The organism is Scandinavium sp., assembly GCF_032012665.1.
Classification (GTDB): Bacteria; Pseudomonadota; Gammaproteobacteria; order Enterobacterales; family Enterobacteriaceae; genus Scandinavium.
In genome coordinates this window covers 1-57,671 of record NZ_DALZVG010000026.1, presented here as the reverse complement: position 1 = coordinate 57,671, position 57,671 = coordinate 1, and the positions used below count along the sequence as shown (strand labels likewise).

Here is a 57,671-nt window from a genome sequence, read left to right as displayed (position 1 = left end):
CAGCAAAGCCGTCGGCGACGGCGTAGCGGTGAAACCAACGGAGAAAACCGTCGTTTCTCCGGCAGCAGGCACCATCGTTAAGATCTTCAACACCAACCATGCGTTCTGCCTCGAAACCGAAAAAGGCGCGGAAATCGTTGTCCACATGGGCATTGATACCGTTGCGCTGAACGGCCAGGGCTTTACTCGCCTGGTGGAAGAGGGTGCGGAAGTGGTAGCCGGTCAGCCGGTTCTGGAAATGGATCTGGACTTCCTGAACGCCAACGCACGCTCCATGATCAGTCCAGTGGTGTGCAGCAATATCGACGACTTCAGCGGCCTGGTAATCAAGGCGCAGGGTCAGGTCGTTGCAGGCGTCACGCCGCTGTATGAGATTAAAGGCAAATAATCGTTCCTGAGTAAATGTTCTATGCCTTAGCGGCGGGGGAGCTCCTCCGCCGCTTTTTTATCCCGCTTTCGCACAATCAGGAAAAGCAGGCAGATTCCAGAAAGCGTTCACTTCAGCCTTCAGCCAGTCGCGGAAATAAGCGACGCGCGGCAGATTTTCTTTCCCCGGCGCTGTTTCCAGCCAGTAGCCGTTCTGACTCTGTAACTCCGTTGTTGATACCAGCGTCAGTAGCCCGGTATTCAGCTCATTGCGGATCATCATCTTGTCGAGTATGGCAAAACCCGCTCCGGTGACGCAGGCGTTGATCACCTGATCTTCAGTACTGAATTCCAGTCCGCCCGTCATCGTGCATTGCTGTTGTCCATCTGCTTCAAGCCAGCGCGCCCAGTTATCCAGCCGTGCGTCGCCGTTGAGGATATGCAGCTGCGGATGGCTCTCCAGCGAGGGAAAAGTCTGCCCCACCATCAGCAGCGGGCTGGCCACCAGCACCAGCCGTTCATGACACAGCCACTCACCCTGCTGCTGGGCCTGCCATGGCGTGCCGAAGCGCACCGCGCAGTCGAAATCACAATATTTCTGCCGCATTTCGCTCACCAGCGCGATTTGCAGCTGGTTGTTCTTTTTCCGCAGTGCGACCAGGCGCGGCGCAAGCCAGCGCGTGGCAAAGGTGGGGGCCACCTGCAGTCGCAAATGCTGTAGCGGGTTACGCAGCTGTACCTGGCTGATGCCACCTTCCAGCATGTCCAACGACTGACGCACGACGGGCAACAGCAGGGCGGCATCCTGCGTCAGTTCAAGGCCGCTGTGGGCGCGAATAAACAGCAGCTTGCCTAAAAACTCCTCCAGCTGCTTTATCTGGCGGCTGGCGGCGCTTTGGGTGATACACAATGCCTGAGCCGCTTTGCTGAGGCTCAGCGTGCGACAGGTCTCCTCAAATACGCGCAGGGTGCTTAACGAGGGCAGTTTTCTCACCGGGAGATCGCCTTTTACTGTTGTGTTAATTGATTGTTACCAGATAGCAGGCAAAAACGATGTGCGGGTATGACTATTTCGCAGAAAGAAGAGGGCGATCACATGCATTTTACTCATAGGGGTATGCACAGAACGCGCTCGCCAGGCAGACGGTTTGTTGTCATGTTGTTAACCGAAATGAAACATAAAAATTACGACAACCCTACAAACTCAGCTCCTGATGGAGGACGAGTCAATGCAACAACTGACACAACAAGCTGTGCGGATGGATGATGTCCCGTTAAACCGGTTCCATCTTAAAATCGCGGGCCTCACCTTTGGCGCGCATTTCACCGACGGTTATGTTCTTGGGGTCATTGGTTTTGCCCTTTCCCAAATCCGCCCTGAAATGGCGCTCACGCCTTTTCAGGAGGGGATGCTCGGCAGCTCGGCGTTGCTGGGTCTGTTTCTCGGTAGCCTGATCCTCGGCTGGATCTCCGACTATACCGGCCGTCAGAAAATCTTCTGCTTCAGCTTCGTGGTCATTACGCTGGCCTCGGCGGCGCAGTTCTTTGCCACCACGCCGGAGCAGCTTTTCTGGCTGCGGGTCATGGTCGGCATTGGGCTTGGAGGCGATTTCTCTGTCGGACACACCATGCTGGCAGAGTTTTCTCCACGTAAACATCGTGGCGTGCTGTTGGGGTCATTCAGCGTTATCTGGACGGTGGGCTACGTTGCCGCAAGCTTTGCCGGGCACTTTATGACGGCACTGGGACCGGAAGCCTGGCGCTGGTTGCTGTCGTCATCGGCGGTTCCGGCGTTCATTATTCTGCTGCTGCGCATTGGTACGCCGGAATCTCCTCGCTGGCTGATGGGTAAAGGCCGACGCCAGCAGGCGATGGACATCGTGCACCGCTATTTTGGCCCGCACGTTCTGCTGGTGGATGAAGCGCCGGTCGTCTCGCGGCAGCGGTTCCTGTCGCTGTTCGGGCCGAAGTATCGCCGCCGTACCGCCTTTAACAGCCTGTTCTTCGTTTGCCTGGTCATTCCCTATTTCGCGATCTACACCTTCCTGCCGTCGATTCTGAAGGCGATGGGGCTCGATCAAAACTTTGGTACTGATTTGCTGCTGAACGGCCTGCTGATCGTCGGCGCGCTGCTCGGGATCGTACTGACGGTCGTCTGCTCCCGTCGCGGGTTCCTGATTGGCGCATTTGTGTTCCTGGCCGCGTGCCTGGCGCTGATGAGCCTGCTGCCGGGGAGTTTCCACTTCGGACTGATTGCGTTGTTCGCTGCCTTCACGCTGATGATGTCTGCCGTCAGCAATCTGGTGGGCGTCTTCCCGGCGGAAAGCTTCCCGACCGAAGTGCGTTCCATGGGCGTCGGATTTGCCACTTCAATGAGTCGTCTGGGCTCCGCCATCGGCACCGCCATGTTACCGCTCTCTATCGTTCATTTTGGTATGCCCGTCACCACCGGCATCCTCGCGCTGATTCTGGTGATTGGCGCCATCGTTTCTCTTGCATGGGCACCGGAAACCAAAGACCTGACCCTGGTTGACGCCGCCCATGACCCGCAACAACGAACTGACACTCGCGCCGCGGTGCCGGCGGAATAACATCATCTGAGGAGTACAACGTGGAAATGTATATCGGTGAAGGCTTTGAGGGGAACGGCGTTAACGCCTCGCACATCAACATCATGATTGGGCCACGCAGCGGCGTGGTTGGGCAGGCCTTCTCTTCGAGTCTGGCCTCGCCAAGCCAGGGTCACTGCCCGTTTATGGTGGTGATTAAGCCCAATATCCCGGCGAAGCCGATGACGCTGTATGTCAACAAAGCGGAAATCAACGGCGAGATGCACGCCAATGCCACCTGGGGTGCTTCTCAGGCGGCGATTGCGAAAGCCGTTACGGAAGCCTTGCTGGAAGGCGTGCTGCCTGCGGAAGCAGAAAACGAGTGGTGCGTGGTTACCGCCAACTGGGTCAACCCGGGCTGCAACGATCTGGATGAGGTTTATCGCAACAACTACAACGCCTGCCGCAACGCCATTCGTGCGGCGATGAAAGGCTTACCGCAGCGTAGCGAAATTGCCGACACTGTAAGCCAACCGTCTAACCCGTTCTATACGCCAAAGGTCTGAGGACAACGCGATGCAATACATTCATCTGGGACAAAGCGGCCTGAAGGTTTCCCGTCTGTGCCTGGGCACCATGAATATGGGCAGCAAGCAGTGGAAGCCATGGATTTTTGACGAAGCGCAGAGCGAACCGCTCATTCGCCACGCGCTGGAACAGGGCATCAACTTTATCGATCTGGCTGATTTTTACTCCAGCGGTGCGGGTGAAGAGGTCGTCGGTCGGGTGGTTTCACGCATCGCTAACCGCGATGAACTGGTGCTGACCACCAAAGTGGGTTATCCGATTGGCGGTGGTCTCAACAATCAGGGCCACTCGCGCAAGCACATCATGGACAGCATCGACGCCAGCCTGCGTCGTCTGGGCACCGATTATGTCGATATCTACATGCTGCATTATTTCGACGTGAACACGCCGGTGGAAGAAACCTGGGCGGCGATGGATGCGATAGTTCGCTCCGGTAAAGCTCGATACGTCGGCGTATCGACCATGTACACCTGGCAACTGGCGAAAATTCTCTGGTGCTGCGAGCGTAACGGCTTCGTTAAGCCGATCAATATGCAGCTCCAGCTGAACTGCGCCTACCGCGAAGAAGAGCGGGAAATGATCCCCTTCTGCCGCGATCAGGGGCTTGGCGTGTCGGTCTTCAGCCCGCTGGCCCGTGGCCTGCTGAGCTGTGATTTCAACTCTGTGCGCAATAAAACGGACTTCTTCACTCAGGAAATGTATGCCGATGGTGCATCGCTGGATGTGGCTCACTCCGTCAGCCGGGTTGCCGCGCTGCGTGGCGTAACGCCAGCGCAAGTGGCGCAGTCGTGGGTGCTGCACCATCCGGGCGTGGACTGCATGCTGGTAGGGGCAGATTCAGTCGCTCAGATTGATACCGCGGTGGCGGCGCTGGAAACCGAACTTAGCGCCGATGAGCTCTACGAGCTGGAACGCAATTACACGCCGTGCGATGTGATCAACGACTACACCGCAGGCAAGCGTATTGCACGGGAGCCGCGTCCGGCGCAGGGCATTTTTATCGATGAACTCAACGCAAGGAAAATCGCATGAGCCGTTTTGAGCCGTTAATCCGCACGGGCTGGTATTGCGAAGGTGAATGGCGCAATGCAGTCGAAAGCTATCCGGTCATTAACCCGGCAACGGAGGAAACCGTCGCCCAGGTGGCGATGGCAGGAAAAAACGAAACGCTCGAGGCGATTGCCTCAGCATCCCGCGCGTTGCCTGCCTGGAAAGGCCAGACGGCAGGAGCAAGGTCCAAAATTCTGCAACGCTGGTATCAGCTGATCGTGGAAAACCAGCAGGCGCTGGCGGAGCTGGTGGTGGCAGAGCAGGGGAAAGTGCTGGCCGAGGCGATGGGTGAAGTCATGTACGCCGCGAGCTTTATCGAGTGGTTTGCCGAAGAGGGCAAACGTGCCTACGGCAAAACCATTCCTGAAAGTAAAAATGGTAACCGGATCATTACGTTTAAAGAACCAGTGGGCGTGGTTGCTGCCATCACGCCGTGGAATTTCCCGCTGGCGATGCTGACGCGTAAGCTCGGCCCTGCGCTGGCGGCGGGCTGTACTGCCGTGATTAAACCGGCGAACGAAACGCCGCTCTCCGCATTTGCATTGCTGGTGCTGGCGGAGCAGGCGGGCGTGCCTGCCGGCGTACTGAATGCCGTTACGGGCGACACGCGTGCGATTGGCGAAACGCTGATGGCGAGCCCGACGGTGCGCAAAATCTCCTTCACCGGTTCCACCGCCACCGGGAAGTTACTGATGCGTCAGGCCGCGGACAACGTGAAAAAGCTGTCGCTGGAGCTGGGTGGAAACGCGCCGTTTATCGTGTTTGATGATGCGGATATAGAGGCCGCGGTCAACGGCGCGATGGCGGCGAAATTCCGCAACAGCGGGCAAACCTGCGTCTGCGTTAACCGTTTCTACATTCAGAATGGCGTATACGACCAGTTTGTCTCCCGGCTGACGGAAGCCGCAGCCGCGCTGTGCGTTGCGCCAGGCATGAGTGAAGGCGCGCAGCAGGGACCGTTGATTCACCAACAGGCTGTAGAAAAAGTGGATATCCATGTTCGTGATGCGCTGAGCCGTGGGGCAAAGCTAATGTGTGGCGGCGAGCGCCATGCGCTGGGGAAAAGCTTTTATCAGCCGACGGTCCTGGCGAGCGTCACCGAAGAGATGCGCATTGCCCATGAAGAAACCTTTGGTCCGGTAGCCGCCTGCTTCCGTTTTAGCTCCGAAGAAGAAGCCATTGAGCGCGCGAACGCCACGCCGTTTGGGCTGGCTTCTTATCTTTATACGCGTGATTTAGCCAGAGCCTTTCGCGTGACTCGCGCGCTGGAAAGCGGCATGGTCGGCGTTAACGAAGGGATCATTTCCACGGAAGTCGCGCCGTTTGGTGGCGTGAAGGAGTCCGGGCTTGGGCGCGAAGGGGCAGACGTTGGCCTCGAAGAGTACCTGGAAACGAAATACATGAATCTCGGGCAGCTTGGCTGACCTGACTTTCCCGGTTCAGGCCGTTGCCCTGAATCGGGAAATCCTCGCTTTAACGTCTGCTTCGGCATTTATCGCCAGTTTTCTGCAACAAACAGTTGTCACACCTCCCGGCTTATAAGATCATATGCCGTTATATGTTGTTTACGCCTTGAGGAACCCGCGATGAGTGAGGCTGAAGCCCGCCCGACTAACTTTATTCGCCAGATTATTGATGAGGATCTGGCCAGTGGTAAGCACACGACCGTTCACACCCGTTTTCCGCCAGAGCCGAACGGGTATCTGCATATCGGTCACGCTAAATCGATCTGCCTGAACTTCGGCATCGCCCAGGACTATCAGGGTCAGTGCAACCTGCGTTTCGATGACACCAACCCGGTGAAGGAAGACATCGAATACGTTGAATCGATCAAAAATGACGTCGAGTGGTTAGGTTTCCACTGGTCTGGCGATATCCGCTACTCCTCGGACTATTTCGATACCCTGCATCAGTACGCCGTTGAGCTTATTAATAAAGGTCTGGCGTACGTCGATGAACTCTCTGCAGAAGAAATCCGCGAATACCGCGGTACGCTGACCGCGCCGGGCAAAAACAGCCCGTACCGCGATCGCAGCGTGGAAGAGAACCTGGCGCTGTTTGAAAAAATGCGAGCCGGCGGTTTCGAAGAAGGTAAAGCGTGCCTGCGCGCCAAAATTGATATGGCGTCATCCTTCGTCGTAATGCGCGATCCGGTGCTGTACCGCATCAAATTCGCCGATCACCACCAGACCGGTAGTAAGTGGTGCATCTACCCGATGTACGACTTCACCCACTGCATCAGCGATGCGCTGGAAGGGATTACTCACTCCCTGTGTACGCTTGAGTTCCAGGACAACCGTCGCCTGTACGACTGGGTACTGGATAACATCTCCATTCCGGTTCATCCGCGTCAGTACGAGTTCTCTCGTCTGAATCTGGAATACACCGTGATGTCCAAGCGTAAGCTGAACCAGCTGGTCACCGACAAGCATGTGGAAGGCTGGGATGACCCGCGTATGCCAACTATTTCAGGCCTGCGTCGTCGTGGCTACACCGCAGCGTCCATCCGTGAATTCTGTAAGCGTATCGGCGTCACCAAGCAGGATAACACCATCGAAATCGCGTCGCTGGAATCCTGCATTCGTGAAGATCTGAACGAGAACGCACCGCGCGCGATGGCCGTTATCGATCCGGTTAAGCTGGTTATCGAAAACTACCAGGGCGAAGGCGAAATCGTCACCATGCCGAACCATCCGAGCAAACCGGAAATGGGCAGCCGTGAAGTGCCGTTCAGCCGTGAAATCTGGATCGATCGCGCTGACTTCCGCGAAGAAGCGAACAAGCAGTACAAGCGTCTGGTGATGGGTAAAGAAGTGCGTCTGCGCAATGCCTACGTGGTGAAAGCGGAACGCGTTGAGAAAGATGCAGAAGGCAATATCACCACTATTTTCTGCACTTACGATGCCGACACCCTGAGCAAAGATCCGGCCGATGGCCGTAAAGTGAAAGGCGTTATTCACTGGGTGAGCGCACAGCATGCGCTGCCGGTTGAAATTCGTCTTTACGATCGTCTGTTCAGCGTGCCAAACCCGGGTGCCGCGGAGGACTTCCTGTCCGTCATCAACCAGGACTCTCTGGTGATCAAACAGGGTTACGCTGAACCTTCCCTGAAAGCCGCTAAGGCGGGCGTTGCGCATCAGTTCGAACGCGAAGGTTACTTCTGCCTCGACAGCCGTTACAGCACCGCTGATAAGCTGGTCTTCAACCGCACCGTTGGCCTGCGCGATACCTGGGCGAAAGCGGGCGAGTAAGCTTGCTGCTTTAAGTCCTGAAAGCGTCGCTTCGTGCGGCGCTTTTTTTATGCCATTTTCGCGATGCGAAATAATCTCATTTCTGCTACTGAAACACTTATCGGCTCTGTTACATATTGCCGCCTGCCCCATTTACTGGGCTGCTGACAAACCCCTGCTATTAGCGGTTCCTGCCATTTTGTCTCGCACTTGTACTTTGTAACAAAACGCAATCAAATATGTGCGCACTGTCATACTCTTGCGCATTCGTGCGGAAAAAGGATTGATAATTCGCGTCGCGAAAAATAGTCTACTGACATAGCGTCAGGCCCTTTCTGCCTCGCTACTTTTTTGCAGTGCTTATTTTATCGCTTTCGCCTTTTGCGACGGCGTTTTTAAAGTCAAAGAGGATATACACATGCGTACGTTCAGTGGCAAACGTAGTACGCTGGCGCTGGCTATTGCCGCCGTCACCGCAATGTCGGGCTGGGTTGCATCTCCGCAGGCCAGTGCAGCAGGATTCGTAGACGATTCAACGTTAACCGGCGGCATCTATTACTGGCAGCGTGAGCGTGACCGTAAAGACGTCACTGACGGTGACAAGTACAAAACCAACCTTTCTCACTCGACCTGGAACGCCAACCTCGACTTCCAGTCTGGCTTCGCCGCTGATTTCATCGGGCTTGATATCGCCGCCTTTACCGCAATCGAAATGGCCGAATCTGCCGAAAGCGGCCACCCGAACGAAATCGCGTTTTCCTCTATCAATAAGGGCTACGACGAAGACTACTCCGGTGATAAGAGCGGGATTAGCCTTTATAAAGCCGCTGCGAAATTTAAGCTTGGGCCTGCCTGGGCTCGTGCGGGTTACATTCAGCCAACCGGCCAGACGCTGTTAGCGCCGCACTGGAGCTTTATGCCTGGCACCTATCAGGGTGCTGAAGCCGGGGCGAACTTTGACTACGGTGATGCGGGCGCGCTGAGCTTCTCGTACATGTGGACCAACGAGTACAAGGCACCATGGCACCTTGAAACCGACAAGTTCTACCAGAATGACAGGAAAACCAAAGTCGATTATCTCCACTCCATCGGTGCGAAGTACGACTTTAAAAATGACCTCGTTCTGGAAGCCGCATTTGGTCAGGCGCAGGGCTTTATGGATCAGTACTTCGCCAAAGCCAGCTACAAATTCGACGTGGCCGGTACGCCACTTTCTACCAGCTACCAGTTCTATGGTGCACGTGACACCGTAGATAAAAACACCGTCAACGATATTTACGACGGTACCGCATGGTTACAGGCTCTGACCTTCGGCTACAAAGTGGCTGACGTAGTTGACCTGCGCCTCGAAGGGACATGGGTTAAGGCAGAAGGCCAGCAGGGCTTCTTCCTGCAGCGTATGACGCCAACTTATGCTTCCTCCAACGGTCGTCTGGATATCTGGTGGGATAACCGTTCCGACTTCAACGCCAACGGCGAAAAAGCCGTGTTCTTCGGCGGAATGTATGACCTGAAAAACTGGAACCTGCCAGGCTGGGCGGTGGGCGCTTCCTACGTTTACGCGTGGGATGCTAAACCGGCGGACTGGATGATCAACAGCGCAGGACAGAAAGAGAGCATTGCCTCAAACAAAATCAAAGAGTCTTCCTACAGTCTCGATGCGATGTACACCGTCCAGGAAGGGCGCGCCAAAGGCACGCTGTTCAAGCTGCACTTCACTCAGTACGACAACCATTCAGATATCCCAAGCTGGGGCGGTGGCTACGGCAACATGTTCCAGGATGAGCGCGACGTGAAATTCATCGTTATCGCTCCGTTCACCATCTTCTGATAAGCGACGCGGCGGGCACGATGCCTGCCGCGTAACCATGAGGTCGTATCATGAAAAAATTGATTCTCGTCGCGATTATGGCGTCCGGGCTGGTGGCTTGTGCACAGCCGCAGGCACCGAAAGAAGACAGCAAGCTGAAAGCCGCCTACAGCGCCTGTATTAATACCGCGGAAGGCAATCCGGATAAGATTGAAGCCTGCCAAAGCGTGCTGGATGTGCTGAAGCAGGAGAAGGAGCACAAGCAGTTTGCCGAACAGGAAACGGTGCGCACGCTGGATTATCAGCAGTGTATCCAGGCGACCCGTACGGGTAACGATCAGGCAGTGAAGGCGCGCTGCGATAAAATCTGGCAGGAAATTCGCAGCAACAATACCCCCGCGCCGTAAGCCTTATTTCAACTCTGTTTTTGCCCCAAAATATGCCCATAAAAAAAGCCAACCGTCAGGTTGGCTTTTGCTTTTGCACGAGCGTCGATTATTTATCGGCGGCGTCGTGGGCGTGTTCATCTTCGCGGCAGTCGCCTTCAGCGCAGTGGCCGTAAAGATAAAGGCTGTGGTTAGTCAGACGAATGCCGTGTCGGGTGGCGATTTCGCGCTGGCGTGCTTCAATCGAGTCATCACTGAATTCGATAACCTTGCCGCAGTCGAGGCAGATCAGGTGATCGTGGTGATGCTGCTGAGTCAGTTCGAAAACAGATTTACCGCCTTCGAAGTTGTGGCGGGTGACAATTCCGGCATCGTCGAACTGGTTCAGAACGCGATAAACCGTTGCCAGACCAATTTCCTCGCCCATATCGATCAGGCGCTTATAGAGGTCTTCCGCACTGACATGGTGATTGTCCGGCTCCTGAAGCACTTCCAGAATTTTAAGACGCGGAAGCGTGACTTTCAGGCCTGCCTTCTTTAATGCGATATTGTTGTCAGTCATGCGGAATCAGTCCTGTTGCTAGGCGATACACTTCCTTATTGGAAGTATTACTAAGAATGAATTCAGGATAATGCGTCTCATTATAGAACTGCGAAGTCTAAATGAAAACTGCAAACCCTGAGCAAAGTATGCTTTTCAGAAACGAGGCATCATCTGCAAAGCGAAACATCCGACCTCGTTAAAACAGCTGACATTGTACAGACATGTGCTCAAAAGTTAAAAATTTGTAGCGATTAATTTGATTGCTTTTATCTATTAATTTTACGGAACTTATCGCTAATACGGCGCAACCTGAGCGCTGCGCCGTACGTTTATCAGGCGTTTTTGATCTCTTCGAGGTGCAGCTCTTCAGAAATCTGCTTAACCCACTTTTCAACGCGCTCAGCGGTCAGCTCCGGCTGACGGTCTTCGTCGATGGCCAGGCCCACAAAGTGATCGTCATCGGCCAGGCCTTTAGACGCTTCGAAATGATAACCCGCCGTTGGCCAGTGGCCGACGATGGTTGCGCCGCGTGGTTCGATGATGTCGCGGATGGTGCCGAGCGCATCACAGAAGTATTCTGCGTAATCTTCCTGGTCGCCGCAGCCGAACAGGGCCACCAGTTTGCCGTTGAAGTCTACCTCTTCCAGCGTCGGGAAGAAGTCGTCCCAGTCACACTGTGCTTCACCGTAGTACCAGGTCGGGATACCCAGCAGCAGAATATCGAAGCCTTCAAGATCTTCTTTGCTGCTTTTGGCAATGTCATGCACTTCAGCTACATCTTTACCAAGCTGCTTCTGAATCATCTTCGCGATATTTTCGGTATTGCCGGTGTCGCTGCCGAAGAAAATGCCTGTAATTGCCATGAGTAAAATAACCTCTTGAAACGTAATGAAATGATGGTGGAATGTTGCCCACAGATAAAGGCAATGATAGCAGGAGGAGAAGGGCGCGGGAACCGCAATTGCGCCGGACTGCACTCTCTGCTACATGAAAGTGATTTTTTGTCGGATTTTCAGACGAGTTTCTGGCTTCGCAACGCAGCCAACTGATGCATCAGTATTTCTTCAATCAGCTCGCTGCGGCTCATGTTTCTGGCTTCAGCCAGCTCGTTGAGCGCATCGACCGCTTCGTGATTGAGCTTTAGCTCAACGCGCTTGAGACCATTGCTTTTGTCGCGCTTCAGCTGATTACGCTTATTAATGCGTAACTGTTCGTCGCGCGAGAGCGGATTGGTTTTCGGCCTTCCCGGGCGACGCTCGTTTGCGAACAAATCTAATGTCGTTCGGTCCGTTTGTTCTTTTGCCATGATTCAGAGTGACTTCGGGGAAACAAGCCGCCGGACGACAGGCCCGGCGCAGATAGCGCGCAATCATACATCAGCGAACCCCCCACGCCAACGCCGGGAGCCACAATGGCGCTTGCTTGCTCGGATTTTAATCATTCCGCCAGATAGCGGCGAACAGCGCGCAGTACCGCGTCCGGTTTTTCAGCGTGAACCCAGTGTCCGGCACCGGCAATCACGTGTGCACGAGCCTGCGGGAATTGTGCCAGCAGCGTGTCGCGATACTCGGTGGTGACGTACGGAGAATTTCCGCCTGCAATAAACAGGGCAGGGTGGTCCCAGGCCGGAATCGTCTCCCAGCCGACAATATGCGGATACTGATCCCACAAAACCGGCACGTTAAAGCGCCATGCGCCATCGACGAAGGACTTCAACAGGAACTGAACCACGCCTTCTTCCTTTATATGCTGCCGCATTACTTCGGCGGCCTGCTGTCGTGTGGAAACGCCCGCTTCCGTCACCGCGTTAATCGCGGCAAAAATTTCATCGTGACGACGCACCTGATAATCCACTGGCGCAATGTCGATAGCCACCAGTTTTCCCACGCGTTCCGGTGCCAGGGCGGTAAACGCCATCACCGCTTTGCCGCCCATGGAGTGCCCAACCAGCGTGGCCTGCTCAATATCGTGAGCATCCAGCGTATCAAGTAAATCCTGAGCCATTGCCGGATAGTTCATGTCCGGGCTTCTTTCCGACAAGCCATGGTTGCGCATGTCGACTTGCAAAATATCGTGGTCGGTAACCAGGTCGCGGGCGAGGATCCCGAGGTTGTCCAGGCTGCCAAAAAGGCCGTGAACGAGGACGATGGGAGAATTAGTGTGCTGGTTTTGTGCAGATTGCGCTCGGCTGTTTAATTTCATGGCAAAGTTCTTTTTTTCGCTACGTCGGGTTAGGGTATCATGTTGAACATTCTGCCGCCCGGCTGCAACACTCAGTAGTCGTCTGAGTTTTTGCCGACACGCTATCCGCTGTTGGGTTTTGTCCCTATAATCCCAACGACTTGTATTCAGCAAAGAAATATCACTGGATTAAGATGAAAACGATCGAAGTTGATGACGAACTCTATGGCTTTATTGCCAGCCACACTAAGCACATTGGCGAGAGCGCATCCGACATTTTACGGCGCATGCTGAAAATTTCTGCCGTAGCCCAGAGTGCAGCCCCCGTTGTCAAAGAGACCCCGGCCCCGAGCGCTGCGCCGGTCGTTGCGGCGGCGGTGAAAAAAGCCTCTTCTCCTAAGGACAACGTCCGCGCCGTGCGTGAACTGCTCCTTTCTGATGAATACGCCGAGCAGAAAAAAGCGGTCAACCGCTTCCTGCTGGTGCTGACTACACTTTACTCCTTAGACAACAAAGCATTTGCCGAGGCCACAGAGTCGCTGCACGGGCGCACGCGCGTCTATTTCGCTCCCGATGAAGCGACGCTGCTGAAAAACGGCAACCAGACCAAGCCTAAGCAAGTGCCTGAAACCCCATACTGGGTGATCACCAATACCAATACCGGTCGTAAATGCAGCATGGTGGAGCACATCATGCAGTCAATGCAGTTCCCTGCGGAGCTGATTGAGAAGGTTTGCGGCACTATCTAACCCTTGCATAAGAAGGACCAGGCAATGGCAACTCATCCCCGTGCAGGCCAGCCTGCACAACAGAGTGATTTGATCAATGTCGCCCAGCTGACGTCTCAGTACTACGTGCTGAAGCCGGAAGTGGGTAACGCAGAACACGCGGTGAAATTCGGTACCTCCGGCCACCGTGGAAGTGCAGGTCGTCATAGCTTCAACGAACCGCATATTCTGGCGATTGCCCAGGCGATTGCGGAAGAGCGTGCCAAAAATGGCGTCACCGGACCGTGCTACGTAGGTAAGGATACCCACGCGCTGTCAGAGCCGGCGATCATTTCCGTACTGGAAGTGCTGGCGGCTAACGGTGTCGACGTGATCGTGCAGGAAAATAACGGCTACACGCCAACCCCTGCCATCTCTAACGCTATCCTGGTTCATAATAAGAAGGGCGGCGCGCAGGCGGACGGGATCGTTATCACGCCATCGCACAACCCGCCGGAAGATGGCGGCATTAAATATAACCCGCCTAACGGTGGCCCGGCTGATACCAACGTGACCAAAGTGGTGGAAGACCGTGCCAACGCGCTGCTGGCCGATGGCCTGAAGGGCGTGAAGCGTCTCTCTCTGGATGCGGCTTATGCGTCCGGCCACATTAAAGAACAGGATCTGGTGCAGCCGTTCATTGAAGGGCTGGCGGATATCGTCGATATCAAAGCGATTCAGAAAGCCGGCCTGAAGCTGGGCGTTGATCCGCTGGGCGGTTCCGGGATTGAATACTGGAAGCGTATTGCTGAGTTCTACAAGCTCGATCTGACCATCGTTAACGATCACGTCGATCAGACCTTTCGCTTTATGCACCTCGATAAAGATGGCGCAATCCGCATGGACTGCTCCTCAGAGTGCGCGATGGCGGGCCTGCTGGCGCTGCGTGAAAAATTCGATCTGGCCTTCGCCAACGATCCGGATTATGACCGTCACGGCATTGTGACCCCCGCGGGTCTGATGAATCCAAACCACTATCTGGCTGTTGCCATCAACTACCTGTTCCAGCATCGTCCACAGTGGGGCAAGGACGTTGCCGTCGGCAAAACGCTGGTATCGTCTGCGATGATTGACCGCGTGGTGGAAGACCTGGGCCGCAAGCTGGTGGAAGTGCCGGTAGGTTTCAAATGGTTCGTTGACGGTCTGTTCGACGGCAGCTTCGGCTTCGGCGGCGAAGAGAGTGCGGGCGCGTCGTTCCTGCGTTTTGACGGCACGCCGTGGTCGACTGACAAAGACGGTATCATCATGTGCCTGCTGGCGGCGGAAATCACCGCGGTCACCGGCAAGAACCCGCAGCAGCATTACGACGAACTCGCTGATCGCTTCGGTGCGCCAAGCTACAACCGTTTACAGGCATCGGCAACCTCTGCGCAGAAAGCCGCGCTGTCAAAACTTTCCCCTGAAATGGTCAGCGCCGATACCCTGGCGGGTGACCCGATCACCGCTCGTCTGACGGCTGCGCCGGGCAACGGTGCCTCCATTGGCGGCCTGAAAGTGATGACCAAAAACGGCTGGTTTGCGGCGCGTCCTTCCGGTACGGAAGATGCGTACAAAATCTATTGCGAAAGCTTCCTCGGTGCGGAACACCGTAAGCTGATTGAGAAAGAAGCGGTAGAGATTGTCAGCGAAGTGCTGAAGAACGCCTGACGTTCAGCAATGAAACAGGCCCGGCCAGCGTTAGCGCTTCCGGGCCATTTTTTTATGCCGGGGGCAGTTCGTTTGCCCGGCCTGCAGAGTCATGCTGATTGGCAGGCCCGGTAAGCGCAAGCTCCACCGGGCATGTTTCAGCCGTGTTTATTGGTCAGCTCAAAACGAGGCGACACCAGCCCGTAGAGCGTCCAGCCCAGGAAGGTCACGATCGCGCCATACAGCATCGCTTCTTCACCTGACGAGTAGAGCGCATAGAAGCTGTACATCGCCCCAAGAAACGCCACCGCATTCGCTGCTTTCGCTTTACCCGGCGCGACCTCTGCCACTTTCTGAATAATAACCAGCGCTGCCATCGACAGAATATAAGGAATGATGTTGGTCACCACCGCCAGATTGACCAGCACGTTGAACTGGTTATTCAGCGACGGGCTAATGGTCATCAGCGACAGACCTGACTGGATGACGACAATCGCCAGCATCCCCTGAACCGGCGCTTCAGCGCGGGAGAGGCGAGAGAATATTTTCGGGAAGTAGCCTTCATCCGCCGAGGATTTGAACACCTGCGCGATGGTGAACTGCCAGCCAAGCAGAGAGCCGCAGCACGACATCACCATCAACCCCATGATGACTTTGCCCACTTCCGGGGTGAACATCTGCGCAAATGCCAGCCCGAATGGAGCAGTGGAGTTTGCCAGATCGCTGTTGGGCACAATCCCGGCGATAACGTTGGTGGAAACGATATAAATCACCGCTGCTCCGAGCGTGCCGCCGAGCACGGCAATCGGTACGTTGCGTTCCGGGTTTTCTACCACGTCGGTATTGGCACAGGCAGATTCCAGACCGAGAAACGCCCAGAGCGTCATTGCAATAGAAGAGCCTACTGCGCTAAAGAACGGAACGTGGTGCGGGTTCCAGGACTCAACGTAGAGCGTCGGGCTGAACCAGAACCAGCCAATGACGCAGAGGCCGACCACAGGAATGATCACACCCCATACGGTCACGCTGCTGATTTGGCCGGTGATGCGCGCGCCGCCAAAGTTGGCAATGGTGCACAGCCACAGCACGCCAATAGTGGCGAGCCCAATCTGCAACGGGCTCAGCGTGACGCCGAACAGTTCGGTGCCGTAGCCCACGGCGGAAATGGCAATCGCCACGTTGGCAATCAGCAGCGACACGCCGTAGGTGTAATTGGCCATAAAGTTGCCGGATTTGCCAAAAGCGTACTCCGCATAGCCGCCCATGCCGCCGGATTTACGGCTGAACATCCCGCATTTCGCGAAGGCCCATGCCAGCGCCGTGGAGCCAACCGCGGTCACTAGCCAGGAGATGATTGAGATGGTGCCAACCTCGGCGAGCTTGGTCGGCAGCATGATTATCCCTGAGCCCATCATGTTAACCATGGTCAGGATGGTGAGCTGAACGACTCCCATCTTGTTAGATTTACTCATAATGTTTCCCCTTTCAGCAGCGGCTGGTGGGCGTTACGCGTTTTAATGACGTTGCACCATACCTGTTTGCGGCCATCCACTTCTGCGATGTAAACCCCTTGTAGCTCCGGTGCGAAGCCGGGCAGCAGATTGATGCCTTCCTCCAGAGCGGTGAAATAGCGCAGAACGGCACCACTCCAGATTTCACCCGGTACCACGCACAGCACACCCGGTGGATAAGGGAGCGCGCCTTCGGCAGCAATTCTGCCCTCCGCCTGCGGCAAAGAGACCAGTTCGACTTCACCGCGCAGGTAGGCGTAGTTAGCACTCTGAGGATCGATACTAACCTGTGGGAAATGCGCTTTGCGGAACATCTCTTTTTGCAGCTGCTTCACGTCATGCCGCGCGTAAAGCTGATGCATTTCCAGGCACAGCTGGCGCAGGCTGTACCCGGCGTAGCGCTGTTCGTGCTGCCGGTAAAGCGAAGGCAGCACTTCCTGAAGAGGGGCATCTTCATCGAGCAGTTTTTCAAAACGCACCAGCAGCGCAACCAGCTGCTGCAGCTTGGCCATGTCTTCGGCAGGCGTCAGCAGGAACAGAATGGAGTTGAGATCGCACTTCTCTGGGATCACGCCGTTTTCACGCAGGAAGTTGGCAAGTACGGTCGCCGGAACGCCGAAATCTTCATACTCGCCACTGGCGGTGTTGATGCCCGGCGTGGTCAGCAGCAGTTTGCACGGATCGACGAAATACTGATTCTCTGCATAGCCTTCAAATGCATGCCAGCGCTCGCCCGGAACGAAATGGAAGAAATACAGGTTGTTAGCAATCTCTTCTGTCGGATAAGCGTGCCAGGGTTTGCCATCAACGACCGGCGGAACAAACGGGCGAAGATGATGACAGTTTTCAAGAATCAATTTACGGGCTTCAATGCCGTTGGTGACGCAATCCATCCACATGTTGCGCCCGCTCTGGCCTTCATGCATTTTGGCGTTAACGTCCAGGGCGGCAAACAGCGGATAGAACGGGCTGGTGGAGGCGTGCATCATAAAGGCGTTGTTCATCCTTTTATGCGGCACGTAGCGAGACTGACCCTTAATGTGGCTGTCTTTTTTGTGGATTTGCGAGGTTTGCGAGAAGCCAGCCTGCTGCTTATGCACGGACTGAGTCACCATGATCCCCGGATCGTTTTCATCCAGCTCCAGCAGAAGCGGCGAGCAGTCGGCCATCATTGGAATAAACTGCTCGTAGCCGACCCACGCTGAATCAAACAAAATGTAGTCGCACAGATGCCCAATCTTATCGACCACCTGGCGGGCGTTATAAATGGTGCCGTCGTAGGTGCCCAACTGAATAACCGCCAGGCGGAACGGCCGGGCTTCACGGGCTCGCTGCGGGGCAACTTCGCTAATCAGCTCCCGCAGATAGCGCTCTTCAAAGCAGTGGGCGTCGATGCCGCCAATAAAGCCGTAGGGATTACGGGCGGTTTCCAGATACACCGGCGTGGCACCCGCCTGCAACAGCGCGCCGTGGTGGTTAGATTTGTGATTATTACGGTCAAACAGCACCAAATCACCTGGCGTCAGCAGCGCGTTAAGCACCACTTTGTTTGAGGAAGATGTCCCGTTGAGAACGAAGTACGTTTTATCGGCATTAAAGACTTTCGCCGCATGCTGCTGCGCCACGCACGGCGCGCCCTCGTGGATGAGAAGGTCGCCCATCGCCACGTCAGCGTTGCAGAGGTCTGAACGAAACAGCGTCTCGCCAAAGTACTCTACAAACTGGTTACCTGCCGGATGACGACGGAAAAATTCTCCGCCCTGATGCCCCGGACAGTCGAATGCGCTGTTGCCCTGGTTGACGTAGTCGACCAGCGCGCGGAAAAACGGCGGACGAAGTTGGGTTTCGTATTTGTTTGCTGCGGCTTCCAGCTGGCGGCCGTAGAATTCGCTACGAGCTTCATCGTGCTCAAAGACGCCATGAATGCGGGCCAGCGTTTCCGCAGGCACGATCTCTTCTTTATTAATGGCGATAAACACCGGCAGGTTATAGCCCGTCGCTGCAATATCGTCGAGTTTTCCCTCTGCAATATCGTTAAGGGATAATACCGCGGCGGCGACATCAATAAATTTAGTTCCGTGGGTGTCAATAATAGCGCGTGTGGTTGTGAAACAATCAGGGCAGGAAGCGCTGACGGCAATTTTTAATTCAGACATTTTTCATCTCTTTAATTTCAGGAAATAGCAGGCCCTCAGCTTCCGGGAAAGGAAACTGAATGCTCCGGTGAATAAGCCATAGCTGTCCGCTGATAATAAAATCAGGGCAGGACATATTCGGATAATATAAATCCCTCCGGCCCGGTTGCCGGAAATGCAGGGTTTATCAGGGTGAGCGCAGCGGGCGGCAGGAAAAAGCCTGTCGGTTCAGGGAGTCAGGAAAGACCTGTATGCTGAGCGCCCGACGTCAGAAGACTATCGGGCGTTAAAGAAGTGAAAGTCGAAGCTATTGCGGTGGGCAAACATCATAATATGCGTTGTTCGCCGGATGTGCGGCATAATTCGGTTATTGTTTTCCATAATAAATACCTTCATAAATGTGTGAAAGCGCAGGTAGTTTATCTGCAAACGAAAAGGATTCTGTGAAGGCGATCACCATTAAGTGAATAAAGCGGCAAGATATGCTGCTATTATCGGATGTTGTTGGGATTAAATGCTGATTTGTTTGTTTGTTGTAAATGGATTGTGTGTGTTTTATTCGTGAATATAATTTACGACGGAAATAATATCCAAATGGCGGAGTGAATCAGAGGGGAAATAAAGTTAGATGAGCGAATTGATACCGTGAATAACTATTCACGGTATCAGATAAAATAAGCAGAAAAATTAAAGCATAAACCGGTACCCAATCCCGGTTTCAGTGAGAAGATGCTTTGGCCTTGCCGGGTCGGCCTCCAGCTTCTGGCGTAAATGCCCCATATATATCCGCAGATAGTGGCTGTGCTCCACGGCGTTTGGGCCCCAGACCTGGCCCAGCAGCTGGCGCTGGGTGAGCACTTTTCCGTGGTTGTTCAGCAGCACCGCCAGCAGGCGAAATTCGATGGGCGTCAGGTGAATCTCTTCGCTGCCCCGCACTATGCGGCGATTAACCAGATCGACCTGAATATCAGCAAATGCAATCTCCGGCTGCTGCTGTTCCGCGCTACCGTGACGGCGCAGGGCGACGCGCAGTCGGGCCTGCAATTCGCCAATGCCGAACGGTTTGCTGAGATAGTCGTCTGCGCCCGCATCCAGTGCGGTGATTTTGTCGGTTTCTTCAGCGCGGGCCGAAAGGACAATGACCGGCACCTGGCTCCACTGACGAAAATCACGGATGAACTCGATGCCGTCGCCGTCCGGCAAGCCTAAATCCAGAATGACCAGGTCCGGCTTGCGCGTGGCGGCCTCCAGCAGGCCGCGCTGTAGCGTTTCTGCCTCAAATACCCGCAGGCCGTCGCCCTCCAGCGCGCTGCGCAGAAAGCGGCGAATAGCCTGTTCATCTTCAACGATCAGTACGTTAATCACAGTTCCTCGGGAAGTTCATCCAGTTCCGGGGGCGCGTCCAGTGGCAGCGTGATGACAAAGCTTGCCCCGCCTTCCGGGCGATTATGTGCGCTCAGCTCGCCGCCGTGCACGTCGACGATAGCCTGACAAATCGCCAGTCCGAGCCCGACGCCCGGAATGGCCGACTCTTTGTGGCCTCTGGAGAATTTAGCAAAGATTGCCTGTTCCTGACCAGCGGGGATACCAGGGCCAGAATCCCAGACCTCAAGCTGCAACAGTGCCGGTTGAGCCTTTGCGGAAATGCCGATGGTGGCGGAAGGGCCAGCATACTTCACCGCATTTTCCAGCAGATTGATCAGCACGCGTTCAAACAGGGAGCCGTCAACGTGAATCAGGGTGAGCGGGTTGCCAAGCGCCAGCTCGATATGACGACCGCCAAGCCCCATCTCGAGGGTACGGATAGCGCTGCCGACGACTTCCTCCAGCGTGAGCCACTCCCGGCGCAGATTGAAGCCGCCGGACTGAATACGTGCCATATCCAGCAGGTTATTCACCAGGCGGGTAGTGTTGAGCACGTGCTGGCGAATTTCATTGGCCTGGGGGGCGTGCTTTGAACCTTCCGTCGCCAGGTCGAGAGTCAATATTTCTGCCTGGCCGAACAGAACGGTGAGCGGCGTGCGCAGGTCGTGAGAAAGTGCCGCCAGCAGGGAGTTGCGGAGGCTTTCCCGTTCACTCGCCAGGCGGGATTGTTCTTCACTGGCGGTCAGCGCGAGACGCTCCAGGGCGCTGGCGACCAGCAGCGTACAGGTTTCCAGCAGGCGCTGCTGTTCGGGGATCATCAGCTGGCGCAGGTTGCCCGGTTCCACCACCACCACGCCGTGCGTTTTCTCAGCCGTTTTCAGCGGCAGGATCAGGTAAGGCACGCCGGGCAGCGTATCGGTGCCTGCGCCTGCGGGCTGGCCTTTATCGTAGCTCCAGCGCGCGATGGCCTCATCCCATGGCGTAATGCCATTACCGTCGGTCAGGCCGTGAAGATGGCCTTCGGCATTGGGCAACAGGACCTGGCTACGGGCATGAAAGGTGGAATGAATAAATTGTTCGCTGGTGCGGGCAATATCCTGCTGCGTACGCCCGGTTGCCAGCGCCTTCGACATCTCATACAGATGCCGAGTGCGCTGTTCCCGATAGCGTGCCACGCGGGCCTGGTAGCGTACTCCGGCGGTCAGATTACCGATCACCAGCCCGACGGTCAGCATCACGCCGAAGGTCAGGATGTACTGCACGTCAGACACGGCGAGCGTGCCGCGTGGGGCGACAAAGAACAGATCAAAGCTGATGACGTTGAGAATGGTCGCCAGCACAGACGGCCAGCGCCCGTAAAACAGCGCCACGATAACCACACCCAGCAGGTAGATCATCACCAGGTTAGCGGCTTCAAACGCCATCATGAAATGGCTGGCGAAAAGGGTGATGAAAGCACAGAGCGCTACGGCAACGACGCAGCCGCGAAGCTGTACGCGCCAACGGTCTAACCACGGACGGCTGTCCGTGCTGCGGGCAGTGTTGCCGGTTGCATTCTCTTCCAGCGCGACGATCACCAGATCGAGATCCGGGGCGCGGCGGGCGAGCCTGTCGGCAAAGGATTCACGACTCCACCAGCGGCGCTGGCTGCGGCGGCCAATAATGATTTTGCCGAGGTTGTGTTCGCGGGCATAGCGCAGAATGGCTTTGTCTTCTGCCGGGTCGGAGAGAGTGGCGGTTTCTGCGCCTAATTCCTGAGCCAGACGTAAAGCCGACAGAATATTGCGCCGTTGGTTTTCAGGCAAACGGTGAAGACCGGGCGTTTCGACATACACTGCGTGCCAGGCCGTGCCGAATTTGGCGGCCAGACGCGCAGCGGTGCGAACCAGTTTTTCATTCCCGCCGCTATGCCCGACGCACAGCAGAATGGCATCACGGGTATGCCAGACTTTTTCCTCGCCCTGGCGATCGCGCCAGGCGCGCATCTGATTGTCCACGCGGTCAGCTGTCCGTCTCAGCGCCAGTTCACGCAGGGCGATCAGGTTGCCTTTACGGAAGAAGTGCTCAATCGCCCGTTCGGCCTGACCTGCGATGTACACCTTGCCTTCATGGAGGCGCTGACGCAGATCATCCGGCGGCAGGTCGACCAGCACCACTTCGTCGGCAGAATCGAAAAAGGGATCGGGAACGGTTTCACGCACCTTAATACCGGTGACGCCGCTCACCACGTCATTCAGGCTTTCGAGATGCTGAACGTTAACGGTGGTGAACACGTCGATCCCGGCTTCGAGCAGTTCGTCCACGTCCTGCCAGCGTTTGGGATGACGCGAGCCTGGCGCATTGGTATGAGCCAGCTCGTCCATCAGAATTAAGGCTGGTCGACGGGCGAGGGCGGCATCAAGATCGAACTCTTCGATCTGCCTGCCGCGAGAGTGAATGCGTTTTCGCGGTTGGGTGGCGAGGCCGTTAAGCTGGGCGGCGGTTTCCTGCCGACCGTGGGTTTCCACCACGCCAACCAGGATATCGAGCCCCTGCGCCCGCAAGCGCTGCGCCTCGCTGAGCATAGCGTAGGTTTTCCCGACGCCCGCGCAGGCGCCGAAAAAGACTTTCAGTTTACCCCGATGCCAGCCGGCAGATTGCTCCAGCAGGCGGTCGGGGTCCGGGCGCAAGGGCTCGTCGGTCATGCTCAATCCTTAGGGTTGGTTCAGGCCATCCAGCGCCATATTCAGTTCAACAATGTTCACCACGGGCTGACCGATAAAGTTCACCAGAGGCTGCTGCGTGCGCTCTTCGACCAGCTTCGTCAGCGCTTCGACGGAGAGGTTTCGTGCCTTCGCCACGCGCGGAATTTGCCAGATGACGGACTGCGGCGTGAGGCTGTAATCCAGCCCGCTCGCGGAGGTGGTCACCAGTTCGACGGGCACTTTTGCGTCAGCCTGCGGATTCTCCTCACGCAGCTGCGCCACGCGTGCGGCCACCGCTTTATCCAGCTCGGGATTGCTGCCCGCCAGATTGCTGCCGCCGGACGCTTCTGGATTATAGGGGCTATTGGCGGTGGCGGAAGGGCGGCCGTGAAAATAACCTGGGGCAGAAAACGGCTGACCAATCAGGCGCGAACCGCGTATCTCATTACTCTGCAAAATCAGTGAGCCATTCGCCTGGTCGTGAAACCACCATTGTCCGAGCGCCGTCGTCAATAGCGGATAAACGCCGCCGGTTATCAGGGTCAGAAAGATCAGCACGACCAGAGCAGGGCGTAAAGTTGCCATGTTTATTTCCTCTTAAACCAGACCGAACAGCGTCAGCAGAAGGTCAATCACTTTAATGCCGATGAACGGCACCAGCAGGCCACCGAGGCCATAAATCCACAGGTTGCGACGCAGCATTGCCGCTGCCGACAGCGGTTTATAGCTCACGCCCTTCAGCGCCAGCGGGATCAGAAACACGATGATCAGGGCATTGAAGATCACCGCGCTCAGGATCGCCGAGGCAGGGGAGTGCAGGTGCATTACGTTAAGCGCATTAAGCTGTGGATAGGTGGCAGCAAAGGCTGCCGGGATAATGGCGAAATACTTCGCCACGTCGTTGGAAATACTGAAGGTGGTCAGCGAGCCGCGGGTCATCAGCATCTGTTTGCCAATATGCACCACCTCAATCAGCTTGGTCGGGTTGGAGTCGAGGTCGACCATGTTTCCTGCTTCTTTCGCCGCCTGGGTGCCCGAGTTCATTGCGACCGCCACGTCGGCCTGCGCCAGCGCGGGCGCATCGTTGGTGCCGTCTCCTGTCATTGCGACCAGGCGACCTTCAGCCTGGTACTGACGAATCAGCGCCAGCTTGGCTTCTGGCGTGGCTTCCGCAAGGAAATCATCCACGCCCGCCTCAGCGGCAATGGCGGCGGCGGTCAGGCGGTTGTCACCGGTGATCATGACCGTTTTGATGCCCATCTTGCGCAACTGGGCGAAGCGCTCTTTGATACCGCCTTTGACGATATCCTTCAGGGCAATGACGCCCAGCACCGTTGCACCTTCAACCACGACAAGCGGCGTTCCGCCCAGGCGTGCTACGCTTTCGACCAGCGCATCTACCTGCGCAGGGAAGTGGCCGTTATTGGCCTCTACGTGGCGACGAATCGCATCGACAGAACCTTTACGGATGGAGCGATCGTGGATGTTGATGCCGCTCATGCGAGTCTGGGCGGTGAACGGTACGAACGTCGCCTGCAGCTCCTGAACGTCGCGAACGCGGAGGTTGAAACGCTGCTTGGCCAGAATCACAATGCTGCGACCTTCCGGCGTTTCATCCGCCAGTGACGCCAGCTGGGCGGCATCCGCCAGCGTTTTCTCATCCACGCCAGGGGCAGGTAAAAACTCAGATGCCTGACGGTTGCCGAGGGTGATGGTGCCGGTTTTATCGAGCAGCAGCACGTCGATATCGCCCGCCGCTTCCACGGCGCGTCCGCTGGTGGCAATCACGTTGGCACCGAGCATCCGGCTCATTCCGGCCACGCCGATGGCGGACAGCAGGCCGCCAATGGTGGTTGGGATCAGGCATACCAGCAGCGCCACCAGTACCGTAACGCTGACCGCTGCGCCGCCATAGGCGGAGAATGGCCACAGCGTAGCGGTTGCCAGCAGGAACACGATGGTCAGCGCGACCAGCAGAATGGTCAGGGCGATTTCGTTGGGGGTTTTACGACGCTGTGCGCCTTCCACCATCGCAATCATCCTGTCGAGGAAGGTTTCGCCCGGGTTGACGCTGCACTGGATAACCAGCCAGTCGGAGAGAATGCGCGTCCCGCCGGTGACCGAGGCGAAATCACCGCCGGATTCGCGAATAACCGGGGCGGACTCCCCGGTGATCGCGCTTTCATCGACGGAGGCACCGCCTTCAATCACTTCGCCATCGCAAGGGATAATATCGCCCGCTTCCACCAGGACGATGTCGCCTTTGCGCAGATCGTCTGCCGGAACATGATCCACCTGCGAGCCATATTTGGGCTCGCGCAGCTTGCGGGCGAAGGTGGTCTTTTGGATCCCTTTCAGGCTGTTGGCCTGGGCTTTACTGCGACCTTCCGCCAGCGCTTCGGCAAAGTTGGCGAACAGCACGGTAAACCAAAGCCAGACGCTGACTGCGGCGGTGAAGCCCGCGCTGCCGGGCAGTTTCCCTATCGCCATCGCCACGGCGAGCAGGGTGGTCAGCACGCTGCCCAGCCAGACGATAAACATCACCGGGTTGTGCCACTGAACGGCTGGACTCAGTTTTTTCACGGCATCCAGCAGGGCCGGGCGAACCAGGGCCGGTTCAAAAATTGCCGTTTGCTTGCGACTCATAAAACGTGTCTCCAGCGTGCTTATAAAGAAGAGAGATGTTCTGCGACCGGGCCTAACGCCAGGGCAGGAATAAAGGTCAGGGCGCCGACTAAAATCACGGTACCAATCAGCAGGCCGACGAACAGCGGGCCACAGGTCGGCAGCGTGCCGGGGCTGGCGGGCTGAATTTTCTTGCTGACTAATGAACCGGCAATCGCCATGACCGGAATAATTACGCCAAAGCGGCCGACGAACATGCTGAACGCCAGCAGGCAGTTCCAGAACGGCGTGTTAGCGCTCAGGCCCGCAAAGGCGCTGCCGTTGTTGTTGGCGGCAGACGAGACGGCGTAAAGCACTTCGCTAAAGCCGTGAATACCCGGGTTGAACATCCCGGCGCGTCCGGCTTCGGTCATCATGGCGAGCGCCGTGCCGAGCAGCACCAGGGCTGGGGTGATGAGGATCGCCAGCGCCGTCATTTTCATTTCACGCACATCGATTTTTTTACCGAGATACTCCGGCGTACGGCCAATCATCAGCCCGGCGATAAACACCGCCAGCAGAACGAACAGCAGCATGCCATACAGCCCTGAACCCACGCCGCCGAACACGACTTCACCAATCTGCATCAGCCACATCGGCACCATGCCGCCAAGCGCGGTGAAGGAGTCATGCATTGCGTTAACCGCACCGCAGGAGGCTGCCGTGGTGATGACTGCAAACAGGCTGCTTTGCAGGATGCCGAAACGGCTCTCTTTGCCCTCCATATTGGCCGCGCTGTCAGCGCCCAGGCTCAGGAAATGCGGGTTGCCTTTGAGCTCAGCCCACATCACCACCACCACGCAAACCACAAAAATTACCGACATCGCCCACAAAATGGCGCGGCCCTGACGTTTGTCGTTCACCGCCTCACCGAAGGCGAAACAGAGCGCTGCGGGGATGAGGAAAATCGCCAGCATTTGCACGGCGTTGGTTAAGGCAGTCGGGTTTTCAAACGGATGGCTGGAGTTGGCGTTAAAGAAACCGCCGCCGTTGGTGCCGAGCATTTTGATCGCTTCCTGAGAGGCGACAGGCCCCATCGGCAGCAACCCTTTCGCGCCCTCAAGTGAGGTGAAATGCTGATACGGCAGGAAGTTTTGCAATGTGCCCTGCTGGATCATAAACAGCGCAATCAGTAAGGAAAGCGGCAGCAGGATCCACAGCGTCACGCGGACGATGTCCATCCAGGCGTTGCCGAGTTTGTCGGTGCTGTGGCGGGCGAATCCGCGGATCAAGGCGAACACGACGGCGATCCCGGTAGCAGCTGAGAGGAAGTTCTGCGCCGCAAGTCCGCTCATTTGGCTGAAGTAGCTCAGGGTGCTTTCGCCGCTGTAGGCCTGCCAGTTGGTATTTGAAACAAAGCTGATGGCCGTGTTCATCGCCAGATCCCACGACAGACCGGGGAGTTTCTGCGGATTTAGCGGAAGCGAACCTTGCAACATTAGCATCGCAAACAGCAGGAAGAAGCCTGCAATGTTGAGCCACAAAATGGCAACCAGGTACTGCCGCCAGTTCATCTCTTGCGAAGAGATGCCCAGTATCCGCCAGAGGCCTTTTTCAACGGTGACGGTGCCAGGAAGAGAGGTGTTAGCGATAAGCATCGCCAGAAGCGAGCCCAGTGGTTTTGCCAGAAGGAAAAGCACCAGTAAAAAACTGGCTATCAGTAAAAAAGCCTGCGCAGCCATCAGAAAGCCTCCGCATTGATCAGGGCATAAACCAGATAGCCCAGTAACAGGAAAACCAGCACGATGCCGGTTAGCACGCCTGCACTCACAGTCCACCTCCAGGTGTTTAATGATGTGCAGCAACGGTAGGTTTTTCGATGCAAAGATTTCGCAAAAAACGAAAGGCGGAGTGTAAAAAAAATATAAAAATGGGTTAAAGCCATTAATTAACTAATGGTTAGTATTAATTTAACTTTTATGTAACCAAGTTACGATTAAGAGTGTAAATAAGCACTAAACGGCCTAAAAAAAGTGGTCTGATGAGTAGTAAAATTACACGCAGAACGGTATTCTTTTAAGCAGATCACATTTACCGGCCTCGATTGCCGGCCATGAAAGGGGAGAGAGATTATGTACAAAGAGTTTCCTGCACATGTTGTATTGATGCGTCGAGCTTTCGCCGTTGTGGCGGGCATTGTGGCACTGCCAGTGATGCTGTTCTGGAAAGATCGCGGGCGTTTTTACAGCTACCTGCACCGCGTCTGGTCGAAAACCAGTGAAAAACCGGTGTGGATGGATCAGGCAGAGAAAGCGACCTGCGATTTCTACTAAGCCAGAAGCCGATTTCTGAACATAAAAAAACCGCCAAGGTTAAACGTGGCGGTTTTTTTTATGCCCTCAGGATTCGCGGTCCGTTGGGAATACTTTTAGTTCCTACCCAGGAGGTTCGATTTTGGGCTTCTTTGAAAAGCTCGTCAAGGCATGCCATCTTGATATATTCCTAAACTACCTTGTCCAGCCTTATCTGTGGTGGGAAAAGCATTATGATAGCGATGGCCCTTCCCGCTGTCTCGCAAACAGGCACCGGTTTCAGGGAAGGTGTTTTTGTGACCGCAAAGTTCCTACCCGGGACGGGAACTTGTATTCACCGGATTGTCACCGGTGGTAATGCGGTGAAGCGGCCCTTTGCAAGGACCGCATGATGAAACGCTATCTTTGCGTAGTGTTCATTGTTACTGGCACGTTGATGCTCACGGCAGACCAACAACTCGTTCAGGTTGTGTCGTCAGATTACGCGCTGGTCAAGTAGCTTCCAGGCCGCCTCGTGCGGCCTTTTTTACATTCTGGCGTCTACACTTTATCTATATGCCTGAAAGGAGTGTTGTATGAGTGAGAAGATCCCGGTAGGCATCAGCGCCTGTTTATTGGGCGAGAAGGTTCGTTTCGATGGCGGCCACAAGCGCCTGAATTTTGCCGTGGACGAACTGAGCCCGTGGGTGACGTTTGAACCGGTGTGTCCGGAAATGGCCATTGGACTGCCGGTTCCACGGCCTGCGCTGCGGCTGGTGAAAGATGAACAGGGCGAAATCCATCTGCAATTCAGCGACAAGCGTGAAGGCGATTTGACCGCAGCAATGAACGATTTCACCCGCAAACGCATCGCCCGCTTCGAAACCCTGTGTGGCTACATTGTCTGTAAAAATTCGCCCAGCTGCGGGATGGAACGCGTTCGTGTCTACGACGCAGACGGAAAAAACAACCGTAAAGCGGGCCGTGGGCTGTATACCGAAATACTGATGCAGACCTTTCCGTGGCTGCCGGTGGAAGAAGACGGACGATTGCAGGATCCTCTGCTTCGCGAGAACTTTGTGGAACGCATTTATGCATTGCATGAACTTAACGCGCTTCGCGAACGCGGGCTGACGCGCGGCGAACTGATGGCTTTTCACAGTCGCTATAAGCTCCTGCTGCTGGCGCATTCGCAGCCGCTCTACCGGGAGCTGGGCCGTTTTGTGGCGGGAATAGCTGAGTGGTCGTCGATGGATGAGTGGTTTATTGAATATCGTCAGCGCCTGATGACCCTGATGGCGCACCCGGCAACCCGTCGAAATCACACTAATGTTCTGATGCACGTGCAGGGCTATTTCCGCAAACAGCTCAACAGCCGACAGCGGCAGGAGCTGGCGAACCTTATCGACAAATACCGGCAGGGTACTCAGCCTTTGCTTGCGCCCGTCACGCTGTTAAAACACTATATGGCTGAATTTCCTGATGCTTATCTGGCCGGTCAGCGCTACTTCGACCCATGGCCTGAGGCTTTGCGTTTACGTTACGGACATTAACGGAGAATTATGCCCACCCATCTGGTCTGGTTTCGCGCCGATTTGCGCCTGCATGACAATCTGGCGCTGGCTGCCGCCTGTCGCCACCCGCAGGCAAAAGTTATCGCCCTGTTTGTCGCCACGCCGAAGCAGTGGGCTGAGCATGAGATGGCTCCCCGGCAGGCAGCATTTTTACAGGCGCATCTCAACGCCCTACAAAGCCAGCTGGCGCTTAAAAATATTCCGCTGATCTGTCGCGAGGCGGAGGATTTTGCGGCATCGGTTGATGAAGTGAAAAAGGTGTGTGACGAGCATCAGGTCAGCCAGCTTTTTTACAACTATCAGTATGAAATCAATGAGCGTAAACGTGATGCGCTGCTGGAGAAAGCGCTGGATACCGTCATGTGTCAGGGTTTTGACGACAGCGTGATGCTTGCACCTGGCAGCGTGATCACCGGCAATCATCAGATGTATAAAGTGTTTACGCCCTTTAAAAATGCGTATCTCCGTCGTCTGAATGAGGGGCTGCCGGAATGCGTTGCGGCTCCTGCGCCACGTGAGGAGAAGTCAGTTGAACCGGTGGATATCAGGCTTAATTATCCTCAGGTTCCGTTTGATACGAGTCTGTTTGCCGCTGATGAAAAACAGGCCATCGCCAGACTGAGGCATTTTTGCCAGCAGCAGGCCGCTGAGTATGAAGAGAAAAGAGATTTTCCGGCGATTGAAGGCACCAGTCGCTTGTCCGCGTGCCTGACGCTCGGCGTGCTCTCGCCGCGTCAGTGTCTGCACCGCTTGCTTGCCGAATGTCCTCAGGCGCTGGAAGGCGGTCCGGGCGCCGTATGGCTTAACGAACTTATCTGGCGCGAATTTTACCGCCATCTGATGACTTTCCATCCTGAGCTTTGTCGCCACAGGCCGTTTATCGCCTGGACCGACAACGTCGCGTGGAACCCGGATAAAAAGGCGTTGATCGCCTGGCAGCAGGGGAAAACGGGTTATCCGATAGTGGATGCGGCAATGCGTCAGCTCCACGAAACGGGCTGGATGCATAACCGCCTGCGGATGATCGTCGCCAGCTTCCTGGTGAAAGATTTGCTTATCGACTGGCGGGAAGGGGAGCGCTGGTTTATGTCACAGCTCATTGATGGCGATCTGGCGGCAAACAACGGCGGCTGGCAGTGGGCGGCGTCAACGGGCACCGACGCAGCGCCATACTTCAGGATCTTCAACCCAACGACCCAGGGTGAACGCTTCGATAAAGATGGAGAGTTTATTCGCCAGTGGCTGCCTGAACTGAAAGCTGTACCGGATAAAGCGATTCACGAACCGTGGAAATGGGCGGAAAAAGAGAGCGTTCAGCTGGATTATCCGCGCCCGATGGTGGATCACAAACAGGCGCGACAGGAAACGCTGGCGGCCTATGAGGCCGCCAGAAAAGCTCAGGACTCCAGCGCCAGACGGCGGGAGCGGACTTTCATCGCATGACCCAGCCAGATAATCAGCACAGCGGCAACGCAGGCAAGCGCTCCCCAGGTTATCTGGCTGAACACTTCGATATAGGCATTGATGGAGTAGTTGATGGCACCAGCCGCATCGAACGCGCTTTGCGAAGTTTGATCCGCAATCACGCCCGCAGCGTAGTTAGCGATGGCCCCGGACAGCAGCATATAGATCCCCGTCAGCACGCCGGTGACGCCCGGAATTTCAATTCGCGTAATTTGCGCCATCGCCACCGGATCGATAAACAGCTCAGCAAAGCCCATCACCGCCATGCCAATGATCATCAGCGGCATAGAGGAGTGGCCGTAGGACGCAGACCAGCGTGCGCTGAGCGTCAGAATACAGAAGCCTGCGCTCATCAGGCCGAGGCCTAAAGCGTATTTCCCCCAGATGCGCACGGCGCGGTTGCCCGTTACCGACTCCTTCACCACCCAGGCGAGGAACACGCCACACATCATCACCGCAAAGCCGTTAACCGACTGGAACATCGCCGTCGGGACTTCGTAGCCGAGAATAGTGCGATTCACGAAGCGGTCAATGTAAAGGCTGATGGAGCTACCGCCCTGCTGCGCGAAGGCCCAGAACAACAGGCTGAAGAACGTCAGTACTACAATCAGGCCCAGCTCTTTACGCTGCTTCTGGTTCTCGGCTTTCTTATAGATTTTGCCGAGCATCGCCAGGCCAATCACGGTCGCCACAATCAGCGCATACAGGGACCACTCTTTCCAGAACAGCACAGCAATAATGACTGGTGATACAACCAGCAGCGCCAGCAGCCAGCCCCAGACGGGAACGGCCATTTTTTTGCTTTTCAGCACCGCTTTGTTGACGCCCACGGTATGGCTGAAGTGGCGATTGCCGCAGAGGAAAATCACCAGGCCCGCAAGCATGCCGATGGCCGCCAGCGCGAAGCCCATTGCCCAGCTGTACTCTTCCTGCACGTAGCCGCAGGCAATAGGCGCAATGATCGAACCGACGTTACCTGCTGCATACAGCAGTGAGAAACCACCGTCACGGCGCGGATCGGTTGGCTCATACAGTTCGCCAAGCAGGCAACTGACGTTTGATTTAAACAAACCGTAGCCGCAAACGATAATCGCCAGTGACAGATAAAGGAACAGCGAGGAGATCTCACTGGCGCCCAGCACCAGATGCCCCACGGCCATCAGAAACGCGCCAATCATCACCGCCATGCGGTTGCCGAGGACCTTATCCGCCAGCCAGCCGCCGAGAATAGGCGTCACATACACCAGTGAACAGTAGGCGCTGAAGAGCGCATAGGCATGATTGTCGTTGTATTTCAGCTGGTTGGTGAGATACAGGATCAGCAGCGCGCGCATCCCGTAAAAGCTAAAGTATTCCCAGATTTGCAGTGCGACCACGTAGTAGATAGCGCGTGGTTGTGACGATGGTGTCTTCATGTTGCTCTCAGTCTTGCCAGAAGTGCAGAAGATAATCATTCCGCATTATTCGTTTCTTATATGCTATCCATGGGTCTTGAGCATGAAAGCTCAATTTATATGCTGTCCTGGTGCATAAATATACACGATTGTGCTGTGGGTCGTTAAGCGATTTTTGCGACTAGGTTTCGGGGCGCATGAAATGTGTCGCAGGCCTGCTATCGACGTATCGCTGCGGGGCGGCTATGGTATCCCTCAGTACCGAAATAAAGTCTGGAGTGACGATGAAAAACAGTGAACTGGAACAACTGATTAACGAGAAACTGAACAGCGGCGCGTTCAGCGACTATGGCCCAAACGGGTTACAGGTTGAGGGGCGGGAAGAGATCCGCAAAATCGTCACCGGCGTTACTGCAAGCCAGGCGCTGCTCGACGAAGCCGTTCGTCAGCAGGCGGATGCAGTGATCGTCCATCATGGCTATTTCTGGAAAAACGAGTCGCCGGTTATTCGCGGCATGAAGCGCAATCGCCTGAAAACACTGCTGGCGAATGACATCAACTTATACGGCTGGCATTTACCGCTGGATGCGCATCCTGAGCTTGGCAATAACGCCCAGCTGGCCGCTCTGCTTGGCATCAATATTAAAGGTGACATTGAGCAACTGGTGCCGTGGGGCGAACTGTCGATGCCGGTTTCTGGGCTCGAGTTTGCCTCGTGGATTGAAGCGCGCCTGGGACGTAAGCCGCTGTGGTGTGGCGATACCGGGCCGGACAAAGTCAGCCGCGTGGCATGGTGTACCGGTGGTGGTCAAGGCTTTATCGACAGTGCGGCGCGTTTTGGCGTTGATGCGTTTATTACCGGTGAAGTCTCCGAACAGACTATCCATTCTGCGCGTGAGCAAGGATTGCACTTTTATGCGGCGGGCCACCACGCGACCGAACGGGGCGGCATCCGCGCGCTCAGTGAATGGCTGACCGAAAACACCGATCTGGATGTCACTTTTATTGATATCCCTAACCCGGCCTGATGAGAGAGGGAAAAAGTGCAGAGAGCGCGTTGTTACCTGCTGGGAGAGACGGCAGTCGTTCTGGAGCTTGAACCACCGGTGACTCTGGAAAGCCAGAAGCGTATCTGGCGGCTTACCCAGCGTTTGCCAGAGTATCCGGAAGTGCTTGAGGCGATTCCGGGAATGAACAACATCACCGTCATCCTGCGCAATCCGCAGAACCTGGCGCTGGATGCCATCGAGCGGCTCCAGCGCTGGTGGGAAGAGAGCGAGGTGCTGGAACCCGATTCCCGCCAGATTGATATCCCCGTGGTGTACGGCGGCAAGCTGGGGCCGGATTTATCCCTGGTGGCTGAGCACTGCGGCCTCACGCCGAAACAGGTGGTGGAGCTCCATTCATCTCAGGAATATGTGGTGTGGTTTTTAGGCTTCCAGCCGGGCTTTGCTTATCTCGGCGGTTTACCGGAGCAACTGGCTATGCCGCGCCGGGCGGAGCCACGCGTGGAGGTGCCTGCGGGCAGCGTGGGAATCGGCGGTGAGCTTACGGGCATTTACCCGCTCGCCACGCCCGGCGGCTGGCAGCTGATTGGGCATACGCCGCTGGCGCTGTTTGATGCCAGCCAGCCGGAGCCGGTTTTACTCCGGCCTGGTGATACGGTCCGATTTGTGCCGCAGAAGGAGGGCGTATGCTGAAGATTATTCGCTCCGGGCTTTATTCCTCGGTACAGGACGGTGGGCGTTACGGTCTGCGCCAGTCGGGCGTCAGCCGCTGCGGCGCGCTTGATAAGCCTGCGCTGATGACCGCCAATCTGTTGGTGGGGAACGATCCGAACGCGGCAGCGATTGAAATTACGCTCGGCCAGTTCAGCGTCCAGTTTACCCGTGATGGCTGGTTTGCGCTGACCGGGGCAGGCTGTGAGTCCACGCTCGATGGCAAGCCGGTCTGGGCTGGCTGGCGGCTGCCGGTCAAGGCCGGGCAAACGCTGGTGATGAAGAATCCGCTGTACGGTATTCGCAGCTATCTGGCAGTAGCCGGCGGCATTGACGTGCCGAAAGTGCTCGGTTCGTACAGCACCGATCTGAAGGTGGGGATTGGCGGCCTGGAAGGGCGACGATTGCAGGATGGTGACAGCCTGAAGGTGTTTCCTTCAGAACGCTCGTTTAGCGGTTCGCAGGGCGTGAAATTACTGTTTCGGGGCAACCGAATTCGCGCGCTGCCGGGGCCGGAATATCATGAGTTTGATGCCGCCTCGCAGGAAAACTTCTGGCGCGCACCGTGGCAACTCAGTCCGCAGAGCAACCGAATGGGCTACCGTCTGAAAGGACAGCCGCTGGTGCGTACCACCGATCGCGAACTGTTGTCGCACGGTTTGTTACCGGGTGTGGTGCAGGTGCCATACAATGGTCAGCCTATCGTCCTGATGAATGACGCGCAGACTACAGGTGGCTATCCGCGTATAGCATGCATTATTGAAGCGGATATGTTCCAGCTGGCGCAAATCCCGCTCGGGCGACCGATACATTTTGTTCAGTGCTCTCTCGAAGAAGCACTGAAAGCGCGCGACGATCAGCATCGTTATTTTGAGCAGCTGGCGTGGCGACTCAACGGAGAATAATAAGGACAAGTTATGCCGGAAGGACCGGAGATCCGCCGGGCGGCGGACACGCTTGAAGCGGCCATAAAAGGCGAGTCCCTCACCGAAACATGGTTCGCTTTTCCGCCGCTCAAGATGTTTGAAGTGCAGCTTGTGGGGCAAACCGTGACCCACATCGAAACGCGGGGTAAGGCGCTGCTGACGCACTTTTCTGGCGGGCTGACGATGTACAGCCACAATCAGCTTTACGGCGTCTGGCGCGTCGTGGATGCCGGGGAAGAGCCGCAAACGACGCGTATATTGCGGGTGCGTTTGCAAACTGCGAAGAAAGCGATTCTGCTCTACAGCGCGTCTGATATCGAAATACTGACGCCTGAGCAGCTGGCTACGCAGCCTTTCTTACAACGCGTCGGGCCGGATGTCCTCGATACGTCACTGACGGAAGAGGAGGTTAAAGCCCGGCTGCTGTCGAAACCTTTCCGTAATCGCCAGTTTTCCGGATTGCTGCTCGACCAGGCTTTTCTCGCCGGGCTTGGCAACTATCTGCGGGTGGAAATTCTGTGGGAGTGCGAACTGGCGGCGACGCATAAAGCCAGCGAGCTGACGGCGCAGCAGATTGACAGGCTTGCGCATGCGCTGCTGGCTATTCCTCGTTTGTCGTATCAGACACGTGGGCAGGTCGACGAAAACAAACATCATGGCTCGCTGTTCCGCTTTAAGGTGTTCCATCGTGAGGGAGAGCCCTGCGAGCGCTGCGGTGGGATTATCGAGAGAACGATGGTGTCATCACGACCGTTTTACTGGTGTCCTGCCTGCCAGAAATAAAAATGCCGGGTGGCAGCTACGCCTTACCCGGCCTACAAAATAAACAGATTCCAGTAAATCTGTAGGCCCGGCAAGCTTGGCGCCGCCGGGCAGTCATTTTGCTAAATGCAAACTTAGTGCTTCTTCAGGTCTGAACTGAACTCGCGTTTGTCATAGCCGGTGTACAGCTGGCGTGGACGGGCGATTTTCATGCCTTCGGTATGCATTTCGTTCCAGTGTGCAATCCAGCCGACGGTACGCGCCATCGCGAAGATCACGGTAAACATAGAGGACGGAATGCCCATCGCTTTCAGGATGATGCCGGAATAGAAGTCCACGTTCGGGTAGAGTTTCTTCTCGATGAAGTACGGGTCGTTCAGCGCGATGTGTTCCAGCTCCATGGCAACCTGCAGCAGGTCATCTTTAGTGCCCAGCTCTTTCAGCACTTCATGGCAGGTTTCACGCATCACGGTGGCACGCGGGTCGTAGTTTTTGTACACGCGGTGGCCGAAGCCCATCAGACGGAACGAATCGTTCTTGTCTTTCGCACGACGGACGAATTCCGGAATGTGCTCAACGGTGCTGATCTCTTCCAGCATCTTCAGTGCCGCTTCGTTAGCACCACCGTGCGCCGGCCCCCACAGGGAAGCGATACCGGCAGCGATACAGGCGAACGGGTTAGCACCTGAAGAGCCTGCTGTACGGACGGTAGACGTTGAAGCGTTCTGTTCGTGGTCAGCGTGCAGGATAAGAATGCGGTCCATAGCGCGTTCCAGAACCGGGTTCACCACGTATTCTTCACACGGCGTGGAGAACATCATGTTGAGGAAGTTGCCCGCGTAGGAGAGGTCGTTGCGTGGATACACGAATGGCTGGCCGATGGAGTATTTGTAGCACATCGCCGCCATGGTCGGCATTTTGGACAGCAGACGGAACGCGGCAATTTCACGGTGGCGTGGGTTATTAACGTCCATCGCGTCGTGGTAGAACGCTGCCAGCGCGCCGGTCACGCCACACATCACCGCCATTGGGTGAGAGTCACGACGGAAGCCGTGGAACAGACGGGTGATCTGCTCGTGGATCATGGTGTGACGGGTGACGATGGTTTTGAATTCATCGTATTGCGCCTGATTCGGTTTTTCACCGTTCAGCAGGATGTAGCACACCTCGAGATAGTTAGACTGAGTGGCTAACTGATCGATAGGGAAGCCGCGGTGCAGCAGGATGCCCTCATCACCGTCGATAAAGGTGATTTTGGATTCGCAGGAAGCGGTGGAGGTGAAACCCGGGTCAAAAGTAAATACGCCTTTCGAACCAAGACTACGAATATCAATCACGTCTTCGCCGAGCGTACCTTTTAGCACGTCCAGTTCAATAGCAGTGTCACCGTTGAGAGTGAGCTTTGCCTTTGTATCAGCCATTTACGGTCTCCTTAGCGCCTTATTACATAAGACTGCGGGATGCCGGATTCGCTTTCAGGGTGCGGTTAGACGTTACCAGTTTGTTATTTGGCTCACCGCCGAGCTCACGAGGGTTAACCAGGGTACAGAGCAAAGGGCGCCGGGGGCATACGTTCATCGCACTATGAAACTACAGCAAATCAGGGTCTTAGCAGTCCGATTATTCAAACCTGTCTATCACTATTCACTGTCAGATTACATCGGTCAATACTTTCTCACTGTTACATAACTTATTGTCAGGTGAAAGCATGACCCCATAACTTTTACGCATTATATGCCTTTTCAGGTGATGGTTGTAACAATAATGTTTAATATTTGTCAAATCAGGTGAGTAAAAATTAAAATAATGTTGTTATCGTGACCCTGATCACTGTTCCGCATAAAACCCGACAAACTATATGTAGGTTAATTGTAATGATTTTGTGAACGGCCTATACTGCCGCCAGGTCTCCGGAAACCCCTGCAATCCCGAGCCACCCAGCGTTGAAATGTGTCGTTTTAGCTCTTGAAATGGAGTTTTTACATGACGCGCAGTTATAGAAAGGACGCTGTCTGACCCGCACGCAGACCGGAGGAAGGAAACAATAAGAACAGCATGTGGGCGTTATTCATGATAAAAAATGTGAAAAAACAAAGACCTGTCAATCTGGATCTGAAAACGATCCGATTCCCTGTAACGGCGATAGCGTCCATCCTCCACCGCGTTTCTGGCGTGATCACTTTTGTGGCGGTTGGCATCCTGTTGTGGTTACTGGGCACCAGTCTCTCTTCTCCTGAAGGTTTCCAGACGGCGAGCTCAATCATGAGCGGCTTCTTCGTCAAATTCATTATGTGGGGCATTCTGACGGCGCTGGCGTATCACGCCGTGGTCGGCATTCGCCATCTGATGATGGATTTTGGCTATCTGGAAGAGACATTCGAAGCAGGTAAAAAGTCTGCCAATATTTCTTTTGTTATTACTGTCGTGCTTTCACTTTTCGCAGGAGTCCTCGTATGGTAAGCAACGCCTCAGCATTAGGACGCAACGGCGTACATGACTTCATCCTCGTACGTGCCACCGCGATCGTTCTGACTCTGTACATTATCTACATGGTTGGTTTCTTCGCGACCCACGGTTCGCTCACCTGGGAAGTCTGGACGGGTTTCTTCTCTTCCGCTTTCACCAAAGTCTTCACCCTGCTGGCTTTATTCTCCATCTTGATTCATGCCTGGATCGGCATGTGGCAGGTGTTGACCGACTACGTTAAACCGCTGGCTATTCGCCTGCCGCTGCAGCTCGCCATCGTCGTGGCGCTGGTGGTTTACGTCATTTATGGATTTGTTGTGGTGTGGGGTGTGTAATGAAACTGCCAGTCAGAGAATTTGATGCTGTTGTGATCGGCGCAGGTGGCGCAGGTATGCGTGCCGCGCTGCAAATTTCCCAGAGCGGCCAGACCTGTGCGCTGCTCTCTAAAGTCTTCCCGACCCGTTCTCATACCGTTTCCGCGCAGGGTGGCATCACCGTGGCGCTCGGTAATACCCATGAAGATAACTGGGAATGGCACATGTATGACACCGTTAAAGGGTCAGACTACATCGGTGATCAGGACGCTATCGAATATATGTGTAAGACCGGTCCGGAAGCGATTCTGGAGCTGGACCATATGGGCCTGCCGTTTTCTCGTCTTGAGAATGGCACCATCTATCAACGTCCGTTTGGCGGCCAGTCGAAGAACTTCGGCGGTGAGCAGGCGGCACGTACCGCAGCCGCAGCGGACCGTACCGGTCACGCTTTGCTGCACACGCTTTACCAGCAGAACCTGAAAAACCACACCACGATTTTCTCCGAGTGGTATGCGCTGGACCTGGTGAAAAACGCCGATGGTGCCGTTGTCGGTTGTACCGCTCTGTGTATCGAAACCGGTGAAGTGGTTTACTTCAAAGCCAATGCCACCGTGCTGGCGACCGGCGGTGCAGGCCGCATTTATCAGTCCACCACCAACGCGCACATCAACACCGGTGACGGCGTTGGTATGGCTATCCGTGCGGGCGTGCCTGTGCAGGATATGGAAATGTGGCAGTTCCACCCGACCGGTATCGCGGGCGCAGGCGTTCTGGTAACAGAAGGCTGCCGTGGTGAAGGCGGATATCTGCTGAACAAACACGGCGAGCGCTTTATGGAACGTTACGCGCCGAATGCGAAAGACCTGGCCGGTCGTGACGTGGTGGCGCGTTCCATCATGATCGAAATCCGTGAAGGCCGCGGCTGTGACGGCCCGTGGGGTCCTCACGCTAAGCTGAAGCTTGACCATCTGGGTAAAGAGGTTCTCGAATCCCGCCTGCCGGGCATCCTTGAACTCTCCCGCACCTTCGCTCACGTTGATCCGGTGAAAGAGCCGATTCCGGTTATCCCAACCTGCCACTATATGATGGGCGGTATTCCGACCAAAGTGAGCGGCCAGGCGCTGACCGTTAACGAGAAAGGCGAAGACGTGGTGATCCCGGGCTTGTTCGCGGTTGGCGAAATTGCCTGCGTATCCGTGCACGGTGCGAACCGTCTGGGCGGCAACTCGCTGCTGGATCTGGTGGTGTTTGGTCGTGCTGTTGGCCTGCATCTGCAGGAGTCTATCGCCGAGCAGGGCACGCTTCGCGATGCCACCGAAGAAGAAGTGAATGTTTCTCTGGAACGTCTCAACCGCTGGAACGGCAACCGCGACGGCGAAGATCCGGTTGAAATCCGCAAAGCGCTGCAGGAATGCATGCAGCATAACTTCTCGGTGTTCCGCGAAGGCGATGCGATGGCGAAAGGTCTGGAGCAGCTGAAGGCCATCCGCGAGCGTCTGAAAAATGCCCGTCTGGACGATACCTCCAGCGAATTCAACACCCAGCGCATCGAGTGCCTGGAGCTGGATAACCTGATGGAAACCGCATACGCCACCGCGGTGTCGGCAAACTTCCGTACCGAAAGCCGTGGCGCACACAGCCGCTTCGACTTCCCGGATCGCGATGATGAAAACTGGCTCTGCCACAGTCTGTACCAGCCGCAGACGGAAACCATGACCCGCCGTGAGGTGAACATGGAGCCGAAACTGCGTCCGGCATTCCCGCCGAAAGTGCGTACCTACTAATTGCGGAGACAGGAAGATGAAACTCGAGTTTTCAGTTTATCGTTATAACCCGGATGTCGATGACGCTCCGCGCATGCAGAATTACACCCTCGAAGCGGAAGAAGGGCGCGACATGATGTTGCTGGATGCTTTGATCCAGCTGAAAGAACAGGACCCGACGCTGTCGTTCCGCCGCTCCTGCCGCGAAGGCGTTTGTGGCTCAGATGGCGTGAACATGAACGGCAAAAACGGCCTGGCGTGTATCACCCCGGTTTCCGCTTTGCAGCGCGCAGGGCAGAAAATCGTGATTCGCCCTCTGCCGGGGCTCCCGGTGGTGCGCGATTTGGTGGTAGACATGGGGCAGTTCTATGCCCAATATGAGAAGATTAAGCCTTACCTGTTGAATAATGGGCAAAATCCACCCGCTCGCGAGCATTTACAGTCGCCCGAGCAGCGTGAAAAACTGGACGGCCTGTACGAGTGTATTCTCTGTGCCTGCTGCTCCACTTCTTGCCCGTCGTTCTGGTGGAATCCGGATAAGTTCATCGGCCCGGCCGGTCTGTTAGCGGCGTACCGCTTCCTGATCGACAGCCGTGATACCGAAACCGACAACCGCCTGGAAGGGCTGAGTGACGCTTTCAGCGTATTCCGCTGTCACAGCATCATGAACTGCGTCAGTGTCTGTCCGAAAGGGCTGAACCCGACGCGCGCCATCGGCCACATCAAATCGATGTTGCTGCAGCGCAGTGCGTAAATTGTAGTGGTTGCCGGATGGCGACTGACGTCTTATCAGGCCTACGGGTTATGGACCTTGTAGGCCTGATAAGCGGAGCGTCATCAGGCAAATAATTGCAGGAAATCTTTAAAAACTGCCGATGTACTTCCCCTTCTCAGGCGAGAAGGCAGGGGAGAGGGCACAGGCCCTAAGACAGTTTCTAAAGGTTCCTTCGCGGGCCTGAACAGAAGAGCTCGCAAGTGAACCCCGGCACGCAGACCCGGTACCCCGGTGTGCGTGGTAGTTTCTACGGCGAAAGTAAGCATAAAAATGCTTAAGGGATCACGATGCAGAACGGCGCAATGAAAGCCTGGCTGGACTCTTCTTACCTCTCTGGTTCCAACCAGAGCTGGATAGAACAGCTCTATGAAGACTTCTTAACCGATCCTGACTCTGTCGACGCCAACTGGCGTTCCATGTTCCAGCAACTGCCTGGCACCGGAGTCAAACCCGATCAATTTCATTCCACAACGCGTGATTACTTCCGCCGTCTGGCGAAGGATGCCTCGCGTTACTCTTCCGCGATTTCCGATCCCGATACCAACGCGAAGCAGGTAAAAGTCCTGCAGCTGATCAACGCCTGGCGTTTCCGTGGTCATCAGGCCGCGAATCTCGATCCGCTCGGGCTGTGGAAGCAGGAGCCCGTGGCCGATCTGGAACCTGCGTTCCACGATCTGACCGAAGCCGATCTCCAGGACAGCTTTAACGTGGGCTCTTTTGCCATCGGCAAAGAAACCATGAAGCTGGGCGATTTGATTGCCGCGCTGAAGCAAACCTACGGTGGCTCCATCGGCGCGGAATACATGCACATTACCTCCACGGAAGAGAAGCGCTGGATCCAGCAGCGTATCGAATCGGTGGTCGGTCACGCGAGCTTTACCGCTGATGAGAAAAAACGCTTCCTGACTGAGCTGACAGCGGCGGAAGGCCTTGAGCGTTATCTGGGCGCGAAATTCCCGGGTGCGAAACGCTTCTCGCTGGAAGGCGGCGATGCGCTGGTGCCGATGCTGAAAGAGCTTATCCGCCACGCGGGTAAGAGCGGCACCCGTGAAGTGGTGCTGGGCATGGCGCACCGCGGTCGTCTGAACGTGCTGATCAACGTGCTGGGTAAAAAACCGCAGGATCTGTTCGATGAATTCGCCGGTAAACATAAAGAACACCTCGGCACCGGCGACGTGAAGTATCACATGGGCTTCTCGTCTGACATGGAAACCGAAGGCGGCCTGGTTCACCTGGCGCTGGCGTTCAACCCGTCGCACCTTGAAATCGTGAGCCCGGTAGTTATCGGTTCCGTACGCGCCCGTCTGGATCGTCTGGAAGAGCCAAGCAGCAATAAAGTATTGCCAATCACCATTCACGGCGACGCCGCCGTGGCGGGCCAGGGCGTGGTTCAGGAAACCCTGAACATGTCCAAAGCACGCGGTTACGAAGTGGGCGGTACCGTTCGCATCGTTATCAACAATCAGGTGGGCTTCACTACGTCCAACCCGCTGGATGCGCGCTCCACGCCGTACTGTACCGATATCGGTAAGATGGTGATGGCGCCGATCTTCCACGTGAACGCAGATGACCCGGAAGCCGTGGCGTTTGTGACTCGCCTGGCGCTGGACTTCCGTAACACCTTCAAACGCGATGTGTTCATCGATCTGGTTTGCTACCGTCGTCACGGCCATAACGAAGCCGACGAGCCAAGCGCAACCCAGCCGCTGATGTACCAGAAAATCAAAAAGCATCCGACTCCGCGCAAACTGTACGCTGACAAGCTTGAAGGCGAAAAAGTTGCGACGCTGGAAGATGCCACCGAGATGGTCAATCTCTACCGCGATGCGCTGGATGCCGGTGAATGCGTGGTGAAAGAGTGGCGTCCGATGAACATGCACTCCTTCACCTGGTCACCGTACCTCAACCACGAGTGGGATGAGAGCTACCCGAATAAGGTGGAAGTGAAGCGTCTGCAGGAGCTTGCGAAACGCATCAGCACCGTGCCTGAATCCGTTGAGATGCAGTCCCGCGTAGCGAAAATCTACGGTGACCGCCAGGCGATGGCCGCAGGTGAGAAGCTGTTCGACTGGGGCGGCGCAGAAACGCTGGCTTACGCAACGCTGGTTGATGAAGGCATTCCGGTGCGTCTGTCCGGTGAAGATGCCGGTCGCGGCACGTTCTTCCACCGTCATGCGGTTATCCACAACCAGGTTAACGGCTCCACTTATACCCCGCTTGAGCACGTGCACAACGGTCAGGGTCAGTTCCGCGTCTGGGACTCCGTGCTGTCTGAAGAGGCCGTTCTGGCCTTCGAATACGGCTACGCCACCGCAGAACCGCGCATTCTGACTATCTGGGAAGCGCAGTTCGGTGACTTCGCCAACGGTGCGCAGGTGGTTATTGACCAGTTCATCAGCTCCGGTGAGCAAAAATGGGGCCGGATGTGTGGCCTGACCATGCTGCTGCCGCACGGCTACGAAGGGCAGGGTCCGGAGCACTCCTCCGCGCGCCTGGAGCGCTATCTGCAACTTTGTGCTGAGCAGAACATGCAGGTGTGCGTGCCGTCGACTCCGGCTCAGGTTTACCACATGCTGCGTCGTCAGGCGCTGCGCGGAATGCGCCGTCCGCTGGTGGTGATGTCACCGAAATCCCTGCTGCGTCATCCGCTGGCGGTTTCCAGCCTTGATGAGCTGGCGAACGGCACCTTCCAGCCGGCGATCGGTGAAATTGACGAGCTGGATCCGAAGGCGGTGAAACGCGTCGTCATGTGCTCTGGTAAGGTTTACTACGACCTGCTGGAACAGCGTCGCAAAAACGATCAGAAAGATGTCGCCATCGTGCGTATCGAACAGCTTTATCCGTTCCCGCATCAGGCTATGCAGGATGCGCTGAAACCTTATGCTCACGTACATGACTTTGTCTGGTGCCAGGAAGAGCCGCTCAACCAGGGCGCCTGGTACTGCAGCCAGCATCACTTACGTGAAGTCATTCCATTTGGGTCTGCCCTGCGTTACGCAGGTCGCCCGGCCTCTGCTTCTCCGGCAGTAGGGTATATGTCCGTTCACCAGAAACAGCAGCAAGATCTGGTCAATGACGCGCTGAACGTCGATTAATTAAAGGATACAAAATGAGTAGCGTAGATATTCTTGTTCCCGACCTGCCAGAATCCGTAGCCGATGCCACGGTTGCCACCTGGCACAAGAAGCCAGGCGACGCGGTTGTCCGCGATGAAGTGCTGGTCGAAATCGAAACTGACAAAGTGGTACTGGAAGTACCGGCGTCGGCGGACGGCATTCTCGATGCCGTACTGGAAGATGAAGGCACAACCGTGACTTCCCGTCAGATCCTGGGTCGCCTGCGTGAAGGTAACAGCGCCGGTAAAGCCACTGAAGCGAAAGCGGACACCAAAGAGTCTACGCCGGCCCAGCGCCAGCAGGCTTCTCTGGAAGAGCAGAGCAATGATGCCCTGAGCCCGGCGATTCGTCGCCTGCTGGCTGAGCACAATCTCGAAGCCAGCGCCATTAAAGGCACCGGTGTCGGTGGTCGTCTGACCCGTGAAGACGTGGAAAAACACCTGGCGAAAGCCCCGGCTAAAGCAGAAGCGAAAGCGCCTGCCGCGGCTCCGGCTGCAGCACCAGCCCCGCTGGCTGGCCGCTCCGAAAAACGCGTACCAATGACCCGTCTGCGTAAACGCGTGGCCGAGCGTCTGCTGGAAGCGAAAAACTCCACCGCTATGCTGACTACGTTTAACGAAGTCAACATGAAGCCAATCATGGATCTGCGTAAGCAGTACGGCGATGCGTTTGAAAAACGTCACGGTATCCGTCTGGGCTTCATGTCCTTCTACGTGAAAGCCGTGGTTGAAGCGCTGAAACGCTACCCGGAAGTGAACGCCTCCATCGACGGCGACGATGTGGTGTATCACAACTACTTCGACGTGAGCATGGCTGTTTCTACTCCTCGCGGTCTGGTCACGCCAGTACTGCGCGACGTTGACGCGCTGGGCATGGCGGACATCGAGAAAAACATCAAAGAGCTGGCGGTGAAAGGCCGTGACGGCAAGCTGACCGTGGAAGATCTGACCGGTGGTAACTTCACCATCACCAACGGCGGCGTGTTCGGTTCACTGATGTCCACCCCGATCATCAACCCACCGCAGAGTGCGATTCTTGGCATGCACGCCATCAAAGATCGCCCAATGGCGGTAGACGGTAAAGTAGAGATCCTGCCGATGATGTATCTGGCACTCTCCTACGATCACCGCCTGATTGACGGTCGTGAATCCGTGGGCTTCCTCGTGGCCATTAAAGAGCTGCTGGAAGATCCAACTCGTCTGCTGCTGGACGTGTAGTAAAAAGAGTATCACCTGCCCTGTAGGCCGGATAAGGCGTTTGCGCCGCCATCCGGCAAAAGTGTAATGCCCGATGGCGCTCTGCGTATCGGGCCTACGGGTTCAAAGATAACGATTACCCTAAAAGTGGATAGAACGCATGAACTTACATGAATACCAGGCCAAACAGCTGTTTGCCCGCTATGGTTTACCTGCGCCAGTAGGCTATGCCTGCTCAACTCCGCGTGAAGCTGAAGAAGCCGCTTCAAAAATTGGTGCGGGCCCATGGGTCGTAAAATGCCAGGTACACGCTGGCGGCCGCGGTAAAGCGGGCGGCGTAAAAGTGGTTAACAGCAAAGAAGACATCCGCGCTTTCGCGGAGCACTGGCTGGGTAAACGCCTGGTAACCTATCAAACAGATGCGAACGGCCAGCCTGTTAACCAGATTCTGGTGGAAGCGGCGACCGATATCGCAAAAGAGCTGTACCTGGGCGCGGTTGTTGACCGCAGCTCCCGTCGCGTGGTGTTCATGGCGTCTACCGAAGGCGGCGTGGAAATCGAAAAAGTGGCGGAAGAAACTCCGCACCTGATCCACAAAGTGGCTATCGATCCGCTGGCGGGCCCAATGCCTTACCAGGGACGCGAACTGGCGTTCAAACTGGGTCTGGAAGGCAAACTGGTTCAGCAGTTCACCAAGATCTTCATGGGCCTGGCAAACATCTTCCTGGAACGCGATCTGGCGCTGATCGAAATCAACCCGCTGGTTATCACCAAACAGGGTGACCTGATCTGCCTCGATGGCAAACTGGGTGCGGACGGCAACGCCCTGTTCCGTCAGCCGGATCTGCGTGAAATGCGCGATCAGTCTCAGGAAGATCCACGTGAAGCGCAGGCTGCACAGTGGGAACTGAACTACGTTGCTCTCGATGGCAATATTGGCTGCATGGTCAACGGCGCGGGTCTGGCGATGGGCACCATGGACATCGTTAAGCTGCACGGCGGTGAACCGGCTAACTTCCTCGACGTTGGCGGCGGCGCAACCAAAGAGCGCGTGACTGAAGCGTTCAAAATTATCCTCTCTGATGACAACGTGAAAGCTGTGCTGGTGAATATCTTCGGCGGCATCGTTCGTTGTGACCTGATTGCTGACGGCATCATCGGTGCAGTAGAAGAAGTGGGCGTGAACGTGCCGGTGGTCGTGCGTCTGGAAGGTAACAACGCCGAGCTCGGCGCGAAAAGACTGGCTGACAGCGGCCTGAATATTATTGCAGCGAAAAGTCTGACCGATGCGGCTCAGCAGGTCGTTCACGCAGTGGAGGGGAAATAATGTCCATTTTAATTGATAAAAACACCAAGGTTATCTGCCAGGGCTTTACCGGTAGCCAGGGGACTTTCCACTCTGAACAAGCGATTGCTTACGGCACCAACATGGTTGGCGGCGTAACGCCAGGAAAAGGCGGCACCACGCATCTTGGCCTGCCGGTCTTCAACACCGTGCGTGAAGCAGTAGAAGCGACGGGCGCAACCGCCACCGTTATCTACGTTCCGGCGCCGTTCTGCAAAGACTCCATCCTGGAAGCCATCGATGCAGGCATCAAGCTTATCATCACCATCACCGAAGGCATCCCGACTCTGGATATGCTGACCGTGAAGGTCAAGCTGGATGAAGCGGGCGTGCGCATGATTGGACCGAACTGCCCGGGCGTTATTACCCCAGGCGCCAGCAAAATCGGCATCATGCCAGGCCACATTCACAAGCCTGGCAAAGTGGGCATCGTTTCCCGCTCCGGCACCCTGACCTATGAAGCGGTTAAGCAGACCACCGACTATGGTTTCGGCCAGTCCACCTGTGTGGGTATCGGCGGTGACCCGATCCCGGGTTCTAACTTCATCGACATCCTGAAGATGTTCCAGGAAGATCCGCAGACTGAAGCAATCGTGATGATCGGTGAGATCGGCGGTAGCGCAGAAGAAGAAGCTGCTGCGTATATCAAAGATCATGTGACTAAGCCTGTAGTCGGCTACATCGCGGGCGTCACTGCACCGAAAGGCAAGCGTATGGGTCACGCAGGTGCAATCATTGCGGGCGGGAAAGGTACGGCGGATGAGAAATTCGCAGCCCTGGAAGCCGCGGGCGTGAAAACCGTTCGCAGCCTCGCCGACATCGGTGAAGCGCTGAAAACCATCATTAACTGATAATCCTCTCTGCTCCCCGTGCGGGGAGCTTTATATGTCCCTTTTCGACATGGTTGGCCACCTTAGCGGGTGGCCTTTTTTATACCTGCGCATTGTCCGCGTCGCTGTGGCGTATCCGCTCTGATCAATAATTCTGCAAACGAGTCCCGACTGCACATTGCACGAGCGTTTTCTTTTTAACCCGGCGTTATGTTGGTGTGTTAAATATTAAAATCATTGCTGTGAATGAAATGTAATAAAAAGCAGCTATACTTGGCGGCAGAAAAAGCCTTTCTCAGGGTTTAAACTTCTAATCCTGTTCCTCTTTCTCGTCTTATTGTGCCCGCAGTTAAAAAGCCATTACCTTTCGTGCCAATTTCGTCTTATTTGATAACCATCAATGTCATGCCGCGAACATGTTTTTAACATTGATTTCACTATGAATCATAGTGCGCATACAGAATTAACATGTGAGGGTGAAATTGATTTAAATCAATATGTAATGCCTGGAAAAACGTAGTGTAAAGCGGTAAATTGATCGCAGATCAAAGTGGTCGAAATGCACCATCTTAGCTATATATTGATCAGCGTCGAAAAACGTAAATCTTACTCAATAAAAACCTGTTTATTGTAAGGGTTTTACGGCGTAATATATTCATGGGATCAATTTGGGTTTTTTATTAACTTATTTGTAACCTTTGCTTAGTGCCGTTATCACATACGATCGCGGCAACGGGACGGGAAGCAAATCAATTTGTATTGGGGCATGCGTGTGAATCCTTTCTAACGGGATTCACTCTCGGAGTCTTCATGCGATGAGCAAGGAGTCATGATGTTAGATATAGTCGAACTGTCGCGCTTACAGTTTGCCTTGACCGCGATGTACCACTTCCTTTTTGTGCCACTGACGCTCGGTATGGCGTTCCTGCTGGCCATTATGGAAACGGTCTACGTCCTTTCCGGCAAACAGATTTATAAAGATATGACCAAGTTCTGGGGCAAGTTGTTTGGTATCAACTTCGCTCTGGGTGTGGCAACCGGCCTGACCATGGAGTTCCAGTTCGGGACTAACTGGTCTTACTATTCCCACTACGTGGGCGATATCTTCGGTGCGCCGCTGGCGATCGAAGGGCTGATGGCCTTCTTCCTCGAATCCACCTTTGTAGGTCTGTTCTTCTTCGGTTGGGATCGTCTGGGTAAAATCCAACACATGGCGGTGACCTGGCTCGTTGCGCTGGGTTCAAACATGTCCGCACTCTGGATTCTGGTCGCCAACGGCTGGATGCAGAACCCGGTGGCATCAGACTTCAACTTCGAAACCATGCGCATGGAGATGGTGAGCTTCTCCGAGCTCGTCCTGAACCCGGTTGCTCAGGTGAAATTCGTGCACACCGTGGCATCCGGCTACGTGTGCGGCGCGATGTTCATCCTCGGTATCAGTTCCTACTATATGCTGCGTAATCGCGATTTCGCTTTCGCGAAACGCTCCTTTGCTATTGCCGCGAGCTTCGGTATGGCCGCAGTACTCTCCGTTATCGTGCTGGGTGATGAATCCGGTTACGAAATGGGTGACGTACAGAAAACCAAACTGGCCGCCATTGAAGCCGAATGGGAAACGCAGCCAGCACCGGCTTCCTTTACCCTGTTTGGTATTCCCGATCAGGATGCGCAGAAAAACCATCTGCAAATTCAAATTCCTTACGCGCTGGGCATCATCGCCACCCGTTCTGTTGATAAGCAGGTGACGGGCCTGAAAGAGCTGATGGTTCAGCACGAAGAGCGTATTCGTAACGGGATGAAGGCTTACAAACTGCTGGAAGAACTGCGTTCCGGTTCAGCCGATCAGTCCGTACGTAACGAATTTAACAGCGTGAAAAAAGACCTGGGTTACGGTCTGCTGCTGAAGCGTTATACCCCGAACGTCTCTGATGCGACGGAAGCACAAATCCAGCAGGCGACGAAAGACTCGATTCCTCGCGTCGCTCCACTGTACTTTGCTTTCCGTATCATGGTGGCGTGCGGCGTGCTGATGCTGCTTATCATCGCCGCCTGCTTCTGGACGGTTATTCGTAACCGTATCGGTAGCAAAAAATGGCTGCTGCGTGCTTGCCTGTACGGTATACCGCTGCCGTGGATCGCCATTGAGTCCGGCTGGTTTGTCGCAGAATATGGTCGTCAGCCGTGGGCGATAGGTGAGGTGTTACCGACGGCCGTAGCGAACTCGTCGCTGACCGCAGGCGATCTCCTCTTCTCGATGTTGCTGATTTGCGGCCTGTACACGGTGTTCCTGGTAGCGGAAATGTTCCTGATGTTCAAATTTGCGCGTCTGGGACCAAGCAGCCTGAAAACCGGTCGTTACCATTTTGAGCAGACCCCTGTGTCTGGTCAGCCGGCACGCTAAGACAGGAGTCGTCAAATGTTCGATTATGAAGTATTACGTTTTATCTGGTGGCTGCTGGTTGGCATTCTGCTGATTGGTTTTGCGGTCGCTGATGGTTTCGACATGGGGGTGGGCATGCTCACCCGTCTGCTTGGTCGCACTGACACCGAGCGTCGAATCATGATTAACTCCATCGCCCCGCACTGGGACGGTAACCAGGTGTGGCTGATCACCGCAGGTGGCGCACTGTTCGCTGCCTGGCCGATGGTCTATGCGGCTGCGTTCTCCGGTTTCTACGTGGCGATGATTCTGGTGCTGGCCTCTTTATTCTTCCGTCCGGTTGGTTTCGACTACCGTTCCAAGATTGAAGATACCCGCTGGCGCAACATGTGGGACTGGGGCATCTTCATCGGTAGCTTCGTGCCACCGCTGGTGATTGGCGTGGCGTTCGGTAATCTGATTCAGGGCGTACCGTTCCATCTCGACGAGTATATGCGTCTTTACTACACCGGTAACTTCTTCCAACTGCTCAATCCGTTTGGTCTGCTGGCGGGGATTGTGAGCGTGGCGATGATCCTGACGCAGGGCGCAACCTATCTGCAAATGCGTACCGCAGGCGAGCTGCATCTGCGCACGCGTACCGTTTCTCAGGTAGCGGCTCTGGTGACCATGGTGTGCTTCGTTCTGGCGGGCGTCTGGGTTTACTACGGCATTGATGGCTACGTGGTGAAATCGGTTCTCGATCACCATGCCGCGTCTAACCCGCTGACTAAAGAAGTCGTGCGTGAAGCGGGTGCCTGGATGGTGAACTTCAACAATATGCCGGCTCTGTGGGCGATTCCAGCCCTGGGCGTGGTGCTGCCGCTGCTGACTATCGTCACTTCGCGCGCAGAGAAGGGCGCCTGGGCGTTCCTGTTCTCCTCGCTGACGCTGGCCTGCATCATCCTGACCGCAGGTATCGCTATGTTCCCATTCATTATGCCTTCAAGCACAATGATGAACGCGAGCCTGACCATGTGGGATGCGACCTCCAGTCAGCTGACGCTGAACGTGATGACTTATGCGGCGATGGTGTTTGTACCGATTATTCTGCTCTACACCGCCTGGTGTTACTGGAAAATGTTCGGTCGTATCACCAAAGATGACATCGAACGCAACACCCATTCCCTGTACTGAGTAAGGAGCAACATATGTGGTACTTCGCATGGATTCTGGGAACGCTTCTGGCTTGTGCGTTCGGCGTGATCACCGCCCTGGCGCTAGAACACGTTGAGTCCGGACAAAAAGAAGATCATTAATGACTAAACTTATCGCAGCGTTGTATGCGGTAATGGACAAGGGCCCGTTAAGGGCCCTTTCGTTACTGATGGCATTAGTGCTGGCGGGCTGCATCTTCTGGGATCCCTCCCGCTTTGCGGCTAAAACCAGCGAACTGGAAATCTGGCATGGTTTCCTGATCATGTGGGCGGTGTGTGCGGGCGTCATTCATGGCGTGGGTTTTCGTCCAAAGGCAATCCACTGGCAGGGGATTTTTTGCCCACTGATTGCTGACCTCGTCCTGCTTGCCGGGCTGATTTTCTTTTACGCCTGATTCAGAAACATCCGTTAATCGCTATGGGCTTGTTCGAGCCCATAAAAATTTACTCTCCGTTTACTTTCCCCCATTCCAAACCATCATTCCCGCGCGTATAGTAGCGAAGTTTGAAAGCCCTAAATATTGTTTGCATTACCGGGATGTAAAGTGAATACAACGCTGTTTCGATGGCCGGTTCGTGTCTATTACGAAGACACCGACGCCGGTGGTGTGGTTTACCACGCCAGCTATGTCGCTTTCTATGAGAGAGCACGCACTGAGATGCTGCGCCACCATCACTTCAGCCAACAGGTTCTGCTGGCTGAACGCGTTGCCTTTGTGGTGCGCAAGATGACGCTGGAGTATTTCGCCGCCGCCAGACTCGACGACATGCTCGAAGTCCAGACGGAAATTACAGCGATGCGGGGCACCTCTCTGGTGTTCACGCAGCGGATAGTCAACGCAGAAAACAAAGTCCTCAACGAGGCGGAAGTGCTGATTGTTTGCGTTGATCCACTCTTAATGAAGCCTCGTGCGCTTCCCAAGTCTATTGTCGCGGAGTTTAAGCAGTGACTGACATGAATATCCTTGATTTGTTCCTGAAGGCAAGCCTTCTGGTTAAACTTATCATGTTGATCTTGATTGGTTTTTCAATCGCTTCCTGGGCCATCATTATCCAGAGAACGCGTATCCTCAATGCGGCAGGTCGCGAAGCTGAAGCCTTCGAAGACAAGTTCTGGTCCGGCATTGAACTCTCTCGCCTGTATCAGGAAAGCCAGGGCCGTCGCGACAACCTGACCGGTTCAGAGCAGATTTTCTACAGTGGCTTCAAAGAGTTTGCTCGTTTACATCGGGCGAACAGCCACGCGCCTGAAGCGATTGTGGAAGGGGCGTCGCGTGCGATGCGCATCTCCATGAACCGAGAGCTGGAAAACCTCGAAAACCACATTCCTTTCCTCGGCACAGTCGGTTCCATCAGCCCGTATATCGGCCTGTTTGGCACAGTGTGGGGGATCATGCACGCCTTTATCGCACTGGGTGCGGTAAAAGTGGCAACGTTGCAGATGGTGGCTCCAGGTATTGCCGAAGCGCTGATCGCAACCGCGATTGGTCTGTTTGCCGCGATTCCAGCGGTTATGGCTTATAACCGCCTGAACCAACGCGTGAACAAGCTGGAGCTGAACTACGACAACTTTATGGAAGAGTTCACCGCGATTCTGCACCGCCAGGCATTTACCAGCAGCGAAAGCAACAAGGGGTAAACCATGGCCAGACGTGGACGCGGACGTCGTGAACTGAAGTCCGAAATTAACATCGTTCCGTTGCTGGATGTGCTGCTGGTGCTGCTGCTGATCTTCATGGCGACAGCGCCGATCATTTCGCAGAGCGTGGATGTCAATCTGCCAGATGCGACCGAGTCGCAGGCCGTCAGCACCAATGACGATCCGCCGGTGATTGTGGAAGTGTCCGGAGTAGGGCAGTACAGCGTCAATGTCGGTCCGGACAAGATGCCACAGCTGCCGCCGGAGCAGGTTGTTGCTGAAGCTCAGCGTCGGCTGCAGGCGAATCCGAAAACGATCTTCCTGATCGGTGGCGCGAAAGATGTGCCTTACGATGAAATCATTAAAGCGCTAAACCTGTTGCACAGCGCGGGTGTGAAGTCAGTGGGTTTAATGACCCAGCCAATCTGACCCGGCTAACAGGCTAACAGTTTTTGGGAACCGAGAGTGTCAAAGGCAACCGACCAACAAAACGAAAAGCTTAAACGCGCGATTATCATTTCAGTCGTCTTGCATATCATTCTGATTGCACTGCTGATTTGGAGTTCGTTCGATGAGCATATAGATGCTTCGGCAGGCGGGGGCGGTGGCTCATCTATTGATGCGGTGATGGTCGACCCGGGTGCGGTCGTGCAGAACTACAATCGTCAACAGAACCAGCAGGCAAGCGCTCGTCGCGCGGAAGAGCAGCGTGAAAAACAGGCGCAGCAGCAGGCGGAAGAGATGCGAGAAAAGCAGGCCGCCGAACAGGAGCGCCTGAAGCAGCTCGAGCAGGATCGTCTGAAAGCACAGGAAGAAGCCGCTAAGCAGGCTGACGCGCAAAAACAAGCGGAGCAGGCAGCTAAGCAGGCGCAGGAACAGCAGAAGCAGGCGGAAGAAGCCGCCGTGAAAGCGGCGGCGCTGGCGAAGGCCAAAGCAGACGCCCAGGCGAAAGTTGCGGCCGAAGCCGCGAAGAAAGCGGCGGCGGATGCTCAGAAGAAAGCCGAGGCGGAAGCAGCAAAAGCCGCAGCTGACGCTCAGAAGAAAGCTGAGGCCGAAGCGGCGAAAAAAGCTCAGCAAGACGCTGAGAAAAAAGCTGCCGCCGATGCCGCGAAAAAAGCCGCCGCAGCAGAGAAAGCTGCGGCTGCAAAAGCAGCTGAAAAAGCGGCCGCAGATAAAGCCGCTGCCGAGAAAGCTGCCGCCGAAAAGGCTGCTGCAAAGAAAGCCGCAGCTGACAAGGCTGCTGCAGATAAGGCCGCTGCGGCTAAAGCGGCAGCAGCGAAAAAAGCAGCTGAAGCAAAAGAAGCATCGGGCGTTGACGACCTGCTGGGCGATCTCAGCTCAGGTAAGAATGCGCCGAAAACCGGTGGCGGAGCGACAGGAAACAATGCCGCCGCCGCCGGAAGCGGTAACACTAAGAACAACGGCGCTTCAGGCGCGGATATCAGCAACTATGCCGGACAGATTAAAGCGGCTATTGAAAGTCGCTTTTATGATGCTTCTTCGTACGCAGGTAAAGTGTGTACGCTGCGTGTCAAACTGAATCCTGACGGTACTTTAGCTAGTATCACCTCTGAGGGCGGCGATCCGGCGCTTTGTACTGCGGCACTGGCTGCAGCACGACAGGCTCGGTTCCCTAAACCGCCATCAGAAGCCGTGTATGAAGTGTTCAAAAATGCGCCGCTGGACTTCAAACCTTAAGGCAGATTTCCCCGTACAAGCGGGGAAAAATGTACCAGGCAAGTCTCAGGGTTTTGGTAGTTTTGTGTATTTGAGTTTGTTAACATTCTGCTAAATTATCGTGGGCTTTTCGCCTGGATAAGGGAGATATGATGAAGCAGGCATTAAAAGTAGCATTTGGTTTTCTGATGCTGTTTGCAGCGGCGCTGCACGCAGAAGTACGTATCGAAATCACCCAGGGGGTGGATTCGGCACGCCCAATCGGCGTGGCGCCATTTAAATGGGCCGGTCCGGGTGCGGCACCTGAAGATGTTGGCGGTATCGTTGCGGCTGACCTGCGTAACAGCGGTAAATTTAACCCGCTCGATCGTTCTCGTCTGCCTCAGCAGCCGGGTTCTGCTCAGGAAGTTCAGCCTGCGGCATGGTCTGCGCTCGGTATTGACGCTGTTGTCGTCGGCCAGGTGACGCCAAACGGTGACGGTTCTTACACCGTGGCTTACCAGCTGGTAGACACCGGCGGCGCGCCGGGTACCGTTCTGGCTCAGAACTCCTACAAAGTGAACAAGCAGTGGCTGCGCTATGCGGGCCATACTGCCAGTGACGAAGTATTTGAGAAGCTAACTGGTATCAAAGGTGCCTTCCGCACTCGTATCGCTTACGTAGTACAGACTAACGGCGGCCAGTTCCCGTATGAGCTGCGCGTATCTGACTATGATGGTTACAACCAGTTCGTGGTTCACCGTTCTCCGCAGCCTCTGATGTCTCCGGCGTGGTCTCCGGACGGTTCAAAACTGGCTTACGTTACCTTCGAAAGCGGTCGTTCTGCGCTGGTTATTCAGACGCTGGCAAACGGTGCTATTCGTCAGGTTGCTTCGTTCCCGCAGCACAACGGCGCACCATCATTCTCTCCTGACGGCTCCAAACTGGCCTTCGCTCTGTCGAAAACCGGTAGCCTGCAGCTGTACGTGATGGAGCTGGGCTCCGGTCAGATTCAGCAGGTGACGACGGGCCGCAGTAACAACACGGAACCAAGCTGGTTCCCGGACAGCCAGTCTCTGGCCTTTACTTCAGACCAGGCCGGTCGTCCGCAGATTTATAAAGTTGGTATTAACGGCGGTACTCCACAGCGTATTACCTGGGAAGGTGCTCAGAACCAGGACGTGGATGTGAGCTCCGACGGCAAATTTATGGTGATGGTGAGCTCGGCTAACGGCCAGCAGCATATTGCCAAACAAGATCTGGCAGCGGGTGGCGTACAGGTTCTGTCGTCAACGTTCCTGGATGAAACGCCAAGTCTGGCACCGAACGGCACAATGGTTATCTACAGCTCTTCTCAGGGGATGGGATCCGTGCTGAATCTGGTTTCTACAGATGGGCGTTTCAAAGCGCGTCTTCCGGCAACTGATGGACAGGTTAAATCGCCTGCCTGGTCGCCGTATCTGTGATAATAATTAATTGAATATTATAGGAATCAAAGAAATGCAACTGAACAAAGTGCTGAAAGGACTGATGATCGCTCTGCCAGTAATGGCTATCGCGGCGTGTTCTTCCAACAAGAATGCCAGCAACGATCAGAGCGGTGAAGGCATGATGGGTGCTGGCACTGGTATGGATGCTAACGGTAACGGCAACATGTCTTCTGAAGAGCAAGCTCGTCTGCAGATGCAGCAGCTGCAGCAGAACAACATCGTTTACTTCGATCTCGACAAGTACGATATCCGTTCTGACTTCGCTGCCATGCTGGACGCGCACGCAAACTTCCTGCGTAGCAACCCGTCTTACAAAGTCACCGTAGAAGGTCACGCTGACGAACGTGGTACTCCAGAGTACAACATCGCGCTGGGCGAACGTCGTGCTAACGCGGTTAAAATGTACCTGCAGGGTAAAGGCGTTTCTGCTGACCAGATCTCCATCGTTTCTTACGGTAAAGAGAAACCTGCAGTACTGGGTCACGACGAAGCGGCTTACTCCAAAAACCGTCGTGCCGTACTGGTTTACTAAGAGAATTGCATGAGCAGTAACTTCAGACATCACCTGTTGAGTCTGTCGTTACTGGTTGGCATAGCGGCCCCCTGGGCCGCTAATGCTCAGGCGCCAATCAGTAGTGTCGGCTCAGGCTCGGTCGAAGACCGCGTCACTCAACTCGAGCGTATTTCCAACGCTCACAGTCAACTTTTGACTCAACTCCAGCAACAGCTTCAGGACAACCAGGCCGATATTGATGCCCTGCGTGGTCAGATTCAGGAAAGCCAGTATCAGCTCAATCAGGCGGTTGATCGCCAGAAGCAGATCCAGTCTCAGCTTGATGGCATGAGCAGCGGCGGTAATGCGGCTCAGGCGCAGCCAGCAGCAGGCGATCAGAGCGGGGCGGCTGCAGCTACCGCAGCACCGTCAGCGGGCGCGGCAGCGTCAGGCTCGCCTGTGCAGAGCGGGGATGCCAACACGGATTACAATGCGGCTATCGCCCTGGTGAAAGATGCTTCTCGCCAGGATGACGCCATTGCCGCATTTCAGGCTTTCGTCAAAAAATACCCGGATTCAACCTACCAGCCGAATGCCAACTACTGGCTCGGACAGCTGAATTACAACAAGGGTAAAAAGGATGATGCGGCGTTTTATTTTGCCTCCGTGGTGAAAAATTACCCAAAATCACCGAAAGCCTCCGACGCGATGTTTAAAGTCGGTGTGATCATGCAGGACAAAGGTGATACTGCGAAAGCCAAAGCGGTTTATCAGCAGGTGGCCGCTAAATATCCTGGCACTGAAGGAGCCAAACAGGCACAAAAACGCCTGAATGGACTCTGATGCTTATGGCATGACCTGAAATTGAACTCTTTCTGGTCATGCCGCATGAATCATAAGCACTTAGCGCATTTTATTCGAAAAATTTGTTGCGCTGAAATCTGAAACCAGTAATATATGCCGCCGTTGCCAAGGGATATCAAACATCCTGAAAGCCGCGAAAACAGTGGGTCGTTAGCTCAGTTGGTAGAGCAGTTGACTTTTAATCAATTGGTCGCAGGTTCGAATCCTGCACGACCCACCACTACTAAAGTAGATTGTGGTAGTAAAGCGTGAAGGAAACGTTGCTTCAGCAACGGCCCGTAGGGCGAGGCTTCGGCCGAGTCATCCTGCACGACCCACCACTAACTTAAGTTAGTAAGAAGTATCCAGCGTAGTATCGGGTGATTAGCTCAGCTGGGAGAGCACCTCCCTTACAAGGAGGGGGTCGGCGGTTCGATCCCGTCATCACCCACCACTTCGGGTCGTTAGCTCAGTTGGTAGAGCAGTTGACTTTTAATCAATTGGTCGCAGGTTCGAATCCTGCACGACCCACCAATATTTTGGTGAAATCGAGTGTTCAGCAGTACCTCTTCGAAGCAACACCCTATGGGTCGTTAGCTCAGTTGGTAGAGCAGTTGACTTTTAATCAATTGGTCGCAGGT

General features: G+C 55.3%; 52 protein-coding genes and 3 tRNA genes (1 of these 55 running past the window's edge). 39 read left to right on the top strand and 16 right to left on the bottom strand.

All coding sequences use genetic code 11. From position 1 onward, the window contains the following. On the top strand, positions 1 to 388 hold the 3' end of the coding sequence (gene nagE, locus RTU33_RS18130; RefSeq protein WP_312629201.1) for an N-acetylglucosamine-specific PTS transporter subunit IIBC. Its footprint begins 1,634 nt before the window's first position; 388 of the gene's 2,022 nt are visible here — the last part of the coding sequence; its start codon lies off the left edge, out of view; its stop codon occupies positions 386 to 388. A 57-nt stretch (positions 389 to 445) separates the two neighbouring features. Here the strand turns inward: nagE and RTU33_RS18125 are convergent, their stop codons facing one another. Next, positions 446 to 1,360 (bottom strand): LysR substrate-binding domain-containing protein, encoded by a 915-nt coding sequence (locus tag RTU33_RS18125; RefSeq protein WP_312629200.1) that lies wholly within the window; start codon positions 1,358 to 1,360, stop codon positions 446 to 448. A gap of 235 nt (positions 1,361 to 1,595) precedes the next feature. Between RTU33_RS18125 and RTU33_RS18120 the strand changes: the two genes are divergently transcribed. From RTU33_RS18120 to chiQ, 7 genes are all read left to right on the top strand, one after another. After that, positions 1,596 to 2,957 carry an MFS transporter gene (locus RTU33_RS18120; protein ID WP_312629198.1) on the top strand — a complete coding sequence of 454 codons (1,362 nt, stop codon included), beginning with the start codon at positions 1,596 to 1,598 and terminating at the stop codon, positions 2,955 to 2,957. A 20-nt stretch (positions 2,958 to 2,977) separates the two neighbouring features. After that, positions 2,978 to 3,481: a formaldehyde-activating enzyme gene (gene fae / locus RTU33_RS18115; protein WP_312629197.1), complete on the top strand. Its 504-nt coding sequence runs from the start codon at positions 2,978 to 2,980 to the stop codon at positions 3,479 to 3,481. A gap of 10 nt (positions 3,482 to 3,491) precedes the next feature. Next, positions 3,492 to 4,535 (top strand): aldo/keto reductase, encoded by a 1,044-nt coding sequence (locus RTU33_RS18110; protein ID WP_312629196.1) that lies wholly within the window; start codon positions 3,492 to 3,494, stop codon positions 4,533 to 4,535. Continuing rightward, the gene (locus tag RTU33_RS18105) at positions 4,532 to 5,977 is read left to right on the top strand and encodes an NAD-dependent succinate-semialdehyde dehydrogenase (RefSeq protein ID WP_312629195.1); all 1,446 of its coding nucleotides are present in this window, start codon (positions 4,532 to 4,534) and stop codon (positions 5,975 to 5,977) included. Before RTU33_RS18110 ends, RTU33_RS18105 begins: the two co-directional genes overlap by 4 nt. Positions 5,978 to 6,139: 162 nt before the next feature. Then, a complete protein-coding gene (gene glnS / locus RTU33_RS18100) occupies positions 6,140 to 7,804 on the top strand; it encodes a glutamine--tRNA ligase (protein ID WP_312629194.1) in 1,665 nt (554 codons plus the stop codon). A gap of 397 nt (positions 7,805 to 8,201) precedes the next feature. Continuing rightward, positions 8,202 to 9,614 carry a chitoporin ChiP gene (gene chiP / locus RTU33_RS18095; RefSeq protein WP_312629193.1) on the top strand — a complete coding sequence of 471 codons (1,413 nt, stop codon included), beginning with the start codon at positions 8,202 to 8,204 and terminating at the stop codon, positions 9,612 to 9,614. A gap of 50 nt (positions 9,615 to 9,664) precedes the next feature. Then, positions 9,665 to 10,000, top strand: a complete 336-nt coding sequence (chiQ, locus tag RTU33_RS18090) for a ChiQ/YbfN family lipoprotein (protein ID WP_312629192.1) — start codon at positions 9,665 to 9,667, stop codon at positions 9,998 to 10,000. Positions 10,001 to 10,088: 88 nt separating this feature from the next. Here chiQ and fur read toward each other — a convergent pair whose 3' ends face one another. From fur to ybfF, 4 genes are all read right to left on the bottom strand, one after another. After that, a complete protein-coding gene (gene fur / locus RTU33_RS18085; RefSeq protein WP_097164769.1) occupies positions 10,089 to 10,541 on the bottom strand; it encodes a ferric iron uptake transcriptional regulator in 453 nt (150 codons plus the stop codon). Between the two features lie 314 nt (positions 10,542 to 10,855). Then, entirely contained in the window at positions 10,856 to 11,386 is a 531-nt protein-coding gene (gene fldA / locus RTU33_RS18080) for a flavodoxin FldA (RefSeq protein WP_312629191.1), read from the bottom strand. 149 nt (positions 11,387 to 11,535) lie between these two features. Then, on the bottom strand, positions 11,536 to 11,829 hold the full coding sequence (gene ybfE / locus RTU33_RS18075) for a LexA regulated protein (RefSeq protein WP_312629190.1): 294 nt from the start codon (positions 11,827 to 11,829) through the stop codon (positions 11,536 to 11,538). A 131-nt stretch (positions 11,830 to 11,960) separates the two neighbouring features. Continuing rightward, positions 11,961 to 12,725, bottom strand: a complete 765-nt coding sequence (gene ybfF, locus RTU33_RS18070; RefSeq protein WP_312629189.1) for an esterase — start codon at positions 12,723 to 12,725, stop codon at positions 11,961 to 11,963. Positions 12,726 to 12,898: 173 nt separating this feature from the next. On the opposite strand from ybfF, the gene seqA reads away from it, so the two are divergent. Together seqA and pgm are read left to right on the top strand one after the other, a co-directional pair. Further along, positions 12,899 to 13,453 carry a replication initiation negative regulator SeqA gene (gene seqA, locus RTU33_RS18065; protein ID WP_312629188.1) on the top strand — a complete coding sequence of 185 codons (555 nt, stop codon included), beginning with the start codon at positions 12,899 to 12,901 and terminating at the stop codon, positions 13,451 to 13,453. A 24-nt stretch (positions 13,454 to 13,477) separates the two neighbouring features. After that, positions 13,478 to 15,118: a phosphoglucomutase (alpha-D-glucose-1,6-bisphosphate-dependent) gene (gene pgm / locus RTU33_RS18060; protein ID WP_312629187.1), complete on the top strand. Its 1,641-nt coding sequence runs from the start codon at positions 13,478 to 13,480 to the stop codon at positions 15,116 to 15,118. A 137-nt stretch (positions 15,119 to 15,255) separates the two neighbouring features. Here pgm and potE read toward each other — a convergent pair whose 3' ends face one another. From potE to kdpF, 9 genes are all read right to left on the bottom strand, one after another. Beyond that, positions 15,256 to 16,569: a putrescine-ornithine antiporter gene (potE, locus tag RTU33_RS18055; RefSeq protein WP_312629186.1), complete on the bottom strand. Its 1,314-nt coding sequence runs from the start codon at positions 16,567 to 16,569 to the stop codon at positions 15,256 to 15,258. Beyond that, a complete protein-coding gene (speF, locus tag RTU33_RS18050) occupies positions 16,566 to 18,764 on the bottom strand; it encodes an ornithine decarboxylase SpeF (RefSeq protein ID WP_312629185.1) in 2,199 nt (732 codons plus the stop codon). Before speF ends, potE begins: the two co-directional genes overlap by 4 nt. A 255-nt stretch (positions 18,765 to 19,019) precedes the next feature. Beyond that, entirely contained in the window at positions 19,020 to 19,124 is a 105-nt protein-coding gene (gene speFL / locus RTU33_RS18045; protein ID WP_116480921.1) for a leader peptide SpeFL, read from the bottom strand. 306 nt (positions 19,125 to 19,430) lie between these two features. After that, positions 19,431 to 20,108: a two-component system response regulator KdpE gene (gene kdpE, locus RTU33_RS18040; protein WP_312629184.1), complete on the bottom strand. Its 678-nt coding sequence runs from the start codon at positions 20,106 to 20,108 to the stop codon at positions 19,431 to 19,433. Then, entirely contained in the window at positions 20,105 to 22,792 is a 2,688-nt protein-coding gene (kdpD, locus tag RTU33_RS18035) for a two-component system sensor histidine kinase KdpD (RefSeq protein ID WP_312629183.1), read from the bottom strand. The genes kdpE and kdpD overlap by 4 nt, the downstream gene beginning before the upstream one ends. Positions 22,793 to 22,801: 9 nt before the next feature. Then, complete coding sequence (kdpC, locus tag RTU33_RS18030; RefSeq protein WP_312629182.1) at positions 22,802 to 23,377, bottom strand: potassium-transporting ATPase subunit KdpC; 576 nt, start codon at positions 23,375 to 23,377, stop codon at positions 22,802 to 22,804. 12 nt (positions 23,378 to 23,389) lie between these two features. Next, positions 23,390 to 25,438 carry a potassium-transporting ATPase subunit KdpB gene (gene kdpB, locus RTU33_RS18025; RefSeq protein ID WP_312629181.1) on the bottom strand — a complete coding sequence of 683 codons (2,049 nt, stop codon included), beginning with the start codon at positions 25,436 to 25,438 and terminating at the stop codon, positions 23,390 to 23,392. A gap of 20 nt (positions 25,439 to 25,458) precedes the next feature. Beyond that, complete coding sequence (gene kdpA, locus RTU33_RS18020) at positions 25,459 to 27,138, bottom strand: potassium-transporting ATPase subunit KdpA (RefSeq protein ID WP_312629180.1); 1,680 nt, start codon at positions 27,136 to 27,138, stop codon at positions 25,459 to 25,461. After that, positions 27,138 to 27,227, bottom strand: a complete 90-nt coding sequence (gene kdpF / locus RTU33_RS18015) for a K(+)-transporting ATPase subunit F (RefSeq protein WP_110510103.1) — start codon at positions 27,225 to 27,227, stop codon at positions 27,138 to 27,140. Before kdpF ends, kdpA begins: the two co-directional genes overlap by 1 nt. A 301-nt stretch (positions 27,228 to 27,528) precedes the next feature. On the opposite strand from kdpF, the gene RTU33_RS18010 reads away from it, so the two are divergent. From RTU33_RS18010 to phrB, 3 genes are all read left to right on the top strand, one after another. Beyond that, a complete protein-coding gene (locus RTU33_RS18010; protein WP_312629179.1) occupies positions 27,529 to 27,729 on the top strand; it encodes a YbfA family protein in 201 nt (66 codons plus the stop codon). 554 nt (positions 27,730 to 28,283) lie between these two features. Then, a complete protein-coding gene (locus RTU33_RS18005) occupies positions 28,284 to 29,240 on the top strand; it encodes a 2-thiouracil desulfurase family protein (RefSeq protein ID WP_312629178.1) in 957 nt (318 codons plus the stop codon). Between the two features lie 9 nt (positions 29,241 to 29,249). Then, on the top strand, positions 29,250 to 30,704 hold the full coding sequence (phrB, locus tag RTU33_RS18000) for a deoxyribodipyrimidine photo-lyase (protein ID WP_312629177.1): 1,455 nt from the start codon (positions 29,250 to 29,252) through the stop codon (positions 30,702 to 30,704). Here phrB and dtpD read toward each other — a convergent pair. Further along, positions 30,659 to 32,140 carry a dipeptide permease DtpD gene (gene dtpD, locus RTU33_RS17995; protein WP_312629176.1) on the bottom strand — a complete coding sequence of 494 codons (1,482 nt, stop codon included), beginning with the start codon at positions 32,138 to 32,140 and terminating at the stop codon, positions 30,659 to 30,661. The genes phrB and dtpD overlap by 46 nt on opposite strands. Before the next feature lie 263 nt (positions 32,141 to 32,403). Between dtpD and RTU33_RS17990 the strand changes: the two genes are divergently transcribed. From RTU33_RS17990 to nei, 4 genes are read left to right on the top strand one after another with little or no spacing between them, the layout of a single operon-like run. Then, the gene (locus RTU33_RS17990; RefSeq protein ID WP_312629174.1) at positions 32,404 to 33,147 is read left to right on the top strand and encodes a type 2 GTP cyclohydrolase I; all 744 of its coding nucleotides are present in this window, start codon (positions 32,404 to 32,406) and stop codon (positions 33,145 to 33,147) included. A 15-nt stretch (positions 33,148 to 33,162) separates the two neighbouring features. Beyond that, positions 33,163 to 33,819 carry a 5-oxoprolinase subunit PxpB gene (pxpB, locus tag RTU33_RS17985; RefSeq protein ID WP_312629173.1) on the top strand — a complete coding sequence of 219 codons (657 nt, stop codon included), beginning with the start codon at positions 33,163 to 33,165 and terminating at the stop codon, positions 33,817 to 33,819. Then, positions 33,813 to 34,742, top strand: a complete 930-nt coding sequence (gene pxpC, locus RTU33_RS17980) for a 5-oxoprolinase subunit PxpC (protein WP_312629172.1) — start codon at positions 33,813 to 33,815, stop codon at positions 34,740 to 34,742. Before pxpB ends, pxpC begins: the two co-directional genes overlap by 7 nt. Before the next feature lie 12 nt (positions 34,743 to 34,754). Further along, complete coding sequence (gene nei / locus RTU33_RS17975; protein WP_312629171.1) at positions 34,755 to 35,546, top strand: endonuclease VIII; 792 nt, start codon at positions 34,755 to 34,757, stop codon at positions 35,544 to 35,546. A gap of 113 nt (positions 35,547 to 35,659) precedes the next feature. Here nei and RTU33_RS17970 read toward each other — a convergent pair whose 3' ends face one another. Next, positions 35,660 to 36,946 carry a citrate synthase gene (locus RTU33_RS17970; RefSeq protein ID WP_312629170.1) on the bottom strand — a complete coding sequence of 429 codons (1,287 nt, stop codon included), beginning with the start codon at positions 36,944 to 36,946 and terminating at the stop codon, positions 35,660 to 35,662. A gap of 634 nt (positions 36,947 to 37,580) precedes the next feature. On the opposite strand from RTU33_RS17970, the gene sdhC reads away from it, so the two are divergent. The 22 genes from sdhC to RTU33_RS17860 all read left to right on the top strand — a co-directional run bounded on the left by sdhC (position 37,581) and on the right by RTU33_RS17860 (position 57,564). Beyond that, positions 37,581 to 37,985: a succinate dehydrogenase cytochrome b556 subunit gene (gene sdhC / locus RTU33_RS17965; protein ID WP_312629169.1), complete on the top strand. Its 405-nt coding sequence runs from the start codon at positions 37,581 to 37,583 to the stop codon at positions 37,983 to 37,985. Beyond that, positions 37,979 to 38,326: a succinate dehydrogenase membrane anchor subunit gene (gene sdhD, locus RTU33_RS17960; protein WP_110510095.1), complete on the top strand. Its 348-nt coding sequence runs from the start codon at positions 37,979 to 37,981 to the stop codon at positions 38,324 to 38,326. The genes sdhC and sdhD overlap by 7 nt, the downstream gene beginning before the upstream one ends. Beyond that, a complete protein-coding gene (gene sdhA, locus RTU33_RS17955) occupies positions 38,326 to 40,092 on the top strand; it encodes a succinate dehydrogenase flavoprotein subunit (protein WP_312629162.1) in 1,767 nt (588 codons plus the stop codon). Before sdhD ends, sdhA begins: the two co-directional genes overlap by 1 nt. A 16-nt stretch (positions 40,093 to 40,108) precedes the next feature. Beyond that, the gene (locus RTU33_RS17950) at positions 40,109 to 40,825 is read left to right on the top strand and encodes a succinate dehydrogenase iron-sulfur subunit (RefSeq protein WP_312629160.1); all 717 of its coding nucleotides are present in this window, start codon (positions 40,109 to 40,111) and stop codon (positions 40,823 to 40,825) included. A 308-nt stretch (positions 40,826 to 41,133) separates the two neighbouring features. After that, the gene (sucA, locus tag RTU33_RS17945; protein WP_312629157.1) at positions 41,134 to 43,941 is read left to right on the top strand and encodes a 2-oxoglutarate dehydrogenase E1 component; all 2,808 of its coding nucleotides are present in this window, start codon (positions 41,134 to 41,136) and stop codon (positions 43,939 to 43,941) included. Positions 43,942 to 43,955: 14 nt separating this feature from the next. Beyond that, positions 43,956 to 45,179 (top strand): 2-oxoglutarate dehydrogenase complex dihydrolipoyllysine-residue succinyltransferase, encoded by a 1,224-nt coding sequence (gene odhB / locus RTU33_RS17940; protein WP_312629156.1) that lies wholly within the window; start codon positions 43,956 to 43,958, stop codon positions 45,177 to 45,179. A gap of 139 nt (positions 45,180 to 45,318) precedes the next feature. Beyond that, positions 45,319 to 46,485: an ADP-forming succinate--CoA ligase subunit beta gene (sucC, locus tag RTU33_RS17935; RefSeq protein WP_097164741.1), complete on the top strand. Its 1,167-nt coding sequence runs from the start codon at positions 45,319 to 45,321 to the stop codon at positions 46,483 to 46,485. Then, on the top strand, positions 46,485 to 47,354 hold the full coding sequence (gene sucD / locus RTU33_RS17930) for a succinate--CoA ligase subunit alpha (protein WP_097164740.1): 870 nt from the start codon (positions 46,485 to 46,487) through the stop codon (positions 47,352 to 47,354). The genes sucC and sucD overlap by 1 nt, the downstream gene beginning before the upstream one ends. A gap of 811 nt (positions 47,355 to 48,165) precedes the next feature. Then, on the top strand, positions 48,166 to 49,734 hold the full coding sequence (gene cydA / locus RTU33_RS17925; RefSeq protein ID WP_312629212.1) for a cytochrome ubiquinol oxidase subunit I: 1,569 nt from the start codon (positions 48,166 to 48,168) through the stop codon (positions 49,732 to 49,734). A gap of 15 nt (positions 49,735 to 49,749) precedes the next feature. After that, positions 49,750 to 50,889 (top strand): cytochrome d ubiquinol oxidase subunit II, encoded by a 1,140-nt coding sequence (gene cydB, locus RTU33_RS17920; RefSeq protein WP_312629154.1) that lies wholly within the window; start codon positions 49,750 to 49,752, stop codon positions 50,887 to 50,889. 14 nt (positions 50,890 to 50,903) lie between these two features. Beyond that, positions 50,904 to 51,011, top strand: a complete 108-nt coding sequence (gene cydX, locus RTU33_RS17915) for a cytochrome bd-I oxidase subunit CydX (RefSeq protein ID WP_097164737.1) — start codon at positions 50,904 to 50,906, stop codon at positions 51,009 to 51,011. Further along, on the top strand, positions 51,011 to 51,304 hold the full coding sequence (ybgE, locus tag RTU33_RS17910; RefSeq protein WP_312629152.1) for a cyd operon protein YbgE: 294 nt from the start codon (positions 51,011 to 51,013) through the stop codon (positions 51,302 to 51,304). The genes cydX and ybgE overlap by 1 nt, the downstream gene beginning before the upstream one ends. 150 nt (positions 51,305 to 51,454) lie before the next feature. Beyond that, positions 51,455 to 51,859 carry a tol-pal system-associated acyl-CoA thioesterase gene (ybgC, locus tag RTU33_RS17905; RefSeq protein WP_097164735.1) on the top strand — a complete coding sequence of 135 codons (405 nt, stop codon included), beginning with the start codon at positions 51,455 to 51,457 and terminating at the stop codon, positions 51,857 to 51,859. Beyond that, positions 51,856 to 52,548, top strand: a complete 693-nt coding sequence (gene tolQ / locus RTU33_RS17900) for a Tol-Pal system protein TolQ (protein ID WP_312629151.1) — start codon at positions 51,856 to 51,858, stop codon at positions 52,546 to 52,548. Before ybgC ends, tolQ begins: the two co-directional genes overlap by 4 nt. Before the next feature lie 3 nt (positions 52,549 to 52,551). Further along, entirely contained in the window at positions 52,552 to 52,977 is a 426-nt protein-coding gene (gene tolR, locus RTU33_RS17895) for a colicin uptake protein TolR (protein ID WP_097164733.1), read from the top strand. 36 nt (positions 52,978 to 53,013) lie between these two features. After that, positions 53,014 to 54,246, top strand: a complete 1,233-nt coding sequence (tolA, locus tag RTU33_RS17890; protein ID WP_312629148.1) for a cell envelope integrity protein TolA — start codon at positions 53,014 to 53,016, stop codon at positions 54,244 to 54,246. Positions 54,247 to 54,377: 131 nt separating this feature from the next. Next, positions 54,378 to 55,670, top strand: a complete 1,293-nt coding sequence (gene tolB, locus RTU33_RS17885) for a Tol-Pal system beta propeller repeat protein TolB (protein WP_312629210.1) — start codon at positions 54,378 to 54,380, stop codon at positions 55,668 to 55,670. Between the two features lie 34 nt (positions 55,671 to 55,704). After that, complete coding sequence (gene pal, locus RTU33_RS17880; RefSeq protein ID WP_013367056.1) at positions 55,705 to 56,226, top strand: peptidoglycan-associated lipoprotein Pal; 522 nt, start codon at positions 55,705 to 55,707, stop codon at positions 56,224 to 56,226. A gap of 9 nt (positions 56,227 to 56,235) precedes the next feature. Then, positions 56,236 to 57,030 (top strand): cell division protein CpoB, encoded by a 795-nt coding sequence (gene cpoB, locus RTU33_RS17875; protein WP_312584974.1) that lies wholly within the window; start codon positions 56,236 to 56,238, stop codon positions 57,028 to 57,030. Positions 57,031 to 57,195: 165 nt separating this feature from the next. Beyond that, a tRNA-Lys gene (locus RTU33_RS17870) sits at positions 57,196 to 57,271 on the top strand. 137 nt (positions 57,272 to 57,408) lie between these two features. Continuing rightward, positions 57,409 to 57,484 (top strand) — tRNA-Val (locus tag RTU33_RS17865). A gap of 4 nt (positions 57,485 to 57,488) precedes the next feature. After that, positions 57,489 to 57,564 (top strand) — tRNA-Lys (locus RTU33_RS17860). Positions 57,565 to 57,671 lie beyond the last annotated feature (107 nt).

Excerpts from the sequence above, each read along its gene's own strand:
- RTU33_RS18120 (WP_312629198.1), top strand. The coding sequence starts at position 1,596 with ATGCAACAACTGACACAACAAGCTGTGCGGATGGATGATGTCCCGTTA.
- sucD (WP_097164740.1), top strand. The coding sequence starts at position 46,485 with ATGTCCATTTTAATTGATAAAAACACCAAGGTTATCTGCCAGGGCTTT.
- cydB (WP_312629154.1), top strand. The coding sequence starts at position 49,750 with ATGTTCGATTATGAAGTATTACGTTTTATCTGGTGGCTGCTGGTTGGC.
- seqA (WP_312629188.1), top strand. The coding sequence starts at position 12,899 with ATGAAAACGATCGAAGTTGATGACGAACTCTATGGCTTTATTGCCAGC.
- potE (WP_312629186.1), bottom strand. The coding sequence starts at position 16,569 with ATGAGTAAATCTAACAAGATGGGAGTCGTTCAGCTCACCATCCTGACC.
- pgm (WP_312629187.1), top strand. The coding sequence starts at position 13,478 with ATGGCAACTCATCCCCGTGCAGGCCAGCCTGCACAACAGAGTGATTTG.
- speFL (WP_116480921.1), bottom strand. The coding sequence starts at position 19,124 with ATGGAAAACAATAACCGAATTATGCCGCACATCCGGCGAACAACGCAT.
- chiQ (WP_312629192.1), top strand. The coding sequence starts at position 9,665 with ATGAAAAAATTGATTCTCGTCGCGATTATGGCGTCCGGGCTGGTGGCT.
- tolR (WP_097164733.1), top strand. The coding sequence starts at position 52,552 with ATGGCCAGACGTGGACGCGGACGTCGTGAACTGAAGTCCGAAATTAAC.
- sdhA (WP_312629162.1), top strand. The coding sequence starts at position 38,326 with ATGAAACTGCCAGTCAGAGAATTTGATGCTGTTGTGATCGGCGCAGGT.
- fldA (WP_312629191.1), bottom strand. The coding sequence starts at position 11,386 with ATGGCAATTACAGGCATTTTCTTCGGCAGCGACACCGGCAATACCGAA.
- sucC (WP_097164741.1), top strand. The coding sequence starts at position 45,319 with ATGAACTTACATGAATACCAGGCCAAACAGCTGTTTGCCCGCTATGGT.
- RTU33_RS18110 (WP_312629196.1), top strand. The coding sequence starts at position 3,492 with ATGCAATACATTCATCTGGGACAAAGCGGCCTGAAGGTTTCCCGTCTG.
- odhB (WP_312629156.1), top strand. The coding sequence starts at position 43,956 with ATGAGTAGCGTAGATATTCTTGTTCCCGACCTGCCAGAATCCGTAGCC.
- ybfF (WP_312629189.1), bottom strand. The coding sequence starts at position 12,725 with ATGAAATTAAACAGCCGAGCGCAATCTGCACAAAACCAGCACACTAAT.
- cydX (WP_097164737.1), top strand. The coding sequence starts at position 50,904 with ATGTGGTACTTCGCATGGATTCTGGGAACGCTTCTGGCTTGTGCGTTC.
- cpoB (WP_312584974.1), top strand. The coding sequence starts at position 56,236 with ATGAGCAGTAACTTCAGACATCACCTGTTGAGTCTGTCGTTACTGGTT.
- phrB (WP_312629177.1), top strand. The coding sequence starts at position 29,250 with ATGCCCACCCATCTGGTCTGGTTTCGCGCCGATTTGCGCCTGCATGAC.
- kdpB (WP_312629181.1), bottom strand. The coding sequence starts at position 25,438 with ATGAGTCGCAAGCAAACGGCAATTTTTGAACCGGCCCTGGTTCGCCCG.
- pal (WP_013367056.1), top strand. The coding sequence starts at position 55,705 with ATGCAACTGAACAAAGTGCTGAAAGGACTGATGATCGCTCTGCCAGTA.
- RTU33_RS18105 (WP_312629195.1), top strand. The coding sequence starts at position 4,532 with ATGAGCCGTTTTGAGCCGTTAATCCGCACGGGCTGGTATTGCGAAGGT.
- sdhC (WP_312629169.1), top strand. The coding sequence starts at position 37,581 with ATGTGGGCGTTATTCATGATAAAAAATGTGAAAAAACAAAGACCTGTC.
- dtpD (WP_312629176.1), bottom strand. The coding sequence starts at position 32,140 with ATGAAGACACCATCGTCACAACCACGCGCTATCTACTACGTGGTCGCA.
- RTU33_RS17970 (WP_312629170.1), bottom strand. The coding sequence starts at position 36,946 with ATGGCTGATACAAAGGCAAAGCTCACTCTCAACGGTGACACTGCTATT.
- ybfE (WP_312629190.1), bottom strand. The coding sequence starts at position 11,829 with ATGGCAAAAGAACAAACGGACCGAACGACATTAGATTTGTTCGCAAAC.
- tolB (WP_312629210.1), top strand. The coding sequence starts at position 54,378 with ATGAAGCAGGCATTAAAAGTAGCATTTGGTTTTCTGATGCTGTTTGCA.
- kdpD (WP_312629183.1), bottom strand. The coding sequence starts at position 22,792 with ATGACCGACGAGCCCTTGCGCCCGGACCCCGACCGCCTGCTGGAGCAA.
- RTU33_RS17990 (WP_312629174.1), top strand. The coding sequence starts at position 32,404 with ATGAAAAACAGTGAACTGGAACAACTGATTAACGAGAAACTGAACAGC.
- speF (WP_312629185.1), bottom strand. The coding sequence starts at position 18,764 with ATGTCTGAATTAAAAATTGCCGTCAGCGCTTCCTGCCCTGATTGTTTC.
- cydA (WP_312629212.1), top strand. The coding sequence starts at position 48,166 with ATGTTAGATATAGTCGAACTGTCGCGCTTACAGTTTGCCTTGACCGCG.
- sucA (WP_312629157.1), top strand. The coding sequence starts at position 41,134 with ATGCAGAACGGCGCAATGAAAGCCTGGCTGGACTCTTCTTACCTCTCT.
- RTU33_RS18010 (WP_312629179.1), top strand. The coding sequence starts at position 27,529 with ATGTACAAAGAGTTTCCTGCACATGTTGTATTGATGCGTCGAGCTTTC.
- RTU33_RS18005 (WP_312629178.1), top strand. The coding sequence starts at position 28,284 with ATGAGTGAGAAGATCCCGGTAGGCATCAGCGCCTGTTTATTGGGCGAG.
- chiP (WP_312629193.1), top strand. The coding sequence starts at position 8,202 with ATGCGTACGTTCAGTGGCAAACGTAGTACGCTGGCGCTGGCTATTGCC.
- pxpC (WP_312629172.1), top strand. The coding sequence starts at position 33,813 with ATGCTGAAGATTATTCGCTCCGGGCTTTATTCCTCGGTACAGGACGGT.
- nei (WP_312629171.1), top strand. The coding sequence starts at position 34,755 with ATGCCGGAAGGACCGGAGATCCGCCGGGCGGCGGACACGCTTGAAGCG.
- fur (WP_097164769.1), bottom strand. The coding sequence starts at position 10,541 with ATGACTGACAACAATATCGCATTAAAGAAGGCAGGCCTGAAAGTCACG.
- kdpC (WP_312629182.1), bottom strand. The coding sequence starts at position 23,377 with ATGGCAACTTTACGCCCTGCTCTGGTCGTGCTGATCTTTCTGACCCTG.
- ybgE (WP_312629152.1), top strand. The coding sequence starts at position 51,011 with ATGACTAAACTTATCGCAGCGTTGTATGCGGTAATGGACAAGGGCCCG.
- glnS (WP_312629194.1), top strand. The coding sequence starts at position 6,140 with ATGAGTGAGGCTGAAGCCCGCCCGACTAACTTTATTCGCCAGATTATT.
- sdhD (WP_110510095.1), top strand. The coding sequence starts at position 37,979 with ATGGTAAGCAACGCCTCAGCATTAGGACGCAACGGCGTACATGACTTC.
- kdpA (WP_312629180.1), bottom strand. The coding sequence starts at position 27,138 with ATGGCTGCGCAGGCTTTTTTACTGATAGCCAGTTTTTTACTGGTGCTT.
- RTU33_RS17950 (WP_312629160.1), top strand. The coding sequence starts at position 40,109 with ATGAAACTCGAGTTTTCAGTTTATCGTTATAACCCGGATGTCGATGAC.